General features: G+C 67.1%; 35 protein-coding genes (2 of these 35 only partly in view). 18 read left to right on the plus strand and 17 right to left on the minus strand.

Annotation, left to right across the window (positions count from 1 at the left end):
- From VYJ16_RS18950 to VYJ16_RS18965, 4 genes are all read right to left on the minus strand, one after another.
- Positions 1-5,192: the 5' portion of an FtsK/SpoIIIE domain-containing protein gene (locus VYJ16_RS18950; protein WP_336351884.1), read on the minus strand. The gene continues 439 nt to the left of window position 1, outside the view; the window shows 5,192 of its 5,631 coding nt (coding positions 1-5,192); it begins with the start codon at positions 5,190-5,192; its stop codon lies beyond the left edge, outside the window.
- Positions 5,176-6,420, minus strand: a complete 1,245-nt coding sequence (gene dptG, locus VYJ16_RS18955) for a DNA phosphorothioation-dependent restriction protein DptG (protein WP_336351885.1) — start codon at positions 6,418-6,420, stop codon at positions 5,176-5,178. Before dptG ends, VYJ16_RS18950 begins: the two co-directional genes overlap by 17 nt.
- Positions 6,421-6,581: 161 nt before the next feature.
- Complete coding sequence (dptF, locus tag VYJ16_RS18960; RefSeq protein ID WP_336351886.1) at positions 6,582-8,276, minus strand: DNA phosphorothioation-dependent restriction protein DptF; 1,695 nt, start codon at positions 8,274-8,276, stop codon at positions 6,582-6,584.
- Positions 8,277-8,505: 229 nt separating this feature from the next.
- Entirely contained in the window at positions 8,506-8,643 is a 138-nt protein-coding gene (locus VYJ16_RS18965) for a hypothetical protein (RefSeq protein ID WP_336351887.1), read from the minus strand.
- 338 nt (positions 8,644-8,981) lie between these two features.
- Here VYJ16_RS18965 and VYJ16_RS18970 point away from each other — a divergent pair, with 338 nt between their 5' ends.
- From VYJ16_RS18970 to VYJ16_RS18980, 3 genes are read left to right on the plus strand one after another with little or no spacing between them, the layout of a single operon-like run.
- Positions 8,982-9,476: a hypothetical protein gene (locus VYJ16_RS18970; protein WP_336351888.1), complete on the plus strand. Its 495-nt coding sequence runs from the start codon at positions 8,982-8,984 to the stop codon at positions 9,474-9,476.
- Between the two features lie 9 nt (positions 9,477-9,485).
- On the plus strand, positions 9,486-12,662 hold the full coding sequence (locus VYJ16_RS18975) for an ATP-binding protein (protein ID WP_336351889.1): 3,177 nt from the start codon (positions 9,486-9,488) through the stop codon (positions 12,660-12,662).
- Positions 12,659-15,289 (plus strand): hypothetical protein, encoded by a 2,631-nt coding sequence (locus tag VYJ16_RS18980; RefSeq protein WP_336351890.1) that lies wholly within the window; start codon positions 12,659-12,661, stop codon positions 15,287-15,289. The genes VYJ16_RS18975 and VYJ16_RS18980 overlap by 4 nt, the downstream gene beginning before the upstream one ends.
- 130 nt (positions 15,290-15,419) lie before the next feature.
- On the opposite strand, the gene VYJ16_RS18985 is transcribed toward VYJ16_RS18980, so the two are convergent.
- The 3 genes from VYJ16_RS18985 to VYJ16_RS18995 all read right to left on the minus strand — a co-directional run bounded on the left by VYJ16_RS18985 (position 15,420) and on the right by VYJ16_RS18995 (position 24,416).
- Positions 15,420-17,267, minus strand: coding sequence for a VWA domain-containing protein (locus VYJ16_RS18985; RefSeq protein ID WP_336351891.1), 1,848 nt, complete (start codon positions 17,265-17,267; stop codon positions 15,420-15,422).
- A 2-nt stretch (positions 17,268-17,269) separates the two neighbouring features.
- The gene (locus VYJ16_RS18990; RefSeq protein ID WP_336351892.1) at positions 17,270-18,415 is read right to left on the minus strand and encodes a MoxR family ATPase; all 1,146 of its coding nucleotides are present in this window, start codon (positions 18,413-18,415) and stop codon (positions 17,270-17,272) included.
- Between the two features lie 226 nt (positions 18,416-18,641).
- On the minus strand, positions 18,642-24,416 hold the full coding sequence (locus VYJ16_RS18995; RefSeq protein ID WP_336351893.1) for an outer membrane protein assembly factor BamB family protein: 5,775 nt from the start codon (positions 24,414-24,416) through the stop codon (positions 18,642-18,644).
- Between the two features lie 281 nt (positions 24,417-24,697).
- On the opposite strand from VYJ16_RS18995, the gene VYJ16_RS19000 reads away from it, so the two are divergent.
- A complete protein-coding gene (locus VYJ16_RS19000) occupies positions 24,698-24,883 on the plus strand; it encodes a DUF4177 domain-containing protein (RefSeq protein ID WP_336351894.1) in 186 nt (61 codons plus the stop codon).
- 42 nt (positions 24,884-24,925) lie between these two features.
- On the opposite strand, the gene VYJ16_RS19005 is transcribed toward VYJ16_RS19000, so the two are convergent.
- From VYJ16_RS19005 to VYJ16_RS19030, 6 genes are all read right to left on the minus strand, one after another.
- Positions 24,926-26,869, minus strand: coding sequence for a PAS domain-containing sensor histidine kinase (locus VYJ16_RS19005; protein ID WP_336351895.1), 1,944 nt, complete (start codon positions 26,867-26,869; stop codon positions 24,926-24,928).
- Complete coding sequence (locus VYJ16_RS19010; RefSeq protein WP_336351896.1) at positions 26,866-28,356, minus strand: PAS domain-containing protein; 1,491 nt, start codon at positions 28,354-28,356, stop codon at positions 26,866-26,868. Before VYJ16_RS19010 ends, VYJ16_RS19005 begins: the two co-directional genes overlap by 4 nt.
- Positions 28,349-29,854, minus strand: a complete 1,506-nt coding sequence (locus tag VYJ16_RS19015) for an ATPase domain-containing protein (RefSeq protein WP_336351897.1) — start codon at positions 29,852-29,854, stop codon at positions 28,349-28,351. The genes VYJ16_RS19010 and VYJ16_RS19015 overlap by 8 nt, the downstream gene beginning before the upstream one ends.
- Positions 29,855-29,876: 22 nt before the next feature.
- Positions 29,877-30,488, minus strand: a complete 612-nt coding sequence (locus VYJ16_RS19020; protein ID WP_336351898.1) for a hypothetical protein — start codon at positions 30,486-30,488, stop codon at positions 29,877-29,879.
- Positions 30,485-30,832 (minus strand): HalOD1 output domain-containing protein, encoded by a 348-nt coding sequence (locus tag VYJ16_RS19025; protein WP_336351899.1) that lies wholly within the window; start codon positions 30,830-30,832, stop codon positions 30,485-30,487. Before VYJ16_RS19025 ends, VYJ16_RS19020 begins: the two co-directional genes overlap by 4 nt.
- A 311-nt stretch (positions 30,833-31,143) precedes the next feature.
- Positions 31,144-34,665, minus strand: a complete 3,522-nt coding sequence (locus VYJ16_RS19030; protein WP_336351900.1) for a PAS domain S-box protein — start codon at positions 34,663-34,665, stop codon at positions 31,144-31,146.
- A 315-nt stretch (positions 34,666-34,980) separates the two neighbouring features.
- On the opposite strand from VYJ16_RS19030, the gene VYJ16_RS19035 reads away from it, so the two are divergent.
- From VYJ16_RS19035 to gdhB, 4 genes are all read left to right on the plus strand, one after another.
- A complete protein-coding gene (locus VYJ16_RS19035; protein ID WP_336351901.1) occupies positions 34,981-35,430 on the plus strand; it encodes a hypothetical protein in 450 nt (149 codons plus the stop codon).
- A 213-nt stretch (positions 35,431-35,643) separates the two neighbouring features.
- Complete coding sequence (locus VYJ16_RS19040) at positions 35,644-38,520, plus strand: bacterio-opsin activator domain-containing protein (protein WP_336351902.1); 2,877 nt, start codon at positions 35,644-35,646, stop codon at positions 38,518-38,520.
- A gap of 103 nt (positions 38,521-38,623) precedes the next feature.
- Positions 38,624-38,767, plus strand: a complete 144-nt coding sequence (locus tag VYJ16_RS19045; protein WP_336351903.1) for a rubrerythrin-like domain-containing protein — start codon at positions 38,624-38,626, stop codon at positions 38,765-38,767.
- A 2-nt stretch (positions 38,768-38,769) separates the two neighbouring features.
- Positions 38,770-40,071, plus strand: coding sequence for a glutamate dehydrogenase GdhB (gene gdhB, locus VYJ16_RS19050; protein ID WP_336351904.1), 1,302 nt, complete (start codon positions 38,770-38,772; stop codon positions 40,069-40,071).
- Between the two features lie 96 nt (positions 40,072-40,167).
- Here the strand turns inward: gdhB and VYJ16_RS19055 are convergent, their stop codons facing one another.
- Positions 40,168-41,400 carry an ABC transporter permease gene (locus VYJ16_RS19055; RefSeq protein WP_336351905.1) on the minus strand — a complete coding sequence of 411 codons (1,233 nt, stop codon included), beginning with the start codon at positions 41,398-41,400 and terminating at the stop codon, positions 40,168-40,170.
- Positions 41,401-41,688: 288 nt separating this feature from the next.
- Between VYJ16_RS19055 and VYJ16_RS19060 the strand changes: the two genes are divergently transcribed.
- Positions 41,689-42,597 carry an ABC transporter permease gene (locus tag VYJ16_RS19060; RefSeq protein ID WP_336351906.1) on the plus strand — a complete coding sequence of 303 codons (909 nt, stop codon included), beginning with the start codon at positions 41,689-41,691 and terminating at the stop codon, positions 42,595-42,597.
- Between the two features lie 281 nt (positions 42,598-42,878).
- Positions 42,879-46,109, plus strand: a complete 3,231-nt coding sequence (locus tag VYJ16_RS19065) for a hypothetical protein (protein ID WP_336351907.1) — start codon at positions 42,879-42,881, stop codon at positions 46,107-46,109.
- 81 nt (positions 46,110-46,190) lie between these two features.
- On the opposite strand, the gene VYJ16_RS19070 is transcribed toward VYJ16_RS19065, so the two are convergent.
- The 3 genes from VYJ16_RS19070 to VYJ16_RS19080 all read right to left on the minus strand — a co-directional run bounded on the left by VYJ16_RS19070 (position 46,191) and on the right by VYJ16_RS19080 (position 49,730).
- Positions 46,191-47,501, minus strand: a complete 1,311-nt coding sequence (locus tag VYJ16_RS19070) for a tyrosine-type recombinase/integrase (RefSeq protein WP_336351908.1) — start codon at positions 47,499-47,501, stop codon at positions 46,191-46,193.
- A gap of 135 nt (positions 47,502-47,636) precedes the next feature.
- Positions 47,637-49,025 (minus strand): ATP-binding protein, encoded by a 1,389-nt coding sequence (locus tag VYJ16_RS19075; protein ID WP_336351909.1) that lies wholly within the window; start codon positions 49,023-49,025, stop codon positions 47,637-47,639.
- Positions 49,026-49,565: 540 nt separating this feature from the next.
- Complete coding sequence (locus VYJ16_RS19080; protein WP_336351910.1) at positions 49,566-49,730, minus strand: hypothetical protein; 165 nt, start codon at positions 49,728-49,730, stop codon at positions 49,566-49,568.
- Positions 49,731-50,847: 1,117 nt separating this feature from the next.
- Here VYJ16_RS19080 and VYJ16_RS19085 point away from each other — a divergent pair.
- From VYJ16_RS19085 to VYJ16_RS19120, 8 genes are all read left to right on the plus strand, one after another.
- Entirely contained in the window at positions 50,848-51,159 is a 312-nt protein-coding gene (locus tag VYJ16_RS19085; RefSeq protein WP_336351911.1) for a HalOD1 output domain-containing protein, read from the plus strand.
- Between the two features lie 44 nt (positions 51,160-51,203).
- Positions 51,204-52,067, plus strand: a complete 864-nt coding sequence (gene htpX, locus VYJ16_RS19090; RefSeq protein WP_336351912.1) for a zinc metalloprotease HtpX — start codon at positions 51,204-51,206, stop codon at positions 52,065-52,067.
- A 129-nt stretch (positions 52,068-52,196) separates the two neighbouring features.
- Positions 52,197-52,796: a TetR/AcrR family transcriptional regulator gene (locus tag VYJ16_RS19095; RefSeq protein ID WP_336351913.1), complete on the plus strand. Its 600-nt coding sequence runs from the start codon at positions 52,197-52,199 to the stop codon at positions 52,794-52,796.
- Between the two features lie 194 nt (positions 52,797-52,990).
- A complete protein-coding gene (locus VYJ16_RS19100) occupies positions 52,991-53,509 on the plus strand; it encodes a zinc ribbon domain-containing protein (RefSeq protein ID WP_336351914.1) in 519 nt (172 codons plus the stop codon).
- Complete coding sequence (locus VYJ16_RS19105) at positions 53,502-54,116, plus strand: TetR/AcrR family transcriptional regulator (RefSeq protein WP_336351915.1); 615 nt, start codon at positions 53,502-53,504, stop codon at positions 54,114-54,116. The genes VYJ16_RS19100 and VYJ16_RS19105 overlap by 8 nt, the downstream gene beginning before the upstream one ends.
- A complete protein-coding gene (locus VYJ16_RS19110) occupies positions 54,113-55,573 on the plus strand; it encodes an MATE family efflux transporter (RefSeq protein ID WP_336351916.1) in 1,461 nt (486 codons plus the stop codon). The genes VYJ16_RS19105 and VYJ16_RS19110 overlap by 4 nt, the downstream gene beginning before the upstream one ends.
- A complete protein-coding gene (locus VYJ16_RS19115) occupies positions 55,566-56,474 on the plus strand; it encodes a hypothetical protein (protein WP_336351917.1) in 909 nt (302 codons plus the stop codon). The genes VYJ16_RS19110 and VYJ16_RS19115 overlap by 8 nt, the downstream gene beginning before the upstream one ends.
- Positions 56,475-56,797: 323 nt before the next feature.
- A protein-coding gene (locus tag VYJ16_RS19120; protein ID WP_336351918.1) for an MMPL family transporter crosses the window boundary here: on the plus strand, positions 56,798-57,671 show its beginning. The gene runs 2,150 nt beyond the window's last position; 874 of the gene's 3,024 nt are visible here — the first part of the coding sequence; it begins with the start codon at positions 56,798-56,800; its stop codon lies off the right edge, out of view.

Genomic DNA, 57,671 nt, shown 5'->3' on the forward strand with positions numbered 1-57,671 from the left:
AGTTCCGCAACTGACGTGGCACCCACTTCCTTCAGGAGCTGTTTGCGTTCCGGGATACGGTTCTCGACGAGGTCGAGGAGTCTCGTTGCGCAATCGTTCGAGGTGTCTTCGTAGGTTTCGACGTGCGGGAGGTCTGCGAACCGCCCAAAGTCGACGCCTTTCGGGTCGAGGAGACTGATCTCGACCTCCGACGGGTCGTTGGTCGCGACGAGACTACAGAGCACGGCGCTCAAGAAGTTGGACTTCCCGGACCCCGTAGCGCCAGCGATGAGCGCGTGCCGTTCGTCGGGCAGCGAGAGCGCGTGGTGCTCGCGTTCCGTGTCGACGCCGAGCGGGATCGTCAACGGCTCCTCGAGTTCGGGTGCGAGCGCCTCGAGGCCTTCGCGGAGATAGATGTCCTGTGGGTTGTCGTGGGGGATTTCCAGCCGGACCGCGCCTTTCGACGGGATTGGCTTGCCGACGATGTTCCCCTGGGCCTGGATGTGGACGCTCAGCGAGTCGAGACTCGAGAGAATACCTTCGACCTTCTGGCCTTCCTTCGGGAGCACGTCAACGCCGATCTTGCGAGGGCCGACCGAAATACTCGACGGATTTGGCGGGTGGACGTCGACACCGAGCGCTTCGAACCCGTCACGGATGTTCGACGCGAGCGTCCCCGTGTCGAACTCCGTCTCGGGCTCCGGACTCTCGTCGAGTCTCTCGACGACCGACTCCAGTCGCGACTGCCCCTCGCCGGAATCAGGGCTCAAATCATCAGCTGACGACGGTTCTCCGTCAGCCGGATCTTCGCTTTCGTCGGGTGGATCATCGGCAGATGCTCCGGGTGAATCGTCAGCTTGCTCCTCGCTGCGAGCGTCATCGCCCGACGAGGTCTCCGTCACCGGCTCAGCCGAAGGTTCTGGTTCCTCGGGATTTGATTCCCCCGTCTTTGCATCTGCTGGTTGAGGGTCAGACTCAGTGGTTTCGGCCGCTCTTGCAGATACGGCCGACGCATCGGATGCGTTGTCGTCCGGCGTTTGAGCGTCGGTGAGCGAATCCGCCTTGGGTTCGCTATCCGGACCTGTTTCGTCACTATCGCTTCCAGATGGCCGACTGTCATCGCCGTCACCTCCGGTTGAGGCATTGGGGGTGGCTGCGAGTGGCTCGGCGGTGTCGCGGGATGTGTCCTCGCCGTCGGGGGCATCGCTGTCGTCGGATGGCGACTGCGCACTGCCGGCGTCGATTTCGAACGATAGCTGATCCAGATTGAGGTCAGGGAGGACATCTTCGATGTCGTCCGTCCGGAGGAGCCGTAACGCGTCGATAGACGTTTCGATGGAGCGAACGCGATCTTCGAATCCGACCTCGGATTGGACGGTGTTCTCGCGAACGCGGATCACTTCCCCGAGCGATCCATTCCTGTCCTCGACGAAGGACACCTCGAAGTCGCCCTCCTGCAGCGACCGCCATCGTTGTTCCACCCACGAGCTCGCATCGTCGTCGAAGACGTCGTAACTCTGCATTCGTCGCGCAACGTCCAGTACGACTTTCCCGAACTCGCCGTGCAGGATGTCTTCGTCGGCGTAGTTCTCTCCCGGATCGAAGATCGCCTTGAGGTTCTCGACGGCGCCCACGACCTGGTCGCGACCGGTGGAGATCTGCGAGGTCCCGCCTTTTGTCTCGACCACCCAGAGCTTCAGCTCGTCGTCGGATTCGTCTCGGGGCACACCGACGAAACAGAGGTCGTCGCTCGCCTTCCCCGTCGAATCGTACTGCAAGAGGCCGTCACTGCCACCGCGATACGACCGGTCGTGCCGAGTGAGCTCATTGAGGCTGAGTGGAATCCACAGGTGGTCGGGCGCCGACCGCTCGAGGAGCCGCTGGCTCAACGCGAGCCCGCCGACGAACCCGATCGTCTCGATTACCTCAGTGCCCTCTGACTGCTGGAGGTCCAGCGCCATCTCGCCGTCGATCGAGACGAGAATCGAGAGCACGGTCTCAGGATCCATCAGGTGGTCCAGGTTCGCTTCCGAGAGCGCTCGCTGTAACGCAGTCAGGTACGGCGTGCGCTTGCTCGTGGAGGTGATGACGTCGTAGTCGGGCGACGAGGAGTCGTACTGGTCGCTGTAGTGGATCATCACGCGGTCGTCGAGGTCTTCGAGCTCCGTGTCCGACCGGACGTAGAAGTCGATGCCGACGTTCGGCTGCACGTGCACCACCCACAGCGAATCGTCCCACAGCTCCGCCAGGTCAGCACCCTGCGTCGACTCGATGTTCTTCTTGACGGTCTGACCGGCGTGATAGGCGTTGCTCCACTTCCCCGCTTCCAGAGCGTTCGTGCGACGCGCAACCTCGTGGATGAGGTCGCGTTCGCCACCGTCACAGCTGAAGCCGACGGTGTAGACCGTCTCACCCTGCGTTACTTCGACGTCGATCGATTCCCGGGGGAACAACCCGTCGTTGAGCATCCCGGACGGCAGTTCGCCGACGTCGATGACGCCGGGGTTCTCTTCGAGGAGCCCACGGAAGAACGTGAGATGGGCTTCCGTCTGCGTGTCGCTACTGTATTCACCGGCCTGAACGTACGTGACATGCGACCGGAGCCGGTCGACGAGTTCGTCGTTCTTCTTCTCGAGGTTCTGTCGGAGCCGCGACTCTGCACTCTCCGTGAAGAACCGTTCGAGCGCTTCTCCTTCGGCGTCGCTCCCGTAGATCCGCAGGAGGACGCGCGGCGGGTCGACGTCGGCCTTCTCGATTTTCTTGTAGAACTCGTAGAGGCCCTTGACGACGGGCCGCAGGTCGCCCATGTTGACGAGATTGAGCTGGATCTGGCGTCCCGAGTGCAACTGGAACAGGATCGGGAACGCCTGCACGAACGTATACAGCTTGTCTCGAACCACACGCTCCATGTAGCGCGGCGTCACCGACCCCGGCGATTCCACCGGCGAATAAACCGTCCACAGCGGCGTCTCGGCGTACGGCATCCCACGCAGTAACGAACCGGTGGACCGTTCAGTCGTCCGATACGGGTGAAGACCGTTCGCGTTGAATTTCGAAATGAACTGCTCGCGCCGGAACCCTCCAGTCACGTTTCGCGGAACGAGTTCGTCGTCGCGCCACTCTGCGATCCGAAGTGCGTACGCCAACAAGACGGGATGGAACGGCGTCAGCCAGAGTTTCTCCGTCGTCGTCGACCGGATCGTACACACGTCCCGCAACGGCTCGTACTTCGTGAACGCTTTTTGCGACGAGATATCGTCGACCGCATCGTTGTAGGCTCGCACGACCGCTCGCGCTCGCTGCTGGGTCGGCTCGTCCCAGGGGTCAGTGGACGGCGTCCGGTTACGCTCCGCGAAGTGTTCGAAGAGCTCCCCGTATGCCTCGCGCAGGGCCGCGTCTAGCTGGGACTCGTCGCCCGAAAGCGACCCAAAGTCCGGGTCTTCACCCTCAACTTCCCGTGGCCGGATGCTCCCGTCGTCGACAATCTGCTCTTCGATCTGCAACAGCTCCAGGGCCTCGTCTTCCAGTCGAATCCCGTCGTCGCCGGCGGTATAGATCTCTCCCCGGTCGGTGTCGATGTCCATCACCTCCGGCAGCTGCAGGTCCGTAGCGGCCCAGCGGTCGGGTTCGACGATCGCCGCGAGCATCAACGGGAACACCACCTCTTCGGACTCCGCCGTCGATACTTCCGTCAGGAACGCGATCTCGATCGGGACCCCGTCCAGTGGAGCGAGCTGGCACGCGACGCGTTCCACGACGTCCGGCGGATTCGGATCGATGGTGATCGGCCGGTCGAACTGGATCGTTTGTTCCTCGCGCAGGTCGACGACCCGACGCTCAGATTCAAACCGCAAGTCTTCGAGCGGCTGTAGTTCGATTTCGCCGTCACCGTTCGAGACCAGCGCCTCCCCGTCGACGTCGACGTCGAGCGAGATACCACGCGTCGCAGCGAAGAACCACTCCGGGACGACGGCAAGGTTGAATACGTGTGTCGGCTTCCCCCGCTTCGTCTTCTTCCCAACCCAGAACCGCAGGGTCCCGAACCACGGGCGGTCTTCTGGCAGCCCCTCGACGGTGGCAGTCGCTCGGTTCTCCCGCTTGGAGAGCCGGCCAACGTCGTCGCCGTCGGGCCCCCAGAACGCTTTCGGGGTCTCTTCCAGATCGTTCGCGAACTCGACAGTGAGCGATAGCTCTCCATCGTCCGAAACGGCGAGGATCGAGCGTTCCGTTCGGTCGCTATCCAGCGGTTCGTAGATCCGGTGTTCGGCCGCGTTGATCGATAGCTCCCGGAATTGGATCGGTCCACCCCCGGTATTCTGTGCTTGCCTCGCATCGGAGTGCTTGAGTTCGGACCAGTCCGGCGACTCCAGGACCTTGTTCACGAACGTCTCGTCGTAGGTGGAACTCAGCCGACTCTCGGTGTTTGTGCCGGCCTGATGCGCACGCCGCAAGTTTTCGGCGTGATCCTTGTTGTCCGAGAGTGCTTTCGACACACTCTCGTAGAGACTCTGTTCGTCCTGTCCCTTCTCGAACCAGTCGTCACCGAGCTGGTCCTCGCGGAGATACTGCGGCAGATCACCGATGAGCTCCTGGACGCGCTCCGCGTCCTTCGAGTCGATCGCATCCCGGAGCTCACAGAGCGTTTCGAGCACCGAGATGTCGTCGCTGTACGCCGAGTCGCCTTCGAACGAATCCAGCAACCCGTCGAGGAGCGCGCGTCCCTGACGGTGCTTGCACGTGCCCGGATCGAGGACGCTCTCCCGGAACGAGTCGAGATTGATCGGTGCGTCGTCGCCGAACAGGGCTTCGGACGCTTCGAGTGTATCCAGACTCGCATCCGTCTCCAGCACCATGATCATCGCCTTCGGGCTGTCACCCTCGACCGACGCAGCGATCTGGTTGCGCATCGTCGTCGCGAACCCCTGCGTCACCTCGTAGGCACTCGCGGCCGCCCCGTCGCTCACGTCAGGAACGACGCGCACGATCGACACCGGCACCCCGTCGGCCGTCTCGAAAACGGGGAGTTTGTCGCCCCCAGGGGTCTGGCTTCGACTCCGACCCTCGGCCAGTTCTTCGACGAGCCCAGCAGCGAACGAGTCTGCTAACGCGCCACTGTGGAACTCGCCGAGCAGTATCTGTCCACCACGCGGCGGATTGGTTTCCAGATACGCTCTGACGTGCGCCGCAAGTGCCTGCTCAAAGAGATCGGACATACACAGCACCTCCACTGTCACTCTGCCGGTCAATCATCCCCATCTCGTCCAATTCCTCGAGCGCGTACCGTTCGCTCTTGGAGTCCAGGAAGATCCCCCGTCGTTGGAGATAACTCACGAACTCGTCGTAGTGCGTGTCGTCTTCATTCATAGCAAATAGCCTCGCGAAGAACCGGAGCGCACCCCGGTTCAGTCTGAACGTCGGCCCGATCTTCCGCTGTGTCCGCCAGTACTTCCGATCCCCGCCGTCGCCGAGCTGGCGGACGACGTTGATCCCCATCGAGATCGGCGTCTGGTTCGACTGGGTTTTCTCCTCGTAGTACGACCGAACCCGGTTCGTCATGCGCTGTGCCACCGTCGGCAAGTCGACATCGTCAGACGGCTCGGTATCCGGCAAGTGCTCGCAGAGCTCGACGACAACGGTCCGTCGAACCGAGTCGGGGAGCGCCATCGCTTCCGACAGCGTTACTGCCGTTTGTTCCCGGTCCGTCTTTCGTTCGACCACCGCTGCGATCTCGTTGAGGACAGCGAGTCGACCCCACGAATCGTAGACGTGGCCCTCCACGCCCCGTTGGTCGCGCGCCCGCCATTCCTGCCTGAATCGACGGTCCTGGGACGCTTTCTCGTCCCAGAGCCCGAAGTACAGTTGTTTGATCTCCGGTTCGTAGTCCCGTTCGGGGTCCTTGGCCAGCCGGTCGAACTCTCGTTCGAGATTCAACGCCAGCTGGGCGTAGTACATCATGAAGTGGAAACAGAACAGGTCACGCGTCGACTGCAACCAGTTCGACGGGGAATCGTACTCGTCGTCGAGCCACCGCCGCAGGTCGCTCTGGAACGCGCTCGCACACTCGTCCACGTAGGGGCGCAGCGGATCCGTCGCCGGCTCACCGACTGCTTCGGTTTCGATACGACCGATCACGTCGACGAACACCTGTTCGAACAGGTTCGACGGTTCCAGCCCTTCCAGCCGGGCCACGAACGCATCGTGTAACTCTTGGTTGAACTCGGCAGGGCGCCCGCTCGACATCAGCATCCGATACCAGTCGCCCCAGTTCCGGGTTTCGTGCGGTTCGACGTGTTTCGCGATGACGGGGTGAAACGGCACGACGTACCGTTTCGCTTTCTTCCCGCGTGCCCCCCGTGATCCGGTCGTCGTGTAGGTCGCCTCGAACACGTCCCAGACTTGTTCTGCAACGTCGTCGTCCACCGACTCGTGGCGTTCGAACACCGACTGAATCTCCTCCAGGTCACTGGTGGAGGGTGACGCCCCGAGGACGCCCGCGAGGATCTCCGAGAAGATCGCTTCGCGCAACGTCGCCGCAGGCGACGTCGGGAAGAACCCGTCGTCGATGACTCGACTGATCTGTCGTCCCAGAGATTGGTCGTCGCTCATAGCTGCTCACCCGATTTGATCTCGATGGTGTCGAAGCCACCTTCCTCTACGCGGAAGAGTTCAGTATCCAGCTTGTTGACGACGCGAACCTGCTCCTGTTTGTTCGTGAACTCGGAGAGCCGCGACTGGATGAGCCGCATCCCTTCCGATCGCTCTAGGTCGAGCGCGTTCGGATTATAGCCATCTCGGATTCGCGTCATCAACTGATAGAGCTCGAACGTCACTGGCACGGGCACCGTGACGTCGGTCCCCTCGGGCTTGAGGACGAGCCAGAGCTGGCCTGGCGTCGTCTCCTGCTGGGTTTGTCGATGTGAGGCTGCACGGTCCGGGTCCGGTTTGCTCCACTTCGAGAGGAAGCGGTAGTCCGTGGATTTGATGCCGTCGACGAACTCGATGTAGTCGTCGTCGGTAATCGACCCACTCCACCCCTGTAGGGACGCCTGCACCGTCCTGAGAACGTCGGTGACGTACTGCTGGAGTTCCGTGTCGTCCTCGACGGTCGATGGCTCCTGGTTGAGGTAGGTCAACGCACCGAGGAACTCGTCGAACTGTGGCGATTCGAGCGCCGTCTCGATGGGTGCCTCGATACGCTGTTCGTCGACCAGATACAGCCGCCGGAGCGCAGTCCGAATCCGGGTTGCAGTCTCGACGCGCGACCCTAGTGGCGTCTCCCCGAGCAACGTCGAGACGCGGTCCGGGGCGGCACCCCAGCTGAGGAGGATCTGGTCGAGCGAGACGCTCGAGCTCGCCGCTGGGTCGAGCTGGCCAGCGCCGGGATCTGACGGATCGTCTAGCCGCTCGAAGATAGTATTCCAGAGAAGCGATTCCGGCGGAACCGGGTTACCTCGAATCCCTGCTCCGACGGGACACGCGCCCTCAACCGCGAGTTCCTGCAGCGACCGTGGGAGGATCATCGACGTGACGTGATCCAGGATCGACCGCGGATTCAGGTACGTCGTGTTGACGACGCCACTCGTCGCCAGTAACTTTGCGACGCGTTCCCTGACCGTCTCCTTCGTGAACTGACTCGCGTTGTAGTGGAGCGGGCACTTTTCGCCCGCCGGACACTGGTCTTTCTCACGTTCGAACGCTTCGTGGAACGGACTGGCCGGTGAGTCGAACGCGAACTTCTCGACGATCTCACGGAGGAGCCCCTCTCCGAGTTCGTCCGGGCGAGTCTCGTACAGTCGTCGGTGACCGAGGTTGATTGCGTGTACGTTCTCGGTTTTGTACTCTCGCTTCGTTCGGACTGCGTCGATTGCCTCCCAGAGGCCGGGGTACTGGTCGGCGTACCCCTGGCGGTCGAAGAAGTCGATGGCGAGCCCGAGGTTGATAGCGAGCCCAGACCGCGGCCCTCGTTGCCGTTCTGCGTTCCGTGCACGCTTTCGGAGGAACCGGTTGAGTGCCACGTCGTAGGTTTCGTGTTTCGTATCCGCTGCTGTGGCGTCCATTCGGATGTGGGATTCATCCACCGGTTTGTCAGCGTCCATCGCCCGTTTGAACGCCCGAGAGAGGAGCGCACTTTTCCCGTCACCCGCACTGCCCGTAATGACGAGTAGTGATCCATCCTCCCGGTAGTCGTCCACGAAGAAGTCCTGTACGGCCTGATCTTCGATAGTCGGGACGTACAGTTCCTTCCGCAACTCGTTTCGGTCAATGTGGCCACCGACGATCGCTCCCGCTTCTCCCATCTGGCAAGATCGCAACAGGTGGAAGAGGGACCGATCAGAAAGTGACCCCGCGTCAATCGCACTTGCAGTCATATCAACGATAATTTACGGATCGTAGTTCCTCGAAGCCTCATTTGATCAAGCGATTGCACATCTGCCCCCCAACGTTAGATCTTTTTGGCTAGCAGTTGCTTTCCCCGGATTACCTCGGTGCAAGATCGGGAAGTCTCTGTGAAATAAGGGCTGGTGGTCAACCGTCTACGTCGGCGACGAGCGCTTCGAAGTCCGCGCGGATGAGTGGGCCGACGTCGTGGCGGGTGCCGGTTTCGGTGTGGCGGACACTGGCGGTGAGCCACTGCCACACGAAGAGGTTCGTGTCTTCGTTCACCAACGAACTCGTGGTAGATGGCTGGGTGTCGCCGCACCCATCACCAACAAGACCGTCGAAACCGTGAGCCTCCTCCCCCACTCGAAACCTACGCCGCACTCCCGTGGACCAGCCCACAGTCACACCCCGATCGTACTGTAATCCCGCAGTTTCGTCTGCTACTCTACCGTGCTCGGCGCCCCATCACAAGAGAGGTTCGAGCTCTGTCAGGCACACGAATGGATTCCGGGCCGGAACTCCCTGAGAAGGTCCCCGAGTCACGTGATTTTCGGCCGTTCAGATGGGGCAGCTGTCGTTTCACCCGAGTAGTTATTATCGTCGGCGAGAGTGAAGGTGTCATGTCACTCTTGGGGTCGGAGGATGCAACTGCGTCGGGGGTTGTCAGGGACGTCACCTGGCACGAGAGTCAGACGCCGTCGAATCTCTCGTTCCGGGTCGAGCAGACGGACGAGACGGGGAACGTCACGGGGTACACGCAAGCGCGTGCTGGATCCATCGACGCGAAGAACGTCGTTTCCGAGGGGGACGAGGTGACGGTTCACGGGAGTCTCGGTGGTGACGGGCTGTTGGAGGTGTCGGAGGTGGAGAACGAGACGACGGGTGTGACGTTCTCGCCGGACGGGGGTGAACTTGGAGGGCTCGTCTTCCTCGGCCCGCCGGTCGTCGGCGCGATGCTCGGCGGCATCGGTGGCCTCATCGGGATTGTGCCAGGCTCTGCGTCGGGCGGGGTGATGGCTGGGATTTTCGCGGGGGCTGGGCCGGGGCTGGCGGTTGGCGTGGCGTGTACGTTCCTCGTAATCCTCGGGCTCGCGGTGTACGGTGCGGTGCGGTGAGGGTGTCGTATGCCTGGCCCAAACGTCACGACGGAGCACGTGAAGTACGTCGAGCGAGCCTTCCTCGACGACGCCGGGACCGCGAACCTCGCCGGGGGTCCGACGCTCGGACCGGACGCTGGCTCGCTCCAGTTGTGGCGGGTTCGCAGCATCCCTGACCACGATTGGGACGGGCGAGCGAACCCCCTCGAGGGTATCGCGAGCGTCCTCACCGGACTCGCCGGCACGGGCCACGGGCTCGGGCTGGCGGTCGTCGGCGAACCTACGGGCGTCTCGGTCTACCTCGCGTCGTGGCCAGCGATCACCGAAGCGACTGCCGGACAGGGAGGACGGCCAGTCCCGCTCGACGACCTGCTCGCGGGTGCGTATCCGGGTATCGAACTCGACGCGGTGGAGTCGTCGACGCTCGCTTCGAGCTTGGACCCGCTCACGGCGGGTGCGGTCGTCACTGGGAGTCCGGCGACGCCCCTCGAGTTCGGGGCTGACCGGGCGCCGGGTCGGGACCTCGACGCGGACACCGGTGCCGGTCTCGACCGCCTCATCCGGTCGCTCGGGAGCGACACCTGGGCGTACGTCCTCTGTGCGTCACCGGTGTCGGGCGAGGGCGTCGAGGGGTTGTCGGACCGGACGCTGAACGAACTGCGGAGCGTCCAGAACAGCGTGCAGCGCGCGGAGGGGGAGACGCCGATCGCGTCGGCGTACCAGCAGGTGCTCGACGGCGTTCGCGAGAAACTCGCCGCTGGACGGGCGAGCGGCGCGTGGCACACCGTGGGGTACCTCCTCGCCGCCGACCCCGTGACTCGCGACCGTGCCTGTGCGGTTGCGACCGGCGCGTTCGGCGGTGTCGACTCGCGCCCGGACCCCATACGGACGATACCGACACCCGATGCCGCCTCGCTCGCGGCCGGGTTCGCCATCCCCGCCGCACCCGGACCGGACGCGCCGGGGACGTTCGAGTACCCGTATCGGTATCCGACCGTCCTCTGCTCGGCCGAGGTCGCGGCCATGCTCCACCTCCCGACGCGCGAGACCTCGGGGTTCCACGTCCGCCCGCAGCCCCAGTTCGACGTGACACCACACGGCAGCGACCCCGACGCACCGGGCGTCAGCCTCGGGACCATCCTCGACGAGGGCCGACCGACCGACCACGAGTACGAGGTCCCGATAGCGGACCTGAACCGGCACGGGCTCGTCGTCGGGACGACCGGGAGCGGGAAGACGAACACCGTCTTCCACGTCCTCCGCCAGCTCGCCGACCGCGACGTGCCGTTCCTCGTGGTCGAGCCGGCGAAGACCGAGTACCGGCGGTTGCTCGACAGCGAACTCGGCGACGACCTCCAGGTGTTCACGCTCGGCGACGAGACGACCGCCCCGTTCCGCATCAACCCCTTCGAGATACGGCCGGGCGTCTCCGTCAGCAGCCACATCGACCACCTGACCGCGTTGTTCAACGCGACGTTCGTGATGTACGCGCCGATGCCGTACATCCTGGAGCGCGCCATCCACGAGGTGTACGAGGACCGCGGCTGGGACCTCGTCACCGGCACGAACCGCCGCGGCCACCACCCGAACGCTCAGCCGACCATCACCGACCTCTACGAGAAGATCGACCCGGTCGTCGACTCGCTCGGGTACGACCAGGAGATCACGCAGGACGTCTCGGCGGCGCTGAAGACCCGGCTCGACAACCTCCGTATCGGGAGCAAAGGCTTGCTCTTGGACACGCACACGTCGGTCCCCATAGAGGACTTGCTCGGGCAGCCGACCGTCCTCGAACTGGATGCGGTCGGGAACGACGACGAGAAGGCGTTCCTGATGGGGCTCGTGTTGTTCTCGCTGTACGAGCACTACCAGTCGAGTGGGGCGATGGATGCGGCAGGGGCGTCGTTGAATCACGTGACTGTCGTCGAGGAAGCCCACCGGTTGCTGTCGGCGTCGAGTTCTGGCGGCCCGGAGTCGTCGAACAAAGCCGGGCAGGCGGTCGAGTCGTTCACGAACCTGCTCGCGGAGATCCGCGCGTACGGCGAGGGCGCGCTCGTCGTCGACCAGACCCCGGCGAAGCTCGCGCCGTCGGTCGTGAAGAACACGAACCTCAAGGTCGTCCACCGGCTGCTCGCCGACGACGACCGCCGCCTCCTCGGCGGGTCGATGGGTGCGAGCGCCGAGCAGACGCGCTGGCTCGGCCTCTCCGGCGTCGGCGAGGCCGCGGTGTTCAGTGGCGCCGACGACAACCCCATCCTCGTCGACGTCCCGTTCCGCAAGGTCGACACCGGCGTGGACGCTGCTGCGGCAGATACCACGGATTCAGTGGAGGATGCGTCGCTGGAGGCGCGGATTCGCGCGCGTTCGGAGCGGACGCGGGCTGCGCATCCGGCGAAGTACGAGGCGTACCCGTGGATTGCGGCCGACGGCACGACGGTCCGACGACTCCGCCGTGAGGTCCGACCCGTGGTCGAGGCGGCTGCCGTCCGGGACGCCCTTGCGCGGACCGTTCACGCAACGAGCGAATCGCTGCAGTCCGTCGATGCGAGCGCCAGCGCGCTGCTGGACGCGGTCGCCGGTGAGCTCTCGACCGCGCGCGTCGACGACCTCGCGGTCCCGGCGCTCGTCGTTGCCATCGAGACGCACTTCGAGTCGCTCGGCGAGTCGGTGGACGCGCCCTACGAGACGATCCAGGCCCTGAAGGCGTCGTTCGCGACCCTGCTCGCAGACGCGATCGCCGACGACGCGCGCATCGACGCCTCCCAGCTCGCCGGCACCACACCCGGAGGAGGTGGCGACGATGCGTCGAGCACGGCGGCGGTGACGCCGGCTGGGTTCGCCGAGACGTACGCCAGCGTGGTCGCCGTCGACTCGTGTCCGTGCATGGCGTACGAGGCCGTCGACGGCGGGTGTCGGTACTCCGTCGACGCTCAGCGGCTCGTCGCCGACGGGGTCGGTGACGACCTCACCGACGCGCTCGCGGCGTCGAGCGACGGCCTCTGGAAGCGGGTATCGGGCGTCGTCGGCGACGCCACCGGCCGGTTCCTCCCCGCGGACGCGTCGGCGACAGCACGGTGGCGTGGCGCACGCTGCGTCGCCGTCCAGGCCGCAGCGGAGGTCGAGACCATCGACGCAGCACTAGAGGCGAAACTCGTGGACGGCATCGAGTCCGTCCTCGCACCAGAGAGCGATGACACCCAATGAGTGAACGTAATCCAGACCCCGACGACGCGGACGAGAGCGCGACGGACGAGACCGATTCGCTTCCCGAGATGGTCCAGGCGGCCGTGGACGGCGACATCAGTCCCGACGAATTCCGGCAAGCCGTCTGGGAGCACAACGTCGAGGTGGTCAACGACGTCCGCGAGGCGGCCGCGGCCGGCGACCTCGACGTCGACAAACAGGAGGACGGCGATGGGTCGAGCGACGGGACGGATGCCGGAAGCGACCGCGGCGAGTACGGGTCCGAGTCCGAGGGTGAGGCTGCAGATTCGACCGAAGAAGCGGGTGGCGAGGACGGCACTCCAGAGTTGGGTGCCGATTACGAGGGGCTCGGTGACGCGGCGGAGGCGATGGTGAGTGGCGAGCTCGACCGTGATAGCTTCCAGCAGATGGTCGAGTCCCACACGGAGAACGTCGTCGACATGGTCTCGAAGAAAGCCGCCATGAACGCGGAGACCGAGGGAGACGAGTCGGCGGGCGAACCCGGAGGCGACGGCTCGGCTACAGGCGCTACTCCGGGGGCCGGTGCCAACGATGATGTCGACGGTGACGATGCGAGTGAGGAGGGCGCTGACGCCAGTAGAGCAGTAGATGGTGACCTGGCTGGGCAATTCGATTCGCTCGATGCGGCGACGAGTGCGGTCCAGAACGGCGATATCGACGCCGAGACCTACGGAGAGGCTGTCACGGACTACAACGACCAGATGATGGACCAGATGGTCGGGACCGCCGAGCAGGACGTCGCTGGCGCGGGGGCGACCGATGCGGATGCGCCGATGTCGGTGGACGGCTCCGACGACGTTGGGGAGGCGGGCGCTGATGGCGAGGCGCCGGGGGGTGCGGGCGACGAACTCGCGGGACAGTTCGATTCGTTCGATGCAGCCACCGAGGCGTTCGAGGCCGGCGACATCGACGCGGAAACCTACGCAGCGGCCACCCGCGACTACACGGAAGACCTTATGAACCAGATGGAGGCAGCCGCCGAGCAGCCGCTCCCCGACAGCGAGGTCGGCTCACCGGATGTCCCCACTGAACCGGGCGACGCGGCCGACGCCGCCGATGGGACCGCGGGTACCGAAGTCGCTGGTGACGCCGAGACACCTGACGGTGCGGGGGACGCGCTCGCCGGCCAGTTCGACTCGATGGAGGCCGTCCAAGAGGCGATGATGGCCGGCGACATCGGCGTCGAGACCTACACCGAGGCCGTCACGGACTTCAACAATCAGGTGATGGACCGCATGGAGGCGAAGGCCGAGCAGGCGACTGCCGACGCGGTCGATGGCGGCCAGGCGGCAGCAGGCGAGGAGCCCGCCGAGGCGAGTCCTGAGGGTGATGGCGACCTCGCGGGGGGGTTCGATTCGCTGGACGAAGCGACGGAGGCGATGGCGAACGGCGACATCGACGCCGAGACGTACGGGGAGGCCGTCGGGGACTACAACGAGCAGATGGTGGAGCAGGCGATGGCGGCGGCCGAGCAACCAGTCGGTGACGCCGACGAACCGGCGGTCGGAGACGCCAGTGAACGCGCCGACGGCGAGTCAGTTGGCGGCGACGGTGACGACCTCGGTGGGGCGTTCGATTCGATTGAGGACGCGGCCGATGCCGCGGCACGCGGTGATATCGACGCCGAGTCGTTCGGAGACGCGGTCGAGGACTACACCGAACAGGTGACGAACGAGGCACTCGGGGACGTCGAAGCGGCGAGCGGCGACTCCGACCAACCCGTGTCCGGGGACGAGTCCGCAGAGGGGGTAAGCGATGCCCTCGGTGCGGCCGCTTCGGCGGAGTCCGACGGCGCCGTCGACAGTGGTGAGCACGCAGCGGCCGACGGGGATGCGGATTCCGTTGCGGGTCGAGCCGCGGAGAACCTCTCGAACGCCCCCGTCGAGGGGGCAGGCGCCGCTGACGATACAGAAGGCACGGGCGATGGTGAGGCCGGCGTTGAAGCTTCGGGCGACCCCCGCGAAGGTGAGAGCGACCCCGAGGGCGGTCGCGAGGGCGATCTGAACCCGGAGAAGGACGCGACGGGCATCCACATGGGGCCCGCGTCGGACGACCCCGAGGACGGCGGCGATACCGGGACCGAGGAGGCAGCTGACAGCCTGCCCGAAGGCGGCACCGAACCCGAGACCGAGGGGGCTGGCGAAGGCGGCCACACGCGCACGGTGGAGGCCGGAGACACCCTCTCCAGTATCGCCGAGGACGAGTACGGTGACCCGGACATGTGGGGCGTGATCTACGAGGCGAACAAGAGCCAGGTCGACGGCGAGGATGCCGCGGCCGAGAGTCTCGGCGACGCCGAACTCGATGCGGACTCCGTCGACAGCGAGGAGGCGATCGACGAGGAAGCCGCTGACGCCGAGTCGGAAGGCGACGCGGAATCCGACAGCGATGACGTCGACGGCGTGGATTCGAGCGCCGAAGACCTCCAACAGGCCGCCTCGGACGCCAGAACCGAAACGGACGTCGAGACGGACGGCATCGACGACCCCGACCTCATCCACCCGGGGGACGAACTGGAGATTCCATCCAAGGCGGACGCCGAACAGTTCGACCCGAGCGAGTACGAGGCCCCCGACTCGTTCGGCGTCGGCGAAGGCCCCTACTGACGGGGGTCGACCTGTCCGACGCGACCCTCGATACCGCTCGGCGCGGCGGGGTACGTCACGGTCGCCGATTCGACTGTACCAACGTCGATGACGCCGTCCTGTTGCACGTCCCGTGAGTCGGGTGTGGTGGTCAGGCGAGTAGTTGGCGGGCGAGCGAGCGGAGCGTCGCGTCGAGCGAGCTGCTGTCGGTGTAGACGATGCGGTCGAAGAACCGTGCGTGCGTTCCCGGGTCGCCGTCGACGTAGACGCCGTAGACGGGGACGTTGCAGCGGTCGAGCTGGTCGAGGAACGCGTCCTCGTCGTCCGGTGCCCCGTCGGTGACGACGACGATGAACGACCGGGTGCCGGAGCCGGCGTCGAGTCTGTTGCGCGCGATCTCGAGGGTGTCCGTGAGCGGGGTCCACCCGGAGGCGCGGCCGGCGGTGATGGCGTCCGCGTAGCGGTTGGGCGTCCCGCCGAACGGGAGTTCGAGGAACGGGGCGTTCTCGAGCAGCGAGAGGACGGACACGTCGACGCCGACGTCGTGGAGGGCGTGGACGAGCTGGGCGGTCGCCGATTCGGCGTCCCTGATGCGGTCGCCGTCCATGGAGCCGGAGCGGTCGAGGACGACGAGGCACCGGTAGTCGCGTTCGTCGCCGCGGACGCGACGCTTGAACACGCGGTCGCGGCCCTGGGCGGCGCGGGCGAGTCGCTGCGGGTCGATGCGTCCGGTCCGTTGCCCGGCGCGCTCGTCCGCGCGCCGACGCCGCCGGAGCGTGCTCCGAAGGTCGTTCGCGAGCGGCTCAGCGCGGCGCTTCGCGGCCTCCCAGCGTCCTCTGTCCCCGTCGACGTCGTCGACCTCGACGACGCCGGTGCGGTCCAGGCCGACGTCCTCCGCGTGCACGAGCTCGAGGAGCTTCGCGGCCTCCCGCTCCAGCGGCGATTCCGTCCGGTCGTCGTCGAGGAGAGACGTGACGGAGTCGTCGCCGCTCGGTCGTCCCCCGGTGGCGTCGTCACCGGAGTCCGCCGGCCGCGACGCGTCGCCGCGCCGGCTGGTGGTGCCCGAGCCAGTCCCGGGACCGGCCCCGCGGGTCGCGCCCGGTCCTTCGGGGAGGTCGGTCGCGCGGCCGGCGCTCCCGAGCACGTAGTCGCCGGCTTCGATCGGCCTGAAGCCCTCGGTCTGCATGCGGACGGACTGCACCGTCGGCAGCTCGTCGAGGTGGTCGCGGACGGTCTCGAAGAACGCGACGCTGCGGTCCACGCGGTCGCGGCCGGACGGGAGCGCGAGCACGTCGTCGACGAACGCGGCGACGTCGGGGGCGAGCGCGGCGACGACGTCGCGGCGGCCGTCGTGGACGCGATAGCGGTCCGCCCCTGGGTCGAGTATGGCGCGGAACCGGGACTCCGCGCCGAACCCGTGCTCGAGGATGCCGATGCAGAGCGCCTCGTACACGGTGTACGTGAAGGCGTCGTCGGGCGCGTACGCCTCGACGTACCGCTCGTGGTCGCGGTGCTGGAGTCGCCGGAACGTCTCGTTCAGCGTCTCGAAGTCTCGAGTCAGCGAGAACTCCGCCGCGAGCTGGGCTTCGATGACGACGTCCTCGGCGGCGTTGAAGAGGCTGCGGTAGACGTCCCGATGCCGGGGGAGGACCTCGGACTGTCGTTGGTCGAACCGCTCGAAGTCCGAGTACATGACGTGCCCGAGCTCGTGGAACAGCAGCCCGAACTGGACGCGGCGGTCCCAGACCGCCGGCGCCTGGTCGGTCTCGACCTGCTCGAAGCGCTCGACGGGGATGTGGATCTCGAAGTCGTGCGGCGAGCCCTCGGGGGCTCGGTGCGCGAACGCGCCCGAGTGCTCGAACGTCACGCGGACGTCCAGCGCCGGGTCTGTGAGGACGTTCGCGAGCCGCTGGAGTTCCGTGCGGCGTCGCTCAGAGCGACTGTCCGTGGTGGACAGCCGCGCGAGCTCCCGACGCGACGTCGTTCGGTCCAGCTCCACGGTTAGAGTGACTTCTCCAGGAGCGTCGCGACCAGTGATTCGTCGTGGTCGTCGACGCGAGCGAGCAGTTCGCTCTCGGTGGCGGTCCGCATGTCCATGAAGCCGTCCTCCATGAACGTCGCGATGCGGACGAGTTCGCGCGTCGTGATCGGCGTGGTCAGTTCCCCCGCGACGTAGGCCTCGCGGAGCCGGCCGGCGAACTCGACGAGCGATTCGACCTCCGCGCGCTTCCGGCGGTCCAGGTCGGTTCGTTCGAAGAGTATCTCCACCTCGACCTCGGTCGGGAGGTAGTCGAGTTCCACGTGCCGGAACCGCCCCTCGAACGCGGTGTTCTGCTCGTAGGTCCCCTGATAGCCGGGGTTGGCGGTGGCGATGACGCGGAACTCCTCGTGGGGGTCGACGACTTCGCCCGTCTGCGGTATCGTCAGCGACCGCGTGCCTTCGCGCTCCATGACGGCGTTGAGCGCGGCGGCGGTGTTCGCGTCGGCGGCGTTGATCTCGTCGAGCAGCAGGACGCCGCCGGCGCGGACGGCGCGCGTGAGCGGGCCGTCGACCCACGACGTGACGCTCTCGCCGCCGGGCGCGGAGACGAGCTGGAGGTGCCCGAGGAGGTCCTCGCGGTACGTGGTCTCCGAGAGCGTCACGCGATACAGCGGCCGGTTCGTTCGCGCACAGAGGTACTTCGCGAGGTAGCTCTTGCCGACGCCCGGGGGGCCGTTGAGGATGACGTTCATGCCGGCCTCGAGCGCTCTCGTGACGACCTGGACGTCGGTCTTGTCGGCGACGGTCTCGCGCTCGTAGTAGCCGTCGGCGGGAACCGATGGGACCTCCCTGTGGCCGACGTCCTCGAGGACGGCGAGGTGCCCGAACCGGTCGTCGGTCCGCGCACCGGCTTCCTGCGGCGGGTCCGACGGGCCGGCCGTGGCGTCGTGGTGGCCGTCGGCGGGACGGAGCGAGAGCCGTGGGTCGTCGCGGTCGTCGAGCGGGGTGCAGAGAACGGCGAGACACTCGCTGACGGCGTCGGGCGCGGCACCGTCGACTGCGGCGCTGACGTGGTCGACGACGTCGCTTCGACGGGGTGGCGTCGCGGCGTCAGCTACGTAGCTGGCGGCGACGGCCGCGATCGGTCGGGAATCGGGGTCTGTCATCGGGGTCTCCGTACGCTTCCCAGTGGCGTATTCGTCTTCAAGGCGGTGTTGGGCTCGGGGCCGAACGCTACCGTCTCGAGTCGACGGGTCGTCCCGGTGGGGGTACGATACGCGTCGTCTGCGTGTCGGTTCGATGCTGGATTCGACCGGGTGCGTGATGTGGTATTCATTGGATTGGTTTCGGGGGATGGGTGTCGTTCAGCCGAAGGCGATCGAGGGGTGTCGTTCAGTCGAAGGCGACCGTTCTGGCGGTCGTGTCGACGGCGTAGACGGTGCCGTCGGCGACGACGGGCATGGATTCGAGCGGGTCGCCGACGCTGGTCCGCCATTCCTCGGTGCCGTCGCTGGGCCGCAGGCAGTGAACGGTGCCGGTGGCGTTCCCCGCGACGACGTGGTCGCCGACGACCGCGGGGAACACGCGGCCGTGGTCGCCGACGGTTCGCGTCCACTGGACGCTCCCGTCGGCGGCGTCGAGCGCTCGGACGTCGCCGTCGTCGAGTCCGACGAAGACGCGGCGCGGCCCGACCGCCGCGGTCGCAGCCGTCGCGTCCGCGACGTCCGCTCGCCATCGCTCGGTGCCGTCGGTGGCGTCGAGCGCGAGAACGGCGGACCCGCCCGGGCAGACGTACACCGTGTTCCCGCGAACGGCCGGTGGCGCGCGACCGCCAGCGCTCCCGCCGCCGCCGTCGAGGTCGACGCGCCAGCGCTCGGTGCCGTCCGTCGCGTCCACCGCGTGCAGGTGCGTGCCCTCCGCGAGGACGTACGCGGTCTCCCCGTCGGTCGCGGGCGTCGAACACGCACCGCCCGCGGTCTCGAACCGCCACCGTGGGTCGCCGTCGGCGGCGGCCAGCGCTGACAGCGTCCCGTCGTCGTCGCCGACGAGCACCGCGTCGTCGACGACCGCCGGCGTCGATTCGACGCGGCGGTCCACCAGCCCCGTCCACTGCTCGCGGCCGGACTGGGCGTCGATCGCGTACACGCCCGGGCCGTTGGACCCGGCGTGTCCGACGTAGACGGTTCCGTGGGCGACGGTCGGCGCTTCGAGGCTGGTTCGGACGCCGCCGTCGCCGAACAGGTCGCCGAGGCCCTCTCCATCGTGCCCGCCGTCGTCGATGGGTGCGCGCTCGTACCGCCACTTTGGCGTGCCGGTCGCCGCGTCGAGCGCCCACACCCAGGTTCGGCCGTCGACGTAGACCGCGTCGTCGACGACGGCGAGCGCCGCGTGGGCCGGCTCCGAGAGGTCGACGTCCCAGTCTGGAGCGACGGCCCACGTCTCCGCCGGCGCGTCCCGCGGCGGGTCGCCGGCAGTGGCCGCCGTCCGCGCGTGATTGGCCCGCCCGGTCGGGACGCGCGAGGGGTTCGTGCCCGCAGTCGACGGTGCGTCGAGCGCGGCGTCGAGCCGGTCGCGGGCGGTGCGAGCGGCGGCCCGGACGGCCGGCCGCGGGTCGGTGACGGCCGCTTCGATGGCGGGCCGGTCGGCTCGCGTTCCGACGTGGCTCAGTGCACGGAGGACGTGCCGGCGGACGCCCGGGTGGGGGTCGTCGACGTGCTCGCGGAGCCGGTCGACGTCGCGTTCGGGGAGCGCGACGTGCAGGTCGAGGACGTCGACGAGCGCCTCCGCGCAGGTCGCGCCACGTTGGCCGTCGACGGTGTCGAGCGCGCGGACGAGCGCCCCGGCGACGACGGCGGCGTGAGTCCGGTCGTCGCCGACCGTTCGCAGGCAGTCGACGGCGGCGCGCGCAACTCGGGCTTCGACGTCCGCGACGCGGACGGCTATCTCGTCGACGCTCTCGACCACCGCCGTCGCGTCGCCGTCGGCGACGCGCGCCAGTTCACCGAGGGCGCACTCGCGGACCCTCGCGTCGCCGTCGGTCAGTGCGTCCGTCAGCTCGGCGACGATGCCGTCGCGGAGTCCGGGCTCGCCGGCGGCGAGCGCGCCGAGCGCCAGCACGCGCGCACGTTGGCGGTCGACCGACGCGGGCTCGGCGCCCGGCGGGTCCACGAGGCGGTCGCGGACCGACGCCACGTCCGCGCCGGGCTCGCGGCTCAGCGTCGCAATCGCTTCGGCGACGCGACGTCGCAACGTCGGCTCGGCCGCGTCGAGGTGCTCGAACAGCATCTCGAGGGCGGTCGTCGCCGCGATACCGTCGGTCGTTCCGAGGTCGGTCACCGCGTCGACCGCCGCCAGCGCGACCGCCCAGTCGCCGTCGAGCGCGTCCGCAAGCGCCTCGCGGATCGTCTCCCGCGCATCGCCGGCTGGGACGGCCGTCGCGAACGCAGGGAGGGCCGCCAGCATGCGCCGCGCCGCGTCCAACGGGAGCGACGGGAGCGCGTCGGCGAGCCGCGTGCCGACGGCGGCGACGAAGTCGGCGTCGGCGCTCTCGCAGAGCGTCGATGCGGCCGTCGACGCGGCCGGGTCCGTCGTCAGCGCGAACCACGTGGCGACCTGGTCGGGAGTCGGCTCGACCTCAGGCTTGCCATCCTCGTAGGCGCCGAGGACGCGGAGGAACTCGACGTGGCCGGTCTCGGCGAGGACGGCGACGAAGCTCCGTTTCGCTCGACGCCGCAGCTCCGGGGCGTCGCCGAGGTCGAAGTGGGTGACGTCGCGCTCGGCGAGGTCTGCGCCCATCCGCGCTCGCCCAGCGTCCTCGTGGGGGTCGAAGACGTTCCCGACGTCGATGAACGGGTACGCGACGCGGTCGCCGCCGTGGGCGACGGCGCGTTCGAGCGCGCGGAGGTAGTGCGCGAGGCCCTCCCGGCGCATCGGCGGCAGCGCCTCCGCCTCCCGCGCTTCGAGCGCGGCGACGACCGCCTCGGGCGCGGATTCGGCGACGCGCAGGAGGCGGTCGGTCAGGAGCGCGTACGCGCGACCGTCGTAGACCGCGTCGAGCGCCCCGAGCAGCGCCGCCGGGCCGCCCGCGGTCGACGCGATTGCCTCGCCGGAGAGGTGGCCGACGGCCTGGATCACGCGGTCCTCCGGCACCCCGTCGGCGGGAACCTGTTCGAGGACGGCGGGGGCGAGCGCCGCGTCGACCCCCGGCGCCGCCGCGAGTACGTCGGGAATCGTTCGGAGGGCGTGCGCGCGGTGGACCGTCGTCCAGTCGAGCAGTCCCGACAGCGACTCGGCCAGCGCCTCGGCCGCGTCGGGGCGCTGTGCCGCGACGGCCGCGACCGTCCACGTGGCGCGTGGCACGACCGCGGCCGGCCCGAAGAGCCGCGCCTCGAGCGCGCCGGCGTCGACGAACGTCTCGAGGGGGAGGTCCGCGGCCAGCACGCGGACGGCGCGCAGTGCCCGCCCGGTCACGAGCGGCGAGTCCGCGCCGATCGCGTCGTGGAGGTGCTCGCTGAGGGTGGCCGTCGCGAGCGCGCGGTCTCGACGAACGGTCGCTGCGAGCGCCGCGGTCGCCTGTCCGCGGACGACCGCCGGTTCGGCGTCGGCGGCGAGCGCGAGCAGCGCCCCGACTCGCCCTGGGTTCTCGGTCGGGTGGGTCGCGTCGTCCGGCGCGTGCGTCGGCGCGAACGCAGCCAGCGTCTCGGTGAGCGAGCCCGGCGACGCGTCGGCGACGACCGCGCCGAGAACGTGACAGGTGGCGCGAGCGCGGAGCGACGGCCGTTCGCGAGCGACCCGCTGGAGGGTCCCGAGTACGGCCGCCGAATCGACGGGTGCGGCGGTCGCCAGACCGCGAGCCAGCCGGTCGACGTCGGCGGGGGTCGCCTCGCTCGGCGAGAAGTCGGCCAGCCAGTCGCTGTCCGGGGCATCCGGTGGTGGCGACGGGTCGTTGCTCCGAGCGGTCGCGGCGCGTCGGACTTCCGCGTCGGGGTGGGCGGCGAGTTCGCGCAACGCGCCAGCGGCGCGCTCGTCGTCGGTCCACGAGAGCGGCGCGACGACCTCACGGAGGACGTCGCCGTCGGCGTCGTCGAGGCGGTCGACGAGCGCGTCGACGGCAAGCGGTGCGAGGTACGGCCACTCGGCGAGCGCGTCGCAGAGGGCGCTGGCGGCGGGGTCTCTCGCGGCTGGGGCTTCGAGCGCCGCGGCGAGCGCGCGGACGACCGGCGGGCCGGCCGCCGGATGACTCCCGACGAGCGGCACCACCACCCGGTCGACGAACGCACCCACGTCGACCGCGGGAGCGCCGTCGCGAGTGCACTCGCGCTCGACGGTGGCGAGGACGCTCTCCAGGGCCGGCAGCGCCGTCTCGGGGTGGTCTCCCGCCAGGTGCGCGAGCGCGCGACCGACGAGGACTGGCGCCGAAAGCACCCGCTTGCCGAGCCACGCCGTCGCCTCGGCCGCATCGCTCCCGTCGGCGACGACCCCATACGCAGCCGCCAACCGAGCCCGCACGGCGAGGCCGGCGTCGTCGGCCTCGAAGCCGGCTCGGAGCCGGTCCGCGTAGGGTGCGACCGACGCGGGCGACGTCCGAGCCACCGCGAGCACCGCGCGCGCCGCCTCGCGCCCGCTCTCGTCGTCGGGACCCGTCGCCACGAGGTCACCCACCGCGGCGTCGAGCGGATCTTCCCCCGACGCCGCGAGCGCGTCGGGCGCCGACGTCGCGAGTTCGCAGAGGAACTCGCTCGCCGCCGCCTCCTGCAGTTCGCCACGGTCCACGCGCCGCCGTAGTCGATCGACGACCGCAGGGAGCGCCGGCGGCGTCGCGTCCGCGACCGCCAGCAGCGCGTCCGCCACCTGCGTCGCATCGTCCGGGTACTGCGAGAGGTGCGCGACGAGCGCGTCGACGACCGTCGGCGCCTCCCCCTGCCAGAGCGCGCCCGCAGTCCCCAGCAGCGAGAGCGCCTTCCGCCGAACGCCCGCGGTCCCGTCGTGGCGCGCCCACCGGAGGTACCGCACGACCGCCGGCCGCGACCCCGGTGCACTCGCGCCGAGGTCCAGGAGCGTCCCGGCCGCCACGCGACGCACCTCCTCGGCGTCGTGACCGAGGAACACCGCGACCACGTCCAGGTCGAGCGCGTCCACCGTCACCGCACCGTGGGCGGAGAGCGTCGAGAGTAGCGCCTCCGTGAGAGCGCTGCCGGCGTCGTCGTCGCCGAGACGCGCCGCCACGCGACGGACCGTGCCGGGCGCCCGCTCGTCCGGCCGCCACCCCACCACGGTCCAGATCGCCGAGAGCGCGCTCCGAATGACCGCGGGGTCGTCGGTGAGGCGCGCGACGAGTTCTCGCACCGCGGTAGGCGCGGCCGCCGGACGCTTGGCGGCGACTGCGCTGAGCGCGCGGACCGCCGCCTGGCGTTCCTCCCGAGACGACCCCGTCGTGCCGTCGACGAGCGCGGAGACCGCCGCCGGCGCGTCGAGCCACTCGAGCTCGGCCGCCTGACCGTCCGCACCCGCTATACGGGAGAGCCCGTTCGCGGCGGCGACTCGCGTCGCATCGTCGACGTGCTCGAGCAACCGCTCGTAGGCGACCGACTCTGGAACCTCCCCGTCCAGCGCCACCACCGCCCCAGTCATCGACTCGACCGCGTCCGGCACCGGGTCGGCGTCCGCGCGCTCGACCGTCCACGCGGCGTTCGCCAGGTGCCGCCTGAGCACCGGCGGTTCGGCGACCCCGAGTCGCGCGAGCGTCCACAGCGAACGATCGGACCCTCCCCCGGCCGCGACGAGCGACTCGACCGCCGGCTTGAGGACCGCCGGGTCGCGGCCCGCGAGCGCACAGGCCACGTCCCGCGCGGCGGCGTCCTCCCGGTGGCTGGCGGCCGCGACCACCTCGCCGACGTGCTTCCGGACACCCGGTGGGTCTTCACGGGCCAGCGTCGCGAACAACTGGCCCTCCCGGCCATCGACGTCGTCCGCCGCGAGCGCATCACTCGGGAGCGAGTAGTCCGCGAGGAGCGACATCGGCGCCGGGTCCTCGAGCGCCAGCACCAGCTCCAGCCCCGCCTCGCGAACGGCTGGACTCGACGCAGTCACGGCTTCCACGGCATCGGCGCGCGCAGCAGCCGCGTCCACGTCGCCCCGGAGGACCCCGAACCGCTCACGCCGGAGCACCCTGACGTCGAGCGGCCCCGCACGCTCGACGTCCCGCTCATCGGAGCCACTCGAACGCGACCGGACAGACGCGCTGGACAACTGCTCGGTGATAGACGACGCTAACCAACGCCCCAGTAATCAACGGTAGGGCCAACCCACGAATCTCGTACCCCGGACGAAGCCGCTCGGACGAAGTTCAACTGGACCCCGGCCAGCACCGGGACGACATCGTTCCGATTCGTCCAGCCCCTCACAAGAACCAGAAGACGCTTGACATTAGAAATATTCGTTCGGCTCGTATGCCCTCCTACGAATACCGGACGATCGAGGTCGACAGTAGCATGATGGTCGCGGGACTCGGTGGCGACGTCCACCCCCCGGTCGAACAGTTGAACGAACTGGGCGCGGACGGCTGGGACGTCGCCGCGCCCATCACCGACAAGACCGGCGAAACCGTGAGCCTCCTCCTGCAACGAGAAACCTGATACCACCACGCCGATTCCACGACCGCTCCGGGACTGTGGCGGTCACGGGTCTGGGACGTCGGTGACGTCGAAGCGCGCCCCGCCGGTGGCGCTCTCGGTCACTTCGATTTGCCAGTCGTGTGCCTCGACGATCTCGCGGACGATGTTGAGCCCGAACCCGGTGCCATCGGACGCGGTCGAATACCCCGGCTGGAACACCTTCCTCGAGGCCGCGGCGGGAATCCCCTGCCCGTCGTCGGCCACGTAGAACCCGTCCTCCAGCGACCCGACCGAGATCGTGAGCGACGAACCCGCTTCCTCCGTATCCCCTCGCGGTGCGTTTCGCGCGTCGGCGGTGCCGTGGTCGACGCTGTTCCGGATGAGGTTCTCGAACACCTGTCTCAGGCGACTAGGGGCCGCCCGGACGGCTCGGTCGGTGTCGACGACGAGCGACGCGTCGCCGGTCTCGACGGTCCGCCAGCTCTCCTCGACGATGGCCGGGAGCGACACGACCTCGGCGTTCGTGACCGTCTGCCCGTCGCGCGCGAAGGTCAGGAGGTCGTCGACGAGGTCGAGACTACGGTCGAGTGCGTTGCGGACCTCCTCGAGGTTCTCGCTGTCGGTCGACGCCATCTCCTCTTCGAGGTAGCCGCGCGCGACGTTCAGGGGGTTCCGGAGGTCGTGGGAAGCGGCGTTCTTGAAGCGCTCCAGGCGCTCGTTCTGCGCTTCGAGGGTCTGCGTGCGGTCCCGGAGCTCCCGCTTGGTGGCGAGGCGGTCGAGTTGCGTGGCGGCGTGCGACATCAGGAGCTCGGTCAGCTCGAGGTCGGTCTCGTCGAAGGCACCCGTGGACCGGCTCACGGACTGGAAGACGCCGTGGTCGCCGATGGGAACCGTCAGCGCGGATTCGAACTCGCTGACGACTGGCGTCACCGAGTGCTGGCTGAGGTCGTCGACGATCGAGGCGTCATTGGTTCGATAGACGCGGGCGGCGATGTTGTCGTCGGCGTCTATCGGCGTTTCCTCGTAGTAGTGCTGGGCGTCGAGGTCCGTCGACACCGCCTTCGGGATGAGGACGTCGCCGACGGCCTGGTCCGCGATGGCGATGTCGAACTCGAGTATCTCCTCGGCGGCCTCGACGATGCGGTCGTAGACGGCGTCGCGAGCCTCGAGGGACCCGATGTCGGTCGCCACCTCGTGGAGCCGGTGGACCTGGGACCGGTGCCGTTCGACCTGCCGTTTCCGCGTCTTTCGTTCGGTGATGTCTCGACCGAGCGCGACGATGCCGGTGACGGCGCCGTGCGTGCTCGTGACCGGCGAGAGGCTGGCGTCCACCACGGCGCTGTCCCCCTCGGGCGCCACGTGTTCGGCTTCGAATCGCTGGAACTCGCCGGCTGCGGCCCTGCGGACGCGGTCGCGGAGTTCCGATTGCAGGGACTCGGCGTGGGTCCACCACGGCGTCTCCCAGAAGGGCTTCCCGGCGACGGTGTCGAGGGTGGCGTCGATGAAATCGAGGGCGGTCTCGTTCGCGGTCCGGAGGGTTCCGTCGGGGTTGAGGACGGCGGCAAAAGAGGCGGGGTGGTCGAAGACGGTCTGGAACTGTCGTTCCAGTTCCGATCTGGGCATCGGATCGGTGTGTCGGGGTCGGGTCCGTAGCAGGACCAGCGTCTGGACGTCGGTGGGCGAGAGTTCGATGGCGTCGACGTGAACGGGATAGGTGGCGCCGTCGCCGCGGTGGTGGACGCCGGTGTGGGTCTGCCAGTCCGTCGACTCGAGGTCGGCCGTGAAGGCGTCCCAGTCCTCGAGGTACGGGACGTCGGACTGGACGGCGTCGAGGCTGGTGCCGATGAGGTCGGCGTCGGTTCGGTCGAGGCGCTGGCACGCGGTGTCGTTGACCGCTCGAACCGTCGGCGCGCTCGTCTCGCAGACCAGGAGACTGGCCGTTCCGGCATCGGCCAGTTGCAGCGCGGACGCGACCGCAGGCGCCAGGTCGGTGTCGGTGTGTATCATACTGCCGGGAATCGTACTGTCACGGCGTCCGCTTCGTCGCCCGCTATCTCGATGGTGCCGCCCGCCGCGCTCGCGACCCAGTTCGCCAACCAGAGCCCGATACCGTCGGCGTGGAGCAGTGGCGTCTCCTCGCCCGCGGCGAGCACCTCGCGGTCCGGGTCGAGGGGCTCCGTGCTGTAGTCCGTGATCGTCGCTTCGATCACCTCGGCGTACTCGCTACAGCGATCGATGGACACCGTCGGCCGGCGGGGCGTCCCGTCACAGCGCTCGAGCGCGTTCCGCACGAGCTCCCTGAACACGACGACCGCGTTGCTCGGTACCAACGGCAGCGGGCCGCTCGGGACGTCGATATCCAGTTCCGTCGCCGGCGCGTGCGCGTCGAGCTCGGAGAGAGCGGTCTCGAGCGCGGTCGTGATACACACGCCACCGGAATCGTCGTCGAGCCCCTGGAGGACGACCTCCGTGTCGTGGACCCTCTCACTGAGCTCCGTCAGGTCCGCAGCGGCCGAGGCGACGGCGTCGAGATACGACTGCTCCTCGTTCCCCGAGACGTGCTGCTCGAGCAGTTCGCAGTACCCCTGGATGACGCCCATCCCGTTCCGGAGGTTGTGCCGGAGGATGCGATTCAACACGGTGAGCCGTTGCTCGCGGATCTTCCGGTCGGTCACGTCGGTCTGGAACCCGACGAAGCGAGTGACCTCGCCGTCGTCGTCCCGAACCGGCGCGACGTCGACCCGATTCCAGAACAACCGGCCGGACTTCTCGTAGTTCTGGAGTTCGACCGACACCGGCCGTTCCGCATCGATCGCCGCTCGCAGCTCCGCGACTGGCTCCGGACTCGTGTTCTCGCCCTGGAGTAACCGACAGTCCCGCCCCACCACGTCCGCCTCCGCGTACCCCGTGAGCTCCTCGAACCGGTCGTTCACGTACACGATGTCGTTCGAGTCCGAGCCGGCCTCGCAGATCGTGATGCCGACCGGTGCCGCGTCGATGGCGCGTTCCTTGATCCGGAGTTCCGACAGGGTCTCGCGGAGCTGTGCCTCGCGTTCGCGGAGTTCGAGCGACTGCGTGCGCTGTCGGAGCAGCGACGCCAGGCGCGCGTCGAGTTCCGCCTGTCGGATCGGCGCCTCCACGACGTCGTCGACGAACTCCCACACCTCGCTCCGCGAGAGCAACCCCGACTCCCGGCTCGCGACCAGCAACAACGGGAGGAACGCGAGGTCCGCGTCCGACTTGCAGTCCTGGAGTGCGTCCCGATGCGCCCGGAAGTGCGTCGCGTCGACGATGCAGAGATCGAACTCGCTCTCGAGTCCAGCAGGCGTCTCGGCGGTCGCCACGTCGTAGTCCTCGTCGGCAAGCCACTCCCCGAGCAGGCGCCGGTTCTCACCGGGGTCCATGAACAACAGCACCGTGCGCGGCCCGCGTACCGATGGCTCTTGCGCGACGTAGGAACTCGTGGTAGATGCATCGTTGGGAGGGTCATCCATCGCTATCAGGCTCCTCTCCGTCCGGTGGTCTCACGGTTTCGTCGCCGGGGTCGACGAGGTCGGGGGTGCCCTTGAGGACGCCCCGTAACTCCCGCAGTGGCTCACCGACCTCGATACCACGGTCCGTGATCTCGAACTCGCGGAGCGTCCGTTCGAAGTCGCTCGTCCGTTTCTTCAGTATCCCGAGGGCCTTCCGGAGTTCGCCCTGCATCTCGAGGTACCGGAGGAAGACGAGGTTGTCGGCGAGGTAACTCACGTCCTCCGCGGTGGGTTTGAAGTCGCCAGTCACCGATTCGGTGGCGTCGACCAGGATGACGGTCACGCCCATGTTCTTCAGGTACCGGCACAGCGAGTGTAGCTCTCTCCTGAGGTCGTCCTTCTGGCCGCGGAGCGAGAGCCGGTACCCGTCGATGCCGTCGATCATCACGATCTCGGCGTCGTTCGCTTCCACCTCCTCGCGGACTCGCGCCGCGAACTCGCTCGAGGAGATGCGGAGCGGCTCCATCTCCGCTATCTCGAGCGTGCCGCGGTCCCGCATCTCGGTCACGGGGATGTCGGTCTGCTCCGACCGCTCGAGGAACGTCTGCGTGTTCTCTTCGAACATGTAGATGACCGACCGTTCCCCGCGCTCGGCGGCTTCCTTCATGAACTGCGTGCCGAGCGTGGTCTTCCCGACGCCGGTGGGGCCACTGAGGATGGTGACGGTGCCGCGCTCGATGCCGCCGTGGAGTTGGTCGTCGACCTCGGGAATCCCCGAGGAGATGGTTTCGGTGTCGAATGCGGCCGAGTGCGTCCCGGGGACGAGTTCCGGGAAGAGGGCGAGCCCGTCGGGCGTGATCCGGAACGTGTGCGGGCCTCGCGCGGAGTCGGACCCGCGGAACTTCTTGACCTCGAGTTCTCTGCCGTGCGCGCCCTGGGAGAGGGCGATGGTGCCGTCGCTGAGGTACTGGAGGTCAGCGTCGGACCGGGCGGCGGTCGCCTGCGTGGTGAACAGGACGGTGGCGCCGGTGTCCCTGAGCAACTGGACGAAGCTCCCGATGAGCTCGCGGAACTGGTGGTCGTCCGGGGCGAGGTGCCGGAAGCGACTGAGCGGGTCGACGAACACGCGGTCGGGGTCGTGCTCCTCGATCGCGTCCGTGACGGCGGCCGCTATCTCCGGGCCTTCGGTCTCCGCGGCGCTGAAGATGTCGTATCGCTGGCCGTCGCCGAAGGCGTCGCTGCTCGGCGTGAGGTCGAGGAACTCGATGCCATCGAGGTCGAACCCGAGACTGGCGGCGTTCTGTCGGATGTCTTCCGTGGACTCTTCGAGGTTCACACAGAGAGCCGTCTCGCCGGCGTCGCGGCCCGCGGTGAGGTAGTGCAGGCCGAGAATCGTCTTGCCGGTGCCCGGGTCGCCGGTCAACATGTACGCGCGGGTCGGGATGAGTCCGCCGTCGAGTACCTCGTCGAGACTGTCGATACCTGTCGTGATACGAGTTGGTGCAGTCGGTGATGTCATGGGTTGGTGTGTGCGTGGGTGGTTAGGGGTCCACTGCGTCCGCGGGGTTGTGAGCTATCGTTGCGGCGGTGCCGGGGGCGAACAGGCGGTCGATGTCGGTCGCGGTGAGTGCGTGTGCGCCGTCGGTGACGGCCGGGGCGAGTTCGCGGAGGTCGGCTGCGAGTGCAGCGGCGGGCTCCGAGGAACCGGTGGGGGTCGAGTGCTCGTGGTCGATGACGAGTGCGAGTCTGTTGACTGTCGAGGCGAACCGATGGACGACGTCCGCGTAGGTGTCGCGCGCCAGGACGCGGTCGACGGTGTCGAGGAGCACCGGTCGCCTGACCGGCTTCTCCACGTAGTCGTCGAACGGCAGGTCGACGACGTCGGGGTCGCAGAGTCGATTGATGCAGAGGATGAGTCGTGGCGGTGACTGCGTGTGCCGCGTCGTGGGGGCCGTCGCCGTGTCGGTGACGGCTTCGAGAATCGACCTGTCGCAGATGGCGACGGCCGCACCCGTGTCCGTGATATCGGCGATGTGACTCGTGGACGCCGGCCGGGTGACGGCGTGACCCGCGTCTTCGAGCCAGTGCTCGTGGAGGGTTGCGAGCGCGGCGACGGTCTCGACGAGGAGGACCTCGTCGGTCGTGTCCGTCATCTGGACGACCGGTACGGGTGCGGTGCGTCGGCGTACACTGCGGTGACGGTGCCGGCGGCCGTGATGGTGACCGTGTAGCTGTCGTACTCGAAGGTGAGGACCGTGTCCGTGGTGACGGCCTCGTCGCGGACGGGTTCGAACAGTCCTTCGAGTGCGTCCACGTCGACGGCGGACTGGAGGGGTGCGTCGCTCGTGGCGTCGAAGGCCGGGTCCAGGTCGCTGATGGTCGCGAGGATGGCCTCCAGGACGGTCGGCGAGTCGCGCCAGTCGTATCGTGCCAGTTCGACGGACCGTGTGTCGGTGGGTCGGTCGTCGCCGCCAGTATCGTCGTGGTCATGTGTCATGGTGTGGGGTCGCCGAGTGAGATCGGGATGGTCGACTCAACGAGTGTACTCAGACCTTGCGTTCGGACCCTCATCTGGCGTGTCGCTATCAACATAGGGACCGGACCCTATGGGGGGCTACGTGAGTACCCTCTCCTCCCGCTCCCTTCGCCGACCCCTGCCCGTGTCCCCCACTTCTCCCAGTATCCCGTTCAGAGACAACATCCGTGCCCCGACGGATCATACGTCATCCATGGCGTACCGGGTCCGTCACAGCCGCGCGACCCGACTGTCGGGGTAGTCGCTCCGACCCGGTGCGCTCGATGAGCCGCTCAGTTCACGCCGTCGAAGAGCAACGACATGACGACGCGCTCCCCGGTGCGCCGATGCGACTGGTACGTCGACGACGCTATCGAGAGCACCTCCGCGAGGTCCTCGTTGGTCGCCGACCGCGGCCACTCGTAGTACCCACCGTAGAACGCCGCCTGCAACGCCTGATACTGTCGGTCCGTACACCCCTCCCGCACCCGCTCCCGGATGGCTACCGGCGTCTCGACCGCCGACACGTCCGACCGCCGCGCCGCCAACTCCACGCCCGAGAACCGCTCGGACAGCGCCTCGACGAACCCCCGAACGCTCGTCGACGACGCCACGCGAACCGTCACCGCCGTCCCGCCACCCGTCGTCTCCATCGCCTCCAACGCCGCCCCGTACTCCGAGAGCAACTCGAAGAACGGCGATTCCGAGACAGTACACTGATAGAGGCCCGACCCCTCGTCCTCGGCCAGCACGGCCGCCGAACGCACCACGTGCAACGCCGCCGGGAGCGACCGAACGGCCGCCGCCGACTCCTCGGCCTGCACGTACGCGACGTGCGACCCCGACCCCGACGGCATCGCGCCACGGAGCACTACCTCGCCCTCCAACTCCGCCGCGATGCGATTCCACACCAGTCCCGGGTCCGAGATCTCGACGTCGAGTTCGGTTCGCCTCCCCGGCAACTGCGGCGTCGTCACGCCAAGCCGACCCATCGCACTCCCGATGAGGTGGCCGAGTTCCCCGAACACCTCGCGCTGGTCGGGCGTGAACGAGTTCGCAGCCGACGCGTGCACGACCAGTACCTCGTCGGGCTCGTTCTCGAGAGGAATCGGGACGGCCGCAACCGACTGGAAGCCGTGCTGGAGCGCGGTCTCTCGCATCGGCCGCCACGCGTCAGTGCCGACAACCTGGTCGACGACCTGGACGGCGTTCGACTCGACGGCCGTCTCGAGAAGCGACTGGAGTGGCGCGCCCACGGCGTCGTCCTCGACCGCGTCCAGCAACCCACCCATCGACCCGGCCGTCGACGCCGCGACGAACGACTCGCCGTCGTCGGCCCGCTCCCCGACCCAGACCGCCGAATACTCCTCGCGGTTCCCCAGTCGCGTACACACGGCGTCCCTGACCGCCTCCTGCGTGGTCACGTCGTACATCGACCGCGTGATGTCTCGGATGATGCCGTTCAGTCGCTCCATGGCCTCCAGGGTGTCCGTCTGACGCTCGAGTCGCTGTTCGCGCTCCCGGAGCGCCACCTCGCGCTGGACGCCCTCGAACGCCGCCTCCAGGTTCGCAGCCAGAATCGAACACAGCTCGATCTCGGTGTGCGACAACCCGTCCGGTCCCTCGGCCGTCGCACGAAACACGCCGTGCTCGCCGAGCGGAATGAACAACCCAGTCGAGGATTCGTCCACCCCAACGGGCGCCGCGTCGACACCCCCAGGGTCCTCCAGTTCACCAGCGACCGCGTCGACAGCTCCCACTCCGTCCCCCCTGGGGACGTGACGTCGACTGTCAGAAGCGAACGCCTCCCACGCGACGTGGTCGTCCGCGGGCCCGACCGCGCCTTCCTCCCCGGCCACATCGACCTCGGGTGCAGTAGCCGCGATCGGACACAGCGCGTTCCGCGACTCGTCGTACTCGTACACCACGCCGTCAGCGATATCCAGTAAGTCCCCGACCGCCGCCGTCGCCACCGCCGCGATGCTCTCCGTATCGTCAGCCCTGAACATGTCCCGCGTATTCTCGTGAAGCGACCGCACCGCACTCTGGTACCGATGCGCCTGCGTCCGGTCGTTCAGCACCGTCAACACCGCCGTTTCGTCCTCGTAGACGACCGGTCGGGACGTCGTCGTCACGTACCGGGTCTCTCCCGTCACGGTCCGTATCTCTCGCCGCCTGTTCGTCGGCAACCGGTTTCCGCGCTCGGTCGCCCGCGCCTGCTCCAGGACCGTCTCCTCGTCCGACGCCGGCACGTACTCGAGCACCGACGTCCCCACGACGTCGTCGGCGGCGCCCACGCCCACCTGGTGGGCGAACGACTCGTTCGCGTACAGTATCTCGCCGTCGGTATGCACGAGGATGGAGTGCGGCGACATCTCCACGAGCGTCCGGTACCGATTCTCCGACCGTCGAAGCTCCGCCTCCTTCTCCCGGAGTTCGGTCAGGTCCACGACGACCGCCTGCCCGACCTGCTCGCCCTCGAACCAGCCGGTCGTCGTCTGCACTTGCACGTGCCGGACGTCCCCGTCCGCTCGCTCGAGCCGGAAGTTCGTCGGCCCGACGGCGCTCTCACTCCCGAAGATGTCGTCGATCTCGCCCTCGGCCACGGGTTCGTCATCCTCGTGAATGAACTCGAATATCGACCGCCCGACGAGGTCGTCGAGGTCCGAGAGCCCCAACAGGTCCAAGACCGCGTCGTTCCCCCAGACGGTCTCGCCCGTCCCATCGAAGAGGTTGATCGGCGCCGGCGAGTTCTCGACGAGGTTCCGATACCGGCGTTCGCTCTGCTCGAGTTTCCGCTCTCGCTCCTTCCGGTCCGTGATGTCGCGGCCTTCCGGCACGAGGAACTGTACCTCCCCGTCGTCGTCGCGAACCGGGCGAATCGAGAAGTCGATGATCGCGTCCCGGTCCTCGCCCTGCACCCGGTACTCGTCCCGGAACAACTCCCCGTCACGCGCTCGTTCGACGCCCTCCTTGACCGTTCGCTGTGTCTCGGGTTCGATCTGGAACGAGTACGTCTCCCAGATGGGCTTCCCGACCACCTGCTCGCGGTCGACGCCCGCGAACGCCAGCGCGGTGTCGTTCACCTCGAGCAGCGTGCCGTCGGTATCCATCAGCCCGATGAACGTGTACGTGTTGTCGAACACCGCCTCGAACCGCCGCTGTCGCCGTCGCCGGTCGGTGACGTCCTGGAACTGGGAGATGACGGAGACGACCTCCCCGTCCTCGACCAGGACGCGATTGTGCCACTCGCAGTGAACGCGCTCGCCATCCTTTCGGACGTTCTCGTTCACGTGCTTGAACCCGCCCTCGTTCTCGAGGAGGGCCTCCACCATCTGCCCCACGGACTCCTGCTCGGACGCGGGCACGATCTCCGTCCACGACTCCCCGCGGAGGTCGGCCTCGGAATACCCCAGGATGTCCTCGGCGGTCTCGTTCACGCGCAGGCATTCCATGGAGTCGTTCCACTCGATGACGCCGAACGGTGACTGGTCGAACAACAGGTTCAGGCGTTCCTGTTCCGCTCCCCGACCCCGAACTGCCTCGTACTCGTCAAGTGCCTCCCGAACCCGCTCCAGGAGGACCTGCTTCGACCCCGAATCCGGGTTCCGAACGACGTAGTCGGTGACACCTTCCGCGATCGCCGTACTGGCCACTTTCTCGTCCCCCTGCGACGCGTACAGAATGAACGGCAGGTCCGAATCGCCAGCACGAACGGTCTCGAGCAACTCGACGCCGGTTCCGTCACCCAACTCGTACGCCGCCACGACGCAATCGAACGACTCCTCCGCAACGGCCTCACGTGCAGCAGCCACACCGCGCTTCTCGACCACGGTGGCGTCGACGTCCCGTGGCCACCGCACGGTTGATTCTTCGGCGAGCGGCTCGACGCACAGCAGACGAGCCGATCCTCGCCCAGCACTTAACATGCCTCGCTAGTCAGGCAGGAATCACCATATAGTTCAGGATTGTCGGTATTCCCGGGGACTCGCCAGTGTCGCACTGCGGATGGAACGACGCCACCTGCAAGCCACGGTTCGACCATCGACCAACGTTTTCCGTCCCTTCCCAGTTCAAGGGGTGACCTAACACATCGCTTCATGAGGCAGCCATCGTCTCCTCGGACGTCCATGACCGAACTCACCGAGTACGAGACGTGCATCTCGAGAGGAGTCAAAGTGATCTGTCCGTGTGACTGGTTGGACGACGAAATGCCCCACTCTGTTCCGGTGTCGCACGTGCTGTCGCGGGGGGCGTGCGATCGAGCGGGGGCGTCGCTGGATGGGATGCGGTTGGTGATGAACGACCCCGACACCGGAGCGTTCGCGCAGGAGTATCGGCTCGACCGCCGCATCGAGACGACCAGGAAGGGGGGCGAGATTCCGTACTACGTCGCGCTCGCGCAGTGTCCGTACGACTCGTGCGACGGCGAGATGAGCGTGAATTGGATCGAAAGCACCACCGGGTCCCGTGCCATCGACCGCGACGAGCACGGGCACTGCAAGGAGTGTTCGCGTCCGATCGCGGGCGTGGACTTCCGGGTCGGGACGGACTGCGTCGGTCGCCTCTACCCGGTTTGACGACGATAGCGAGCGCATACCCCCGATTTGAGGCGGGGGCGTGAAGCGGAGACGACGAGCCCGAGGGGGTTAGATAGCAAACGATTTTGAACGTGGGGGGTTTGATGGTGGACTAGTGATGTGTTCGCGGTCGAGTTCGGACGACGAGGGGAACTGGGAAGCGCGCCCGTTCGAAGCCGCGTTGATCGGTCGCGGTCGTCGCGGGGTGGCCTGATGGAGGCGTCCTCCCCGGTCGTCGATTCGGCGACGGTACTGGTCGTCGGGGACGCCGACTGGACCGCGGGCTTCACCGCGACGCTCGAAGCCGAGACCGAGGCGAGCGCGAAGCGTGCGGAGACGAAGGCGGCGGCGCTCGACGTCCTGCAGGAGGGCGGCGTGGACTGCGTCGTCAGCGCCTACGAACTCGGGGACGCCACCGGCATCGAACTCATCAGAGAGGTGCGGGGCGAGACCGGGACGCTCCCGGTCGTGCTCTGTACCGGCGAGGGGAGCGAGTCCCTCGCGAGCGATGCCATCGCGGCCGGGGTGAGCGATTACGTCGCGCTCTCGGACCCGGTCGACGACCAGTTCGAGGACGTCCTCGAGCGAGTGGAGCGCGCGCTCCGGACCGCCCAGCGCAGTGGGACCCAGCGGGAGCGCGCCAGACAGTTCGACGCCATGTTCGACGATGCGCGGACCGCGACGTGGGTGCTCGACCCGGACGGCCGGCTCGAACGGGTGAACGAGACCGCTCGCGAGATGGTCGACGCATCGACCGCCGACCTGGTCGCGGAGCCGTTCTGGACGCTCCCGTGGTGGGCCGCGGACGGGGAGAACGCGGACGTCGAGCGACTCGTCCAGACGGCGCTCGACGGCGAGTTCGGGAACGCCGTCGTCATGCAACCCCCGGAAGTCGCGGGGTCGCGGGTGTTCGACCTCTCCGTGCGACCGGTCGAGAACGACCGCGGCGACGTCGTGTCGGTCGTCGTCGAGGCCGTCGACGTCACCGAGCGCGTCGACCTCGAACGCGACCTCCGGCAGTCCGAGGAACTGCATCGCGTGACGCTCAACAACATGACCGACACCGTCCTCATCACGAACGAGGACGGCGAGTACACCTACGTCTGCCCGAACGTGCACTTCATCTTCGGGTACACGGCCGAGGAGATCCACGAGCAAGGCACCATCGACGACCTGCTCGGGTCGGACCTCTTCGACCGCGAGGAACTCGCCGCCGAGGGCGTCCTCAAGAACATCGAGACGACGGCGGTCGACAAGGCGGGCCGCGAGCACACGCTGCTGGTGAACGTTCGCGAGGTCGCCATCCAGGACGGCACCCTCCTGTTCAGCTGTCGTGACATCACGAAGCGCAAGCAACGCGAGGAGGCGCTCGCGACGCTCCAGGAGACGGCTCGCGACTTCCTGTACGCCGAAACCCAACAGGAGATCGCCCAGCACGTCGTCGACGATACGAGCGGCGTCCTCGGGCTGGACGCGAGCGCGGTCTACCTGTTCGACGCGGCGGTCAACGAACTCCGCCCGACGGCGTACACGTCGCAGATGCGGGAGCTCAACGGCCCGCTCCCGACGGTTCGCGCCGACGGCGAGACGCTCCCGAGTTACAGCTTCGTCGAGGACGAACCGCTGTTCTTCGAGGACGTTCACGACGCGTCTCGACTCGAGAACCGGGCGACCGACCTCCGGAGCGCGACGTACATCCCGCTCGGCGAGCACGGCGTGTTCGTCAGCGGGTCGGACCAGGTCGGTGGGTTCGACGCCGTCACGGGAGAACTCGCCGACCTGCTCGCGGCGACCGCCGAGGCCGCGCTCGACCGCGTCGCTCGCGAGTCGCGACTCCGGGAGCAGGACCGGATGCTGCAGGCGCAGAACGACCAGCTGACGGCGTTGAATCGCATCAACGAGACGATCCGCGAGATCGACCAGGCCATCGTCGCCGCGGAGACCCAGGAGGAGATCGACCACACGGTCTGCGAGCTCCTGACCGGCGACGACCGGTTCGCGTTCGCGTGGATCGGTACCGTCGACGCGACGACGGACGCGGTCACGCCGCGCGCGTGGGCGGGCCGCGAACAGGGGTATCTCGACAGCCAGGCGTTCGCGGTCGACGCCGCGAACGCGGAACCCGCGGGGCAGACCGCGGCGACCGGCGAGGTGACGAAGGTGCCGAACGTGGCTGCCGGGCTTCGGGACGACCCGTGGCGGAAGGACGCGCTCGCGCGGGACTACCTCTCGGTGGTGAGCATCCCGCTCGTCTACAACGACCTCACGCACGGCGTGTTGACGGTGTACGCGCCCAGTCAGGACGCGTTCGACGAGACGACGGAGGCCGTCCTCGCCGAACTCGGCGAGACGATCGCCGCCGCGTTGAGCGCCATCGAGCGCAAGCACGCGTTGCTCACGACGTCGATGACGCGCCTCGAGTTCGAGGTCGACGACCCGGCGTTCGTCCTCTCGCGGTTGGCGGCGGACGCGGGGTGTACGCTCTCCTACCAGGGCGGCGTCCAGCAGTCGACGGAAGGCAGCGACGTGTTCGTGACCGTCGAGGACGGGAGCGTGGATGCGGTCGTCGACGCCGCCTCGCAGTTGGTCGGTATCGACGACGCCCAGCGCATCAGCGGCGACGGCGAGGGCGGCGTGGTCCGGTTACGGCTCACGCAGCCGTTCCTCGCGCTCGAACTCGCCGACCACGGAGCCGTCTTCCAGGAGGCGACGGCGAGTCCGAGCGCCACGACGCTCGTCATCGACATCCCGGGTGGTATCGACGCGCGAACGCTCACGGGGCTCGTCCGGGAGACGTTCGACAGCGTCGCGCTGCGGTCGAAGCAGACGCTCGACCAGTCCATCGAGCACGACTTGACGGCGACGGTCCTGGAGAAGCTGACTGACCGACAGCTGGAGGTCCTGCAGACGGCGTACTTCAGCGGGTTCTTCGAGTCGCCGCGCGACAGCACCGGCGAGGAGGTCGCGGAGACGCTCGGCATCTCCCCGCCGGCGTTCTACAAGCACTCGCGGACCGTCCAGCGGAAGCTCTTCGAGACGCTCTTCGAGGAGTCCAACGCGCCGGTCACGGGCACCGGTAGGGTTCAATAACGAACCGGGGTCTTCTGTCGGGGTTGGGTGATTAATCCCTGTGTATTCCCTAATACACTTATTACACTGGGTCGGGGTGCCTCGCCGGCACACCCGACCAATCATGAGAGACGTCGACCCCGAATCCGACCAAGAGACACCGTACGAGTGCTTCGGCTGTGGCAACATCATGATCGCGGAGAACCCCCCCGAGGGGTGCCCGGACTGCAGCGGCGCGATGCGGAATCGCCGAACACCACTCGAATAACGATGGCATCACAGACAGATTCCGCGCGACCGACGTCGGACGATGCCGCGACCGAGGACCCGGAGCCCGAGACAGCGCTCGAAACCGCTCGGCGACAGCTCCACCACGCCGCCGAGCACCTCGACATCGACCCGAGCATCGTCGAACGACTCAGACACCCGAAGAACGTCCACGAGGTGACCGTTCCCATCGAGCGCGACGACGGCTCCGTCAACGTGTTCACGGGCTATCGAGCACAACACGACAGCGTCCGCGGCCCGTTCAAGGGCGGCCTGCGGTACCACCCCGACGTCACCAGAGACGAATGCGTCGGCCTCGGCATGTGGATGACCTGGAAGTGCGCGGTCATGGACCTCCCGTTCGGGGGCGCCAAGGGCGGTATCGCGGTCAACCCGAAGGAGCTGAGCGCGACCGAGAAGGAGCGACTGACGCGTCGGTTCGCGCAGGAACTCCGCGACGTCATCGGCCCGAACCAGGACATCCCCGCGCCCGACATGGGAACGGACCCCCAGACGATGGCGTGGCTGATGGACGCCTACTCGATGCAGGAGGGCGAGACCACGCCCGGCGTCGTCACCGGCAAACCCCCCGTCGTCGGCGGCAGCGAAGGCCGCGAGGAAGCGCCCGGCCGGAGCGTCGCCATCGTCACGCGACTCCTCTGCGAGTACTACGACCGCGACCTCGCGGAGACGACCGTCGCCATCCAGGGGTACGGGAGCGTCGGCGCGAACGCCGCCCGACTGCTCGACGACTGGGGCGCGACGATAGTCGCGATCAGCGACGTCAACGGCGCGATGTACGACCCCGACGGCATCGACACCCGAAGCGTCCCGTCGCACGACGAGGAACCCGAAGCCGTCACCGAGTACGCCGACGACGTCATCTCGAACGCCGACCTGCTCACGCTCGACGTCGACGTCCTCGTCCCGGCCGCACTCGGGAACGTCATCACCGAGGAGAACGCCCGAGCCGTCGCCGCGGACCTCGTCGTCGAAGGCGCGAACGGCCCGACGACGTCCACCGCCGACGCCATCCTCGCCGAGCGAGACGTCCCGGTGATACCCGACATCCTCGCGAACGCGGGCGGCGTCACCGTCTCGTACTTCGAGTGGCTGCAGGACATCAACCGGCGCGCCTGGTCGCTCGAACGCGTGAACGAGGAACTCGACGCCGAGATGCAGGCCGCCTGGGAGGCCGTTCGAACGGAGTACGAGACGCGCGACGTGACGTGGCGCGACGCCGCCTACATCGTCGCGCTCTCCCGGATCGCCGACGCCCACGAAGCACGCGGCCTCTGGCCCTGACCCCGCAGTTCTCCCACCCGCCCCCGAATTCGTCTGCTCTCGACGCGACCACAGAGCATCGAAACCAACTGACTGTGGGCACGTTCGACGCGCCGGTCAGTTGTCGGTCTGTGGGGTGACGGCTTCGCCGAGCGTCCGGCCGAGCAGGGCGAACGCCAGCATCGTTCCCACGAGCAACGCGCCCGGGATGGCGGCGACCCACCACTCGGGTGCGACGCCGCCCTTGGCGGTGCCGAGACTGATCGTCTGGCCCCACGACACGACGGTCGGGTCGCCGAGCGTGACCATCTCCCCGTCGAACGGCGAGCGGAGGACGATGAACGACAGTGCTGCCTCCGTCACGACGAGTAGCGGAATCTGGAGGGTGACGTTCGTGAGAACCGGCTGCGCGATGTTCGGGAGGAGGTGCTGGCGCATGACGTCGAGTTTGCTCGCGCCGGTCGCTCGCGCCGCCTTCACGAACGGGCGGTCGCGCAACTGGATGGCCTCGTTCCGGACGAGGCGGGCGAGCCCGCCCCAGTTCGTCAACCCGAACACGAGGAGCAAGACGAGCAGGCGGTACTCGTCGTTCCACCACCAGAACAGGAGGTAGACGACGAGCGCGGGCACGGTCTGTGAGACGCCGGCGGCGCGCATCAGGACCTCGTCGACGCGCCCGCCGGCGTACGCCGCGAGCAGCCCGACGCCGATACCGGTCGGGACCATGAGGGTCGCGGAGACGACCGCGACCACCAGCGCCGTGTGCGCGCCGAGCAGGAGGAACGGCAGGAGGTCCTTCCCCGTCGAGGTCGTCCCGAGCGGGTACTGGAGCGTGCCGTGACACCGCCCGTTCGCGACGTCGCCGACGCACGACCCGGGCGTGAACAGGTGCACGGTCTCGACGGAGAGCCCGACGGGTGGCTGGCTCGCCCGGTCGAACGCGATACCCGTCGGCTCGGAGACGAGGACGGGCGCCGCGATCCCGACCGCGACGAACGCGACGACGAACGCGAGACTCAGGAAGGCGGCCGGGCTCTGCCGGAGTCGCACCCAGTGTCGCTTCGCCGCCGCGGGCTCGCGAACGAGCGGTGCGACGACGAACGCGAGGATCGCGAGTACCGACGCCGCGAACAACCAGTCCAGCGGTTCGAGGTTCGCGACGAGTGGGAGCGAGTTTCCGGCGACGTGCTCGTGGGAGAAGCCGACCGCGAGCACCCCGAGTCCCGCGAGGAACAGCCACGTCGACCGAGAGAGCCACCGCTCGCTGCCGGTGGCCTGCTCCCAGTCGACGTCCTGGAAGCGCTCCGGCTGAGCGGCCGAATCCGACTGCTCTGTCGTTGGCGGGGTCATGGCGGGCGGCTCGCTGCTGTCGTTGGCGGGGTCATGGCGGGCAGGTCGCTGCTGTCGATGGAGGGGTCATGGCGGGCGGCTCGGTGTTGGGGTCGCGTCGAAAGATTAAGTGGTTCCAGTTCGCGAGGTGAACGTATCGATGTATCATCAAGTGTCCCCATCCCAAGTAAACGTTACCCCCGGCGGTCGCGCTCTGGTACCGGCCGCTGACACGGGCCAACTGCCAGCCCTCCACGACGCTGACCCGTCGACTCTGGCGACGTCCGACAACGTCGCCGTCCCGGCGCCATGAACCGACTCGGGTTCCTCGTGCGTCGGACGCTGGGGCTCGCGGTGACGGTGTGGGCGGCGTTCACGCTCGCGTTCGCGTACATCGCGCTGACGCCGTTCACCGAGGGCCTGCTCGCCAGCGACCAGGTCACTGCGTCGCCGTCGGACCCCGTGCTCGCGCAGTACGTCGACTGGCTCGCGTGGACGCTGACCATCTGGGACGAACCGGTCGTCGCGACGACCCTCGACCACCTCGCGTACACCGCCGCGTACCTCGTTCCATCACTCGCGCTCGCCGTCGTCGTCGGCGTCGGCATCCGCGTGTACACCATCGGCCGCGAGGGCACGACGCTCGACTCGTACGTCACTGCCGCGTCGCTGGTCGCCGTCAGCATCCCCGTCTTCCTGCTCGCGCTCGCCATGCGCGAGACGCTCCTCGTGCCGTTCTTCGAGGCCTTCGACGTGATACGCATCTACGACCGCGCGAGCGGCGCGTTCACCGTCCGGAACCTCGAAGCAGCCCTCTGGTCGACGACCGTCATGACCCTGTTCCTGCTCGCGGTCCAACTCCGGTACGCCGGCGACATCCTCAAGCAGTACGCGTCGGCCGACTTCGTCAAGGTCGCCCGCGCGAAAGGCGGCGGCAGCTGGCAGGTCGGCCGCCACGTCTTCCGACAGACCGCCATCCCCATGGTGTCCGTGTTCTTCACCGAACTCCTCGGCACCGTCGTCCTCGCCGTCTTCATCGTCGAGTACGTCTTCGGCGTCCCCGGCATCGGCGAACTCACCATCGAAGCCGTCCTCGACCAGAACCTCCCCCTCGTCCTCACCATCGCCGTACTCACCGTCCTCACCGGCGTCCTCGCGAACTACCTCCAGGACGTCGCCTACATGGTCTACGACCCACGCGTCGACTTCGAGAACTAGACCCACGCCTCGACGCGGGGAGCGTGGGACCGCGCGACGCTCGACCCAGCGACCTTCGCGAACCTGACGACGTTGCCGACCAGAGGCGAACGCTGAAGGCTACACGAGTTGTAGCCGGAGAGCAACGTGACGGCCGTTCGTGAACCGGTTCCCGACGCGAGCATGCTGACGGCACTCCTCGAATTGCCTGCTATCGAGCCGCCGCGGTCGCGTCGGGACCACAGCGGTGCCAATGCGACGCCGAAGAACGACCCTCCGCGTGACACGGTCGGTGAGTCTCCATGACCAGACCGCTACTGCGGTCGCCCGACGCCATCGAGGACGAGGCCGTCCGCGAACGGGTCGTCGACCTCGCCGAGCGACTTCGCGCACCGGACGGGTGTCCGACCGAACTCGGCGCGCTGACCGACCGACGAAAGGCATGCGCGGCGGTCAGAGAACTGGAGGACCGTTCTGCCAGGACGCTCCTCGTCCCGGTCCTGCTCGAGGTGTTCCGCGAGGAAGCGAAACGGTCGTTCGGCCATCGGGCGGGAACGATGCTCCACCGACCGATCTCACGGGCGATCCGCACCGAGATACGCCATGCACTCGACCGGTTGTGGGGGCTCGCCACCGTCAACGCGTACGAGGACGCGGGCGAACCGCTCCGGTCGTTGCTAGCGCCCCTCGTCGACGTGGTCCACCTGGACGGACGACCGCGGGCGTCCGGCGGCGGTCTCCTGCTCCTCGGGGAGGCCGCGAAGTGGCGCCCGGACGCGGTCGCCGAGTCCGTCGTGGCCGCGGGTCGCCCAGCGGAGTTCGCGTCCACAGTCGGCGCGTGGCTCGAGACGGTCGACGACCGCGCGGCCATCGATGGCGTCAGACTCCTCGCAGCCGTGGCGACGCGATTCCCCGACACCCTCCCCGCCAGCGACGAGACGCTCCGCCGCGGCCTCGAATCGACGCTTCGATCCGACTCCACCGCAATCAGCAGTGTGGCGCTGCTCGTCTGCGATGCACTCGGAATCGACGTCACGGACGACGACGGGGACGTCCGCTCTGACCCGAGAGCGTACCTTCGAGCGTGCCTCGGGGCAGCAGACGCCGACGTGCGGCCGACACTCTCGGTGCGGCTCGGACACGTCGTCGCCACCGACACGAACCCCGACGCACTCGTCGAACCGCTCGTTCACAGGGCGCGCCAGCGGCGTAACTTCGAGCGCGACCCGGTGCTCCGCGCGATAGGTGAACTCGTCGCGTCGGACGTCGACTCGCCCAGAGGCGCGGTCCGAACGCTCTCGACGCGAGTCCGGGAGTCGTCGGACCACTCCCAGTCGCAGTTCGCCAGGTCGCTCGGCGAGGTGGCGACGACGTATCCCGAAGTCCTCCCCGAAGCAGTGCGGTCGCTCGCCGTGGTCGTAGACCGAATCGACCCCGGCGACGCCCACCTCTCCAAGCGAACCCTGACCGAGTTCCTCGGTCGGGTGGTCGTGGCCGGCGACGAGTCGTCGAGCTGCGTCTTCCAGGCGCTCAGCCGCGAGTGGGAGGTCGACTTCGGCCACCTCGCCGTCATCAGGAGCGAGTCGGTGCTGCCGACTGCGGGCGCGGTCGCGCTCGAGGCTCCAGACCTCGCCCCTGACGCGCTTCGACCGCTCCTCGAGCGCGCACGCGCCCTCGGTGACAGGTCCGACGAGGCGCTCCTGACGGCCGTGGGGGACGTCGTGCTCCGTATCGCCGACGACGACGAGAACGTCGCGGCGGTGCTGTGCGAGCGAGTGACAACGACCGAGCATTCACGACACGAGCAGGTGGCGTGGCTCCTCGGCGCGTTCGTCACGGGCAGCGTCATCCCGGAACCGTTCGAACGAACCGCATCCGTGGCGCGAACCGCCGTCAGCGACGCCCTCGACACCGACCGTGCACTCGGAGTGGCCGGTGAGGTCGCCGCGCTCGAGCCGGAATCCGTCGCCGACGCGACCGACGCCCTCGCGGCCCGGGTGCAGGACGCGGATCGAGGCTCGAACCGCCGTGACCGGACGGCACAGGCGCTCGGCGAACTCCGAGCGACCGCATCCGCCGCGGACTCAGGCCTCGACCTGCTGGCCGAGCACGTCCGCACCGCTTTCGGCGACGAACGCACGGCGTACGCTATCGCACTGGGCGAGACGACTGCCGCGAACCGGACGAGCCCCGCCGAGGGACTCCGGACGCTCGTCGAACACGTCCGAGCCCAACACGTAACCGACCACCAGGAGTTCGGGCCGCCACTCCGAGCGCTTAGCCAAGCCGCCGTGACCCCGGACGTGCCACTCGCGGAGACCCACGCCCCGCTCGTCGAGTGGACTCGAGACCGTCCGCCGACTGGCCAGACCCAGGAAGCAGACCCACCCGTCATCGTGGGTCAATCCGAGTCGACGGCGGACGAGTCGGCGAGCAACGAGCGGGACGAACCACCCATCCATCCGCGCAGGCACACCACGCTCCCCGCCGAAGTCCTCGGCGAGACCGCACTCGCGACGCCCTCGGTCGTCCCGGACGCCGTCGCCACGGCCGCTCGAACGATACGCGGATCCGGGGAGCCGGCCGCGGCAGACCGCCAGACGCTCGGCCTCCTCGTCGCCGCGGAGGACCCGTTCGCGCGAACGCTCGGCCGGGAGCTCCTCGAGGGATACGGACAGCACGACACATCGATCAGCGACAGCGCGCTGACGTCCATCGGACAGACCGTCGTGTCGCCCTCGACAGGACTCGCGACCGTCACCTCAGTGGAGTGCGAGCGAGCGCGCAGGACCGCTGGACTCGAGCAATGGCTCACCGTCGGCGGCCTCGCGTGCCGGTCCCTCCGGGACCGTCGACGCGCCACGGCGACAGTGAACTGCCTCGCCGACGCCGTCGAACTCACCGAAGACGGCTACGACGGGCCCGCCGAAGCCCTCGGCGAACTGCTCGTCGCGTCCCCCGAACTGGCGTCGGACTCGGTGAGGCCGCTCGTCGACTACCACCGCCAACGAACGTGGGGCGGGATCTCGGAGCTCGAATCAGAGTTCCTGTCGCTCAAGACGATCGGGCTGCTCGAAGCCGTGGACCCGATCGAGTTCGCGACGGCCGTGGTGACCCAGCTGCTCTCTGGAGCGGGCGACCTCCGTCGATACGTCAGGCAAGCGATCAGGGCGACGAACCACGACGTGATCTCGCCGGCGGACCTCGTCCAACCGCTCGAAGACGCACTCGCGTCCACGCCATCGGGCCCACCCGACTTCTTCTCGGGCTACCACTCCCACGAGTCCGGCTCCGGAATGCAACCACTGTGCAGCGGGTGCGGCAGTCGCGAATACGCCGACGCCTTCTTCGAGCTCATCGCCCTCACTGCCACGCACATCCCGGCCTCACCCGAGTTCCAGGCGCTCCGCGATCAGATACGGGATCTCCTCCGCGAGGTACCGACCACGACCGTTCGCGACCGATTGACGATCACGGACACGCTGTCGCAATTGGACGCCGTCGCCGCGCACTCACACGACGAGACGTATTGAGAGACTGGACTACCCGATCGAGCTCGACCCTCGGTGGACTCACCCTGCCCCGCTGATTCACGCGCGGCATCCAGATGATTCTCAATCATCAAGCGTCTCGTTCGGTGGGGCGAATGCTGCTGCAAGGCGCTCGCGCATGGCATCCCGTCGCAGCCGTCGGGCGCGGTCCTCGGACAGGTAGTTCTGGAGGACTACCTCGGGGTCGCTGCTGCCCTGTTCGGCGGCGATATCCTCGAGCCCGCTGATGACTTCCTCGAGCGTCTCCGAGTACTTGTCGTACCAGAACCGCCGACACAGCTGCGGCGACGGCCGCTCACCGTCGATACGTTCTGGCAGTCCGGCGGCGTCGGCGAGCTCGCGGAAGCGCCGCCAGACCGTCTGCCGCGAGATGTGGTCCGCGTCCGCTTGCGTCGACGGAAACAGGTACCCGTTCCACGACGAGCGGTCGCTCAACTGCGCGAGTCGATCCTCGAGGACGTCCATCCCGTAGAGGATGCTAACCGACCCGGGACCGTTCTTCCGTTCGGCGAACTCGAGACGTGGGACGTCCCCACCGTCGCGGTCGAGCTGCCTGACGTGCAGCTTGGCGACCTCGTTCGCACGCAACCCCCACGCGGCGAGGGCGACGACCAACAGTTCCTCCTCGAGCCCTTCGACAGCGTCCATGAGTGCTTGCACGTGCTCCGTTCGAAGGGCGGGCGTGTCGCCGTCGGTGGTAGTGTCCCACTTGAATTCGTCGTCGAGCCCGGCGGCGGGATTCGTGGCGGCGACCTGGCGGGACACGAGGTGACTGTAGAACGATTCGACGATGTCGGCGACCCGCTTGATCGTGGTGTCACTCTTCTCGGTACGCTCGTTTAGGTGGTCGAAGGCGGCGAAAACCTCGTCGACGCTCTCGTACGCAGGGATGTCCGTGTCTCGAGCGACAGAGTGGAGGAGGTCGGCGTGGTCGTTCGCACCCTTGAATGCTTTGAGGTAGGTGTTGAGGCGGTAGCGGAGGGTGTCGACACTGGCGTCACTCAGGCCGTAGCGGCTCGCGCGCCGGTCCAGGAAGTGCTCCAGGGCGTCGATTGTGACTTGGTCGTTGGACGCCCAATCGTAGCCATCCACGTCCGCGTCGGGGGCGATGTGCTGGCTCCAGAACTCACTGAAAGTCACGTCGTGGTGACGGCGGAGGGCGGCGACGAACGGCCGATAACCGTTGTCTGCGAGCCAGCTGGCAGTCGGTTTCTCGGTGTCGACGTCGATGCCGTCGGCGCCGGCGTCGGAGGCGACGTGCCGCCAGAAGTACTGCTGCATGTCGCCGAGGTCCTGGTCGGTCCAGCGGCGCGTAGGTGGTCCGTGGGCGTCAGTTCCTTCGAGTTGGTCCGCGGAATTCGTCGAATCAGCCATAGATTGGAGAGTTGTGTGGTCGGCCCGACGCGATGGTGTGCAACCTATCCTGGTTTTCTCATCGTCCTCGCTAGTACTTTGTGGTTGTTACAGTCAGATTACGGCCCTGTCAGGGGATGCGCGGCGTCGTACAGCTCAGCTAGAGTGCGACGTTTCGAAGAGGTCGACGACAGCACCTGGTGTGAACAGACGGAGATCCTCCCGGGAGGCAGCCGCTTCCTGGAGTTCGCTGGTGAAGCCTTCGCGAGCGAACAGGGCATAGACGACCGACCGGTCGGTTCCGTGCCAGCGGACGTCGCTCTCGAGCGCTTCGAGGTCAGCAAGCAACCCATGCCCCACTTCGCCCGTGGTCCATTTGCATTCACCGAGCAGGAGCGTCTCCGTTTGCTCGTTGATTCCGGCCACGTCGATCTCGTTCTCCCCGTACCACCACCGGCCGACTCGCGAGCAAGTCACGGGGAACGCAGCGGTTCGAACGACCTGTCTGCAGACGGTTTCGAACGTCCAACTTGTATGCTCGGATAGCGTGTTCTCGATAGCTCGTCGAACCGGCGTCGTGTTGCCCTGTTCGAGGGTCGCTCGGTTCGGGAGGACGTATCGGAACCAGAACCGGAGGAACTGGTCGGTGATCCGGTAGACACCACGGCCGTCGGGGTCAGTGACTGGTGTTTCGCGTTCGACGAGTGCGATGCGCGTGAGGTTCTGGAGGTACCGAGAGATGGAACTGGCGTCTCGGTCAATCTCGTTCCCGATTTCGCTCACTCGCGTCGCTCCACCGGCGATGGCTTCGAGAATCGCCATGTAGGTTGGTGGTTCGCGGAGTTCCTGGCGGAGCAGGAACTCTGGTTCTTCGTTGAGGAAAGCGCCCTTGGAGAGGACGAATTGTTCGACGTTGTCGAGCAGGGCTCGGTTGGTATCGAACTGTTCGAGGTAGGCAGGGATGCCGCCGAGGATGCTGTAGGCTTCAATCAGTTCGCGTGGGTCGTAGTCGGGGAAGAAGCCGGCGGCGTCGCCGAGCGTCATCGGTTCCATGCGCCATTGGCCGGTTCGGCGGCCGTAGAGTGGGCTCTCGTAGCTGAGGACGCCTTCTTCCATCATGGAGATGGACGAGCCGAGGAGGACGAGGGAGATGCCTGTGCCGTCGAGTGTTTGGTCGACGATGGTCTGGAAGACGGAGGGGATGGTGTCGTCTTCGTCGACGAGGTAGGAGAATTCGTCGAAGGCGACGACTGCAGGGCTGTCGAGGCGGCGGGTGAGGTATTCGAAGGCGTCGACGAAGCCGTCGACGTCTGGTGGGATGTCGTCGAGCTCGGTTGCGCAGTGGTCGGCGAAGCGGCGGGCGTTTTGGGTGGTGCCGCGTTCGTCGCAGAGGTAGTAGAACGTTGGTGTGTCGAGTGAGTTGAGGACGCTTGTGACGAGGGTGGTTTTACCGACGCGGCGTCGGCCGTAGAGGACGAGGAGGTCTTCGGTGTCGCTGGTGAGGTGTGAGTGGAGCCAGTCTCGTTCTGCGTCCCGATCAATCATTATGTGCACGATAATATTATCTCCTGCATAATCAGTGTGTGGGTCAGTCAGGAGCCTGACCGAGAATCAGCAAGAAGCAACCAATGACCGAGGTTAGCCGAGAGCTGGCGGTTCTCGGAGTGCAGATCGCGGGGTGGGAACCTGATTCGGGGAAGAGCTGGGTTCGCTTGCGGTGGCGGATTTTGAGAACAGGGTTTTCGCGGGATTGGGCATTCTTGTTGTTCAGCAGTAACATATTTGTGTGTTACTGACGAGACCAGTCAGTTGCACACACGATTTCTGCCCACCACAGGGACCGAACCGGAGTAAACCACATATCGCTATACAAAAAACTACTACGTCTCCTTCCCCACAGGTTCGGAGGATGGGCTAGTTCTAGACCATCTCTCCGTCTACTCGTGGTTTTTCTCGGCGGTCAAGGGAGGATATCGAACTGTTATGGCCGTGACTATCGGATAGAGGTGCGAAATTGCGTGAATTCTAGCGTTGCTGGATAGTGTCGCCACTTTCGAGCAGCGAACTCAGCGGGGGTTCAGCTTGTCAGTCGGGAGGGATCAACGCCGAGACGACGATCTCGACACATTCGCCCGCGGTCAACACGGGTGCGTAGTCCATCTCTCCATCGACGCCTGCTTTCAGCAGGAAGTCGGTGAGTCGCCAGATGTTGTAGAGGAGGACGGCGAACACGAAGTAGAACAGCCGCACCCTGTAATCCTTCGAGTGCCTTGTGGCGTGCCACAGCCGACCATCCCCATGAACGTCTGTAACTCGAAGAATTGGGTGTCCTCGTAGGTGGCGTTCGCGGCACGACGGGAGTCGAATCCGTCGAAGCCGTGGTCCCGAGCGAGTCGCGTTGTCCGCTTGATCTGCTCGGTAGTGAACTCGCGTGGGTCGTTCTCGTCTAAATTGTCCGGGAACGCATTCGGGTCTCGGTCTGAGGACACGACCTCCGCTTTGGGTCGGGCTTCGGGGACGTGGATGTCGTGGTCGTGAATCTCTTTGACGACGTAGTGTGCGGCTGTAGTGACGAATTCTCTGGTGGTGTCATCGAATCGGTTGCGCCAGGTCCGGGAGAGCACCGATTCGTTGGGGATCTTCTTGAGTCTGAATACGTCGGCCAGTTCGGGATATCTGGTGAGTGCGCGGTAGCTCTTGCCGGTGAGCTCTCGGTAGATGAACAAGCGCATCATGCCCTCGAAGGAGTGGGGTGCGGGGTGCCATTCGGGATATCCGTCATCGAGCAAGCCGAACGGCCCCGCCAACTGTCGAAGTGCGGTACAAAGCGACTGGTCGCTTTCGAGTGCGGTTCTGAGCTTCGTCCCGACGATTTACGCATCGGTCAACAGCTGCTCTTGACAGGCCATAATCGCCATCCAAGAAGCCAATCAGACAAGCAATGTGCTTCATCTTCTCGCACCTACCGCAGGCGTTACTGTCGGATTGATAGACACAGACAATCTTTCCCCCTCGGGGCACCTCGGTCGCTTCGCTCCGTGTGGGCACCGCTCGCGGCAACAACAGGGGTCAACAAGTCCGCCTCCGCCGTCTTCGATGGCTCCGGCGGCGAAATGCGCTTGCGATGCTCGCGTGGACGGTCACTGACGGACTGACGGCCGTTGGTCAACACGCAGATGGACTGAGTAGATAGCCTACGATGAAAGAAAGGCACACATTAAATCCACCTCTCTCATCGAGGTTGTGATAGTGCCCGTTTGGCTCTCATCGGAGGTTCCCATTGGAATATTGCGTCTCCGACTCAGGACGACAAGGCTTATATTGACTGAACGTTCATTCAAAAATGGGCATGAGCCCACCTCAACCAATGTCCCGCACCAGCCAGACCACCACAACGACCGGCATCTATCGCACCACCTGGAACGAGACCACCTCGCTCCACGACGTCATCGTCGAGGGAGTCGTAACCGCAACTGGCAGAACCCGCAGCACAATCGAAGACCAGTACGACCGCGCACACGCACGCTCGCTCCGTGACCTCTTTGACACAGATAACACCTCGGTCCCCTCCACAGGCGTCGTCAAATTCGTCGTCGCAGCCTGCACCGTCTCCGTCCACAGCGACGGCCGTCTCATCGTCGAACCACCGGACAGTATCCACCACGGCACCAGCACCTGAGTAAGCCACTACGCTACACCTGACGAGACCCACCCACAACCCATATGACACGCACACTCCCAACCGACCGCGGACTTCAGGCACGCATGGTGGTCACCGTCGTCCTGCTCGCCGGCCTCTACGCTGGCTTCGTCGGCGTCCTCGTCCTCGTCGACGCCAGCCTCCTCGTCAGCGTCCTCGTCATGGGCACGCTCCTCGGTGGCCAGTTCCTGCTCAGCGACCGCCTGGCACTCCGCGCGATGGGTGCACGCACCGTCGACGCCGACGAGTATCCACAGCTCCACGCGGTCGTCACCCGACTCAGCCAACAGGCAGACCTCCCGAAACCGTCGGTCGCCGTCGCGCAGACCAAGACTCCGAACGCGTTCGCGGCCGGGCGCTCGCAGTCCGCCGCCACCGTCTGCGTCACCACCGGTCTCCTCGAGACCCTCGAGGACGACGAACTCGAAGCTGTCGTCGCCCACGAACTCGCGCACGTCAAGAACCGCGACGTCATGATCATGACTGTCGCGTCGTTCTTCTCGACCATCGCGATGTTCGTCCTCCGGTGGGGCTGGCTGTTCGGCGGTGACGACGAGAATCCGTCGGCGCTCGTCGCCGTCATCGCCTCGTTCGTCGTCTGGATCATCTCGTTCCTCCTGATGCGTGCGCTCTCGCGGTACCGGGAGTTCGCGGCCGACCGCGGCGCGGTCGCCATCACGGGCCGGCCGAGCGCGCTCGCCAGCGCACTCCAACGCATCGACACGCGGATGGACGCCGTCCCGAAGCGAGATGCTCGCGAGCGGGCCGAGATGAATGCGTTCTTCATCCAGCCGCTCAGGAGCGGTTTCGTCGGCCGCCTGTTCAGTACGCACCCGAGCACGGAGGCGCGCATCGAGCGCTTGCGGGACTTCGAACGATCGCTCTGACAGCGGCGTTCGGCCAGTCACCCCACGACGTGTCCGTCATCGCGAGTCTTCGCGACTCCTTCGGCCCCGGGCAACGGTGCAGGTGGCGAGTGACAACGGTTTACTGCGGGGTCCGTCTATGACCGGGTAATGAGCGAGTCGAGCGACGATGCGGAGACGACCGACGAGATAATGCGGGCGACGTACCGGGCGTTGTTCCAGCACGGGTACTCCGCGACGACGATCTCGAAGATCGCCGACGAGTTCGACAAGAGCAAGTCACTCATCTACTATCACTACGAGGACAAGGAGGAGTTGCTCGGGGCGTTCCTCGAGTACCTCTTGGACCAGTTGGAGTCGGATCTGGCAGCCTCGGACGGTGAGGATCCGAAGTCGCACCTGCTCGAGGTCGTCGACCTGTTGTTGCCGAGTGAGCTCGAGGACGAGCGGTTCACGTTCCTGCGGGCGTTGCTGGAGTTGCGGGCGCAGGCGCCGTATCACGAGTCGTACCGCGAGCAGTTCGAGCGGTCGGACGAGCTGGTCGTGTCGTTGCTCGTGGACGCGATCGAGTGGGGTATCGAGGAGGACGTGTTCCGGGCTGTGAACTCGCGTGAGGTTGCGGAGTTCGTGTATTCGACAGCGTACGGTGCGATAGAGCGCGGGGTGACGGTCGACGACCCGTCGGTGCTCCACGAGAACCGTGGGTACATTGAGTCCTATCTGGAGGCGACCCTGTTCAAGTACTCCTGAGTCGGGTTCGGCGCGGTCCTCGGTGCGTTCGCGTGGAGGCGTTGCGTGTCTGTCTCTGGAGTGTGGTGTGGGTGGCGGTCGCTGGTGGTCGATTCTTGCGGGTGTTGCTTCGACGGGGACGGGGGTACGTCATTTGGTGCTGTGGTGGGTGACGGGTCACAGGACTTATGCTGACTGAACGTTTATTCAGCATCATGGTCGAACGTTCATCCGCCAGACGCCCCTGGCTCGCCGCACTGCTCGGCGTCCTCGCTACAGGCGCCGGCCACCTCTACCTGCGCCGCTGGCTCCGCGCCATCGGGTGGCTCGCCCTCACCACCGCCGTCACCGTCCTCTACGTTCCCGAACCGGTCCTCACAGCAGCGACCGCGGCCGACACCGTCCCGCTCGAACCCTTCCTCCCAACGCTCACCGTCATCGCACTGAGCGTCACGGACGCCTACCTCATCGCCAAACTCAGTAACCGCCTCCACGCGTCGCTGGGCAACCGCGGATCCAGCCAGACCAACACCACCCCCCGAGACGACGCCGCCAACGCCACGTACCCCGTCGGCGACCCCGACACCGACAACACCGACGCCACCGACGACAGCGTGGACTGCCCACACTGTGGGAAGCCCCTCGACCCCGACCTCGAGTTCTGTCACTGGTGCACGACCGACCTCGGCGACTTCGACAGCCACCGACCCGAACGAGGACGGGACGATGTCTGAGGACACCGCCGACGCGGAAGGCACCAGCACCCAGATCCAGATCATGGAAGCCACCTACCGCGCCCTCCGCAGATACGGTTACACCGACCTCACAATCGCCCACATCGCCGAGGAGTTCGACAAGAGCAAGTCCCTGCTCTACTATCACTACAGCTCCAAGGACGAACTCGTCGCTGCCTTCATCGAGTTCGCCGGCGACCGCTTCCTCGCGTCCCTCGACGACATCGACGAATCCGACCCGCTTGCGACGGTCCGGCGAATCGTCGACGTGTACCTCGCCGTCGACGTCGACGACGACATGCGGGACGCCCAACGTACCATCATCCAGCTCCGAGCACAAGCCATCGGTACCCCCCAGTACCGCGCGGAGTTCACGCGAATCGACGCCGCCCTCCGCGACCGCATCGCGACCGCGATCGCCGACGGCATCCAGACCGGTCGTATCCAGGAGGACATCAACGCCGAGCGTGCGGCCACCTGGCTGCTGTCGTCGCTCAACGGCGCGATGCTCGAACGTTACACCGCTGACCACGACGTCGTCGAACCAGTCCGCGGGATGATTCACGCGACACTCGACGACCTCGCGGCCGACGACCTCCAGGCATGAGTACGCGAGACGTCAACCTCACCGACGGCGACCTCCTGAAGCCACTGTTGGTCCTGTCGCTCCCCATCGTTCTCAGCCAACTGCTCCAGGTCGGGTACAACCTCGCGGACACCTTCTGGGTCGGCCGCCTCGGACAGGAGGCCGTGTCGGCCCTGTCGTACTCGTGGCCGCTCGTCTTTCTCATGATATCGGTCGCGGGCGGCTTCACGGTCGCCGGAACCGTCCTGGTCGCCCAGAACAAGGGCGCGGGCAACGACGATCAGGTGAACTACGTCGCCGGGCAGACCATCGCGTTCGTCACGATCGTCGCACTGGCGTTCTCCATCCTTGGATACGTCCTCTCGCCGTGGCTCGTCGACCTCGTCGGCGCAACTCCGGGCAGCGTCGAGTACCAGCTCGCCGTCGAGTACACTCGCACGATCTTCATCGGCGTGCTGTTCATGTTCGGGTTCTTCATCTTTCAAGCGCTCCTCCAGGGTTGGGGTGATACGCGAACCCCGCTGTACCTGATGGCTCTGGGCGTCGCCCTGAACGTCCTCCTCGACCCGTTCCTCATCCTCGGATTCGAGGGGAACGTGCTGCTGTCCTGGCTCGGCCTCGACGGGTTGCAGTCGTCGCTGTACGCGCTCACCGGGTTCGCGGGGTTCGGTGTCCAGGGGGCGGCGCTCGCGACCGTGTTCTCGCGGGGAGTGGGCGCCCTGCTCGGGTTCTTCTGGTTGTTCTCCGGACGGGTGGGCATCCACCTGTCGGCGTCGGACCTCGTCCTCGACTGGTCGATGGTCAAGCGCATCGTCTCACTGGGCGCGCCGGCGAGCGTCGAGCAGTCAACGCGCGCACTGGGCATCACGGTCCTGACGGCGCTCGTCGCGTTCGCCGGCGACGACGCGGTCGCGGCGCTCGGTATCGGGAACCGCATCAACTCGCTCGTGTTCCTCCCGGCCCTCGGCCTGGCGCGCGGGACGGAGACGATGGTCGGGCAGAACCTCGGCACCCAGCAGTCGGGACGCGCCCGGAGGGCAGTGCTCTACAGTTCCGGTATCGTCGCGGGAGTGCTGGCGGTCGTCGGCGTGGTGGCGTACGCGTTCGCCGACCCGATCACGAGCGTGTTCATCGCGGACGCACCCGACGTGGTCGCACTCGGTGCGGATTACCTCCGCATCATCGGACCGACGTTCCTCTTCATCGGGGTGTTCCAGGTAGTCCAGGGTGCATTCCGTGGGAGTGGGAGCACGCGGCTCGCGATGGCGTTCGCGATTCTCTCGCTGTGGGTGTTCCGGTTGCCGCCGGCGTACGTCTTCCAGGAGGTTCTCGGCATGGGTGCCAGTGGCGTGTGGCTGGCGATAGCGCTGTCGAACGTGCTATCGATGGTCGCCGCGGTGGCGTGGTTCGCGCGTGGGACCTGGACGAGCAACGTGGTCGCAGCGGAGCCGGCTGGGAAGGTGTCGGGCGATGACTGAGATCGAATCGCCGGCCCGTCTGGTGTCGGCACGCGCGGCGTCGCTTGCTCGGGCGACGGAGTCCCGGCTGGACGGGCCCGTTGCCATGGAGCGACCGCGTGCGCTCGGGTCGGGATTCGGCGCGGGCGACGTGGGAGTGCCGTCGCTGGTTGCGGCGTTGGTCGTCGAGACGATGCAGGACGGGACGGGAGGCGGGACGGCGGGAAGCGGAGTGGCGGGCAGTGAACCGCCAGCGGCGGCAGTCCGGACCGGGCTTGCCGTCGAGGCACTGGATCGACAGGGCCAGGCGTTGGCCACGGTCCCCGCTATCGCTGCGCGAGAGGGTGACGGGAGTGCGGTGACGGAGTCTGTCCTGTGGTGTGATTGGTTGCACGCTCGCGCCCACGAGTTGCTGGTGGGTGGTTCGGAGCGCGGGGAGCGGGTGGTGTCGGCGGTGCGGAGCATGGGGCGGGAGGTCGCGTCGCGGAACGAGCGTCGAGAACCGGGCCAAGTTGCCTCTGAACCGGTGGTCGCGGTGCCGTCGAGTGTCGTCGATGAGGGGACGGATTCGGTGATCGTTCGCGGGAGTGGGTGTTCGTGTGCGATGGCTGCGCGCATCGGTGGCCTGGTCGGTGGTGCGAGGCCGGACGTGCTCGACCATACGGTGACGTATGGCGAATTGGTCGACGAATCCGTTCGGGAATTTGGCCGGCAGATGATCGGTCGGTTGGGTGGGACGGCTGTCTCCGGGGGTGCGTTGGATCCTGCCGTCGGCGTCGCGGGTGGCGCGGGCGTGGTCCAGGATGACGTGGAGGGGTGCGAATCGGCGGGGTCGAGTGAGGGTTCGGACTCACTGTGCTGGCAGGCGCTGTGGTGGCTGCTCCTGGCGGTGGACGGAGGCGCTTCTGAGATGCAGCGGTGAGTGTACTGTCGGTGGTTTGGGCAGACGAGTCGCAACATACAAGTATTGACTGTACGTTCAGTAGATTTGCAGTGGTGGGCGGGGTACTTGCCGCCTCGTCTACCACCGACGACCGGTCGCCTGCTGAAACGAAGCGGTGGCAAAGATGCCGGCCCACAGGCACCTCAGGTTCGGAATCCCCCTGTTCGAGCCTTTTTTCGATGCAATCGTAGACAGTGACGAGAGCAAACGCTACCCTTTTGTAGACTGAACGTTTAGTCAGCACCGACGAACTGTGAGTACCACACTGACACCACGACCACGAATCACACGGAGGTATCGACATGGGACGGCTTGACGGCCTCTTCGAGACCGTAACGGAGCACTCGCGAATCGTCATCGCGCTCATGCTCGTCCTCACCGTCGCCGTCGGCGCCGGCGCCAGTGGAATCGACCAATCGAGCTCGCTCGACCAGTTCCAGAGCGAATCCGAGGAGTCCAAGAAACTCTCCTACATCGAGTCGAACTTCTCCACTGGCTCCGACAACACGACGAGCACACAACTCATCGTCAGGGACGACAACGTCCTCGACAAGGCGACCCTCGTCGACATCATCGAACTGGAACAGCGACTGCAGCAAAACGACACCATCGGGACCACGCTCGCGGAGAACAACTCCGTCGTCGGCATCTCGAACATCGTCGCAACGGCCGCCATCCAGAGCGAGATCGGCGCCGAACTCCAGCAAAAAGCGACGCGATTCGAGCGCCTGAACGCGACCGTCGTGGAAGAATCCGCCGCGCTCCAGCGCGAACAGGCCGCACTCGAACAACGGAGTACCGCGCTGAACGAGACCGTCGGGCTCCTTCGGGGCGCCCTCGACACAGTGCGTGCGAACCCGAACGCCGACATCCGAACGCAGTACGAACAGGTCGAGGCGAACACGACCGTCGACATCAGCGACGACTACGCCACGTTCGAAGCCGCCGCCGAACAGCTCCGGAACGCCACCTCGCGCGACGAAGCCGAGGCCGCGTACCGGCAAGGCACACAAGGCGTCCTCGCTGAACAGTTCGCCACGCTCCAGCAACGCGGTGCCGAACTCGAGGACCGCGGTGAAGCACTCGAAGCCAAGGCAACCGAGCTCAAGGAACTCGGCCGGGAACTCGCTGCCCTGAAGACCGAACTCGAGGCCAAGTCGAACCCGAGTCTCGACA

This window comes from Halorubellus litoreus (assembly GCF_037081675.1).
In the GTDB taxonomy this organism is placed as follows: Archaea; Halobacteriota; Halobacteria; order Halobacteriales; family Natrialbaceae; genus Halorubellus; species Halorubellus litoreus.

Excerpts from the sequence above, each read along its gene's own strand:
- VYJ16_RS19035 (WP_336351901.1), top strand. The coding sequence starts at position 34,981 with ATGACCGAACTCACCGAGTACGAGACGTGCATCTCGAGAGGAGTCAAA.
- VYJ16_RS19095 (WP_336351913.1), top strand. The coding sequence starts at position 52,197 with ATGAGCGAGTCGAGCGACGATGCGGAGACGACCGACGAGATAATGCGG.
- VYJ16_RS19025 (WP_336351899.1), bottom strand. The coding sequence starts at position 30,832 with ATGACACATGACCACGACGATACTGGCGGCGACGACCGACCCACCGAC.
- VYJ16_RS19045 (WP_336351903.1), top strand. The coding sequence starts at position 38,624 with ATGAGAGACGTCGACCCCGAATCCGACCAAGAGACACCGTACGAGTGC.
- VYJ16_RS19010 (WP_336351896.1), bottom strand. The coding sequence starts at position 28,356 with ATGGATGACCCTCCCAACGATGCATCTACCACGAGTTCCTACGTCGCG.
- VYJ16_RS19105 (WP_336351915.1), top strand. The coding sequence starts at position 53,502 with ATGTCTGAGGACACCGCCGACGCGGAAGGCACCAGCACCCAGATCCAG.
- VYJ16_RS19115 (WP_336351917.1), top strand. The coding sequence starts at position 55,566 with ATGACTGAGATCGAATCGCCGGCCCGTCTGGTGTCGGCACGCGCGGCG.
- VYJ16_RS18980 (WP_336351890.1), top strand. The coding sequence starts at position 12,659 with ATGAGTGAACGTAATCCAGACCCCGACGACGCGGACGAGAGCGCGACG.
- VYJ16_RS19015 (WP_336351897.1), bottom strand. The coding sequence starts at position 29,854 with ATGACATCACCGACTGCACCAACTCGTATCACGACAGGTATCGACAGT.
- VYJ16_RS19085 (WP_336351911.1), top strand. The coding sequence starts at position 50,848 with ATGTCCCGCACCAGCCAGACCACCACAACGACCGGCATCTATCGCACC.
- VYJ16_RS19055 (WP_336351905.1), bottom strand. The coding sequence starts at position 41,400 with ATGACCCCGCCAACGACAGAGCAGTCGGATTCGGCCGCTCAGCCGGAG.
- VYJ16_RS19070 (WP_336351908.1), bottom strand. The coding sequence starts at position 47,501 with ATGGCTGATTCGACGAATTCCGCGGACCAACTCGAAGGAACTGACGCC.
- VYJ16_RS19005 (WP_336351895.1), bottom strand. The coding sequence starts at position 26,869 with ATGATACACACCGACACCGACCTGGCGCCTGCGGTCGCGTCCGCGCTG.
- VYJ16_RS19075 (WP_336351909.1), bottom strand. The coding sequence starts at position 49,025 with ATGATTGATCGGGACGCAGAACGAGACTGGCTCCACTCACACCTCACC.
- VYJ16_RS19100 (WP_336351914.1), top strand. The coding sequence starts at position 52,991 with ATGGTCGAACGTTCATCCGCCAGACGCCCCTGGCTCGCCGCACTGCTC.
- VYJ16_RS19040 (WP_336351902.1), top strand. The coding sequence starts at position 35,644 with ATGGAGGCGTCCTCCCCGGTCGTCGATTCGGCGACGGTACTGGTCGTC.
- htpX (WP_336351912.1), top strand. The coding sequence starts at position 51,204 with ATGACACGCACACTCCCAACCGACCGCGGACTTCAGGCACGCATGGTG.
- dptF (WP_336351886.1), bottom strand. The coding sequence starts at position 8,276 with ATGGGAGAAGCGGGAGCGATCGTCGGTGGCCACATTGACCGAAACGAG.
- gdhB (WP_336351904.1), top strand. The coding sequence starts at position 38,770 with ATGGCATCACAGACAGATTCCGCGCGACCGACGTCGGACGATGCCGCG.
- VYJ16_RS19060 (WP_336351906.1), top strand. The coding sequence starts at position 41,689 with ATGAACCGACTCGGGTTCCTCGTGCGTCGGACGCTGGGGCTCGCGGTG.
- VYJ16_RS19065 (WP_336351907.1), top strand. The coding sequence starts at position 42,879 with ATGACCAGACCGCTACTGCGGTCGCCCGACGCCATCGAGGACGAGGCC.
- VYJ16_RS18975 (WP_336351889.1), top strand. The coding sequence starts at position 9,486 with ATGCCTGGCCCAAACGTCACGACGGAGCACGTGAAGTACGTCGAGCGA.
- VYJ16_RS18990 (WP_336351892.1), bottom strand. The coding sequence starts at position 18,415 with ATGACAGACCCCGATTCCCGACCGATCGCGGCCGTCGCCGCCAGCTAC.
- VYJ16_RS18970 (WP_336351888.1), top strand. The coding sequence starts at position 8,982 with ATGTCACTCTTGGGGTCGGAGGATGCAACTGCGTCGGGGGTTGTCAGG.
- VYJ16_RS19020 (WP_336351898.1), bottom strand. The coding sequence starts at position 30,488 with ATGACGGACACGACCGACGAGGTCCTCCTCGTCGAGACCGTCGCCGCG.
- VYJ16_RS19110 (WP_336351916.1), top strand. The coding sequence starts at position 54,113 with ATGAGTACGCGAGACGTCAACCTCACCGACGGCGACCTCCTGAAGCCA.
- VYJ16_RS19000 (WP_336351894.1), top strand. The coding sequence starts at position 24,698 with ATGCCCTCCTACGAATACCGGACGATCGAGGTCGACAGTAGCATGATG.